The 57,671-nt window shown below is 61.4% G+C and carries 48 protein-coding genes (1 of these 48 running past the window's edge); 31 read left to right on the top strand and 17 right to left on the bottom strand.

Going from position 1 to position 57,671, the window contains the following annotated elements; genetic code table 11:
* From BUE21_RS09825 to BUE21_RS09790, 8 genes are all read left to right on the top strand, one after another.
* Nucleotides 1–521 carry the end of a peptidase domain-containing ABC transporter gene (locus BUE21_RS09825; RefSeq protein WP_084523141.1) on the top strand. It extends 1,348 nt beyond the left edge of the window, so 521 of the gene's 1,869 nt are visible here — the last part of the coding sequence; its start codon lies off the left edge, out of view; it ends in the stop codon at nt 519–521.
* A complete protein-coding gene (locus BUE21_RS09820; RefSeq protein WP_073356506.1) occupies nt 518–1,933 on the top strand; it encodes an HlyD family type I secretion periplasmic adaptor subunit in 1,416 nt (471 codons plus the stop codon). The genes BUE21_RS09825 and BUE21_RS09820 overlap by 4 nt, the downstream gene beginning before the upstream one ends.
* A gap of 44 nt (nt 1,934–1,977) precedes the next feature.
* Nucleotides 1,978–3,681 carry a TolC family protein gene (locus tag BUE21_RS09815; protein ID WP_073356505.1) on the top strand — a complete coding sequence of 568 codons (1,704 nt, stop codon included), beginning with the start codon at nt 1,978–1,980 and terminating at the stop codon, nt 3,679–3,681.
* A gap of 175 nt (nt 3,682–3,856) precedes the next feature.
* The gene (locus tag BUE21_RS09810) at nt 3,857–4,042 is read left to right on the top strand and encodes a Flp family type IVb pilin (RefSeq protein WP_073356504.1); all 186 of its coding nucleotides are present in this window, start codon (nt 3,857–3,859) and stop codon (nt 4,040–4,042) included.
* 11 nt (nt 4,043–4,053) lie between these two features.
* Nucleotides 4,054–4,635, top strand: a complete 582-nt coding sequence (locus BUE21_RS09805) for an A24 family peptidase (protein WP_084523140.1) — start codon at nt 4,054–4,056, stop codon at nt 4,633–4,635.
* A 108-nt stretch (nt 4,636–4,743) separates the two neighbouring features.
* The gene (locus tag BUE21_RS09800; RefSeq protein ID WP_073356503.1) at nt 4,744–5,469 is read left to right on the top strand and encodes a sulfite exporter TauE/SafE family protein; all 726 of its coding nucleotides are present in this window, start codon (nt 4,744–4,746) and stop codon (nt 5,467–5,469) included.
* 46 nt (nt 5,470–5,515) lie between these two features.
* On the top strand, nt 5,516–6,433 hold the full coding sequence (rarD, locus tag BUE21_RS09795; protein ID WP_073356502.1) for an EamA family transporter RarD: 918 nt from the start codon (nt 5,516–5,518) through the stop codon (nt 6,431–6,433).
* Nucleotides 6,434–6,466: 33 nt separating this feature from the next.
* Nucleotides 6,467–8,908 carry an ATP-dependent helicase gene (locus BUE21_RS09790; RefSeq protein WP_073356501.1) on the top strand — a complete coding sequence of 814 codons (2,442 nt, stop codon included), beginning with the start codon at nt 6,467–6,469 and terminating at the stop codon, nt 8,906–8,908.
* A gap of 264 nt (nt 8,909–9,172) precedes the next feature.
* Here the strand turns inward: BUE21_RS09790 and BUE21_RS09785 are convergent, their stop codons facing one another.
* Both BUE21_RS09785 and BUE21_RS09780 read right to left on the bottom strand, forming a co-directional pair.
* On the bottom strand, nt 9,173–9,592 hold the full coding sequence (locus BUE21_RS09785) for an HIT family protein (protein WP_073356500.1): 420 nt from the start codon (nt 9,590–9,592) through the stop codon (nt 9,173–9,175).
* 104 nt (nt 9,593–9,696) lie between these two features.
* The gene (locus tag BUE21_RS09780; protein ID WP_073356499.1) at nt 9,697–10,245 is read right to left on the bottom strand and encodes an NADPH-dependent FMN reductase; all 549 of its coding nucleotides are present in this window, start codon (nt 10,243–10,245) and stop codon (nt 9,697–9,699) included.
* 109 nt (nt 10,246–10,354) lie between these two features.
* Here BUE21_RS09780 and BUE21_RS09775 point away from each other — a divergent pair, with 109 nt between their 5' ends.
* Nucleotides 10,355–12,382 (top strand): DNA topoisomerase IV subunit B, encoded by a 2,028-nt coding sequence (locus BUE21_RS09775; RefSeq protein WP_073356511.1) that lies wholly within the window; start codon nt 10,355–10,357, stop codon nt 12,380–12,382.
* A gap of 15 nt (nt 12,383–12,397) precedes the next feature.
* On the opposite strand, the gene BUE21_RS09770 is transcribed toward BUE21_RS09775, so the two are convergent.
* From BUE21_RS09770 to BUE21_RS09745, 6 genes are all read right to left on the bottom strand, one after another.
* Nucleotides 12,398–13,360: a glycosyltransferase family 2 protein gene (locus BUE21_RS09770; protein WP_073356498.1), complete on the bottom strand. Its 963-nt coding sequence runs from the start codon at nt 13,358–13,360 to the stop codon at nt 12,398–12,400.
* Nucleotides 13,361–13,429: 69 nt separating this feature from the next.
* A complete protein-coding gene (locus tag BUE21_RS09765) occupies nt 13,430–13,906 on the bottom strand; it encodes a disulfide bond formation protein B (protein WP_073356510.1) in 477 nt (158 codons plus the stop codon).
* A gap of 49 nt (nt 13,907–13,955) precedes the next feature.
* Entirely contained in the window at nt 13,956–15,083 is a 1,128-nt protein-coding gene (locus BUE21_RS09760) for a sulfate/molybdate ABC transporter ATP-binding protein (RefSeq protein WP_073356497.1), read from the bottom strand.
* Between the two features lie 24 nt (nt 15,084–15,107).
* Nucleotides 15,108–16,052, bottom strand: a complete 945-nt coding sequence (cysW, locus tag BUE21_RS09755; RefSeq protein WP_084523138.1) for a sulfate ABC transporter permease subunit CysW — start codon at nt 16,050–16,052, stop codon at nt 15,108–15,110.
* Entirely contained in the window at nt 16,049–16,957 is a 909-nt protein-coding gene (gene cysT, locus BUE21_RS09750; RefSeq protein ID WP_073356509.1) for a sulfate ABC transporter permease subunit CysT, read from the bottom strand. The genes cysW and cysT overlap by 4 nt, the downstream gene beginning before the upstream one ends.
* Nucleotides 16,958–17,114: 157 nt before the next feature.
* A complete protein-coding gene (locus BUE21_RS09745; RefSeq protein ID WP_073356496.1) occupies nt 17,115–18,122 on the bottom strand; it encodes a sulfate ABC transporter substrate-binding protein in 1,008 nt (335 codons plus the stop codon).
* Nucleotides 18,123–18,340: 218 nt separating this feature from the next.
* Between BUE21_RS09745 and BUE21_RS09740 the strand changes: the two genes are divergently transcribed.
* The 4 genes from BUE21_RS09740 (at nt 18,341) to BUE21_RS09725 (ending at nt 21,545) form a co-directional block, all read left to right on the top strand.
* On the top strand, nt 18,341–18,805 hold the full coding sequence (locus BUE21_RS09740) for a hypothetical protein (protein ID WP_073356495.1): 465 nt from the start codon (nt 18,341–18,343) through the stop codon (nt 18,803–18,805).
* Between the two features lie 98 nt (nt 18,806–18,903).
* On the top strand, nt 18,904–19,797 hold the full coding sequence (locus tag BUE21_RS09735; protein WP_234971113.1) for a DUF2145 domain-containing protein: 894 nt from the start codon (nt 18,904–18,906) through the stop codon (nt 19,795–19,797).
* 21 nt (nt 19,798–19,818) lie between these two features.
* Nucleotides 19,819–20,583 (top strand): arginyltransferase, encoded by a 765-nt coding sequence (locus tag BUE21_RS09730; RefSeq protein ID WP_073356493.1) that lies wholly within the window; start codon nt 19,819–19,821, stop codon nt 20,581–20,583.
* Between the two features lie 164 nt (nt 20,584–20,747).
* On the top strand, nt 20,748–21,545 hold the full coding sequence (locus tag BUE21_RS09725) for an IclR family transcriptional regulator (RefSeq protein WP_073356492.1): 798 nt from the start codon (nt 20,748–20,750) through the stop codon (nt 21,543–21,545).
* A 12-nt stretch (nt 21,546–21,557) separates the two neighbouring features.
* Here the strand turns inward: BUE21_RS09725 and hemL are convergent, their stop codons facing one another.
* A complete protein-coding gene (gene hemL / locus BUE21_RS09720) occupies nt 21,558–22,862 on the bottom strand; it encodes a glutamate-1-semialdehyde 2,1-aminomutase (protein ID WP_084523136.1) in 1,305 nt (434 codons plus the stop codon).
* Between the two features lie 321 nt (nt 22,863–23,183).
* Here hemL and BUE21_RS09715 point away from each other — a divergent pair, with 321 nt between their 5' ends.
* Genes BUE21_RS09715 through BUE21_RS15000 form a run of 5 tightly spaced genes read left to right on the top strand, consistent with a single transcriptional unit; the run spans nt 23,184 to nt 32,452 of the window.
* A complete protein-coding gene (locus tag BUE21_RS09715; protein WP_073356490.1) occupies nt 23,184–23,564 on the top strand; it encodes a response regulator in 381 nt (126 codons plus the stop codon).
* A gap of 21 nt (nt 23,565–23,585) precedes the next feature.
* Nucleotides 23,586–23,957 carry a response regulator gene (locus BUE21_RS09710; RefSeq protein ID WP_073356489.1) on the top strand — a complete coding sequence of 124 codons (372 nt, stop codon included), beginning with the start codon at nt 23,586–23,588 and terminating at the stop codon, nt 23,955–23,957.
* A gap of 9 nt (nt 23,958–23,966) precedes the next feature.
* Nucleotides 23,967–24,515: a chemotaxis protein CheW gene (locus tag BUE21_RS09705; protein ID WP_073356488.1), complete on the top strand. Its 549-nt coding sequence runs from the start codon at nt 23,967–23,969 to the stop codon at nt 24,513–24,515.
* A 24-nt stretch (nt 24,516–24,539) separates the two neighbouring features.
* Nucleotides 24,540–26,738 (top strand): methyl-accepting chemotaxis protein, encoded by a 2,199-nt coding sequence (locus BUE21_RS09700; RefSeq protein ID WP_073356487.1) that lies wholly within the window; start codon nt 24,540–24,542, stop codon nt 26,736–26,738.
* 17 nt (nt 26,739–26,755) lie between these two features.
* Nucleotides 26,756–32,452, top strand: a complete 5,697-nt coding sequence (locus tag BUE21_RS15000; protein WP_073356486.1) for a hybrid sensor histidine kinase/response regulator — start codon at nt 26,756–26,758, stop codon at nt 32,450–32,452.
* An 87-nt stretch (nt 32,453–32,539) separates the two neighbouring features.
* On the opposite strand, the gene ileS is transcribed toward BUE21_RS15000, so the two are convergent.
* The gene (gene ileS, locus BUE21_RS09690) at nt 32,540–35,404 is read right to left on the bottom strand and encodes an isoleucine--tRNA ligase (protein WP_073356485.1); all 2,865 of its coding nucleotides are present in this window, start codon (nt 35,402–35,404) and stop codon (nt 32,540–32,542) included.
* A 905-nt stretch (nt 35,405–36,309) separates the two neighbouring features.
* On the opposite strand from ileS, the gene BUE21_RS09685 reads away from it, so the two are divergent.
* Nucleotides 36,310–36,873: a phasin family protein gene (locus BUE21_RS09685; RefSeq protein ID WP_073356484.1), complete on the top strand. Its 564-nt coding sequence runs from the start codon at nt 36,310–36,312 to the stop codon at nt 36,871–36,873.
* A 281-nt stretch (nt 36,874–37,154) separates the two neighbouring features.
* On the opposite strand, the gene secA is transcribed toward BUE21_RS09685, so the two are convergent.
* Nucleotides 37,155–39,887, bottom strand: a complete 2,733-nt coding sequence (gene secA, locus BUE21_RS09680; RefSeq protein WP_073356483.1) for a preprotein translocase subunit SecA — start codon at nt 39,885–39,887, stop codon at nt 37,155–37,157.
* Nucleotides 39,888–40,252: 365 nt separating this feature from the next.
* On the opposite strand from secA, the gene erpA reads away from it, so the two are divergent.
* The 3 genes from erpA (at nt 40,253) to rfbA (ending at nt 42,634) form a co-directional block, all read left to right on the top strand.
* A complete protein-coding gene (gene erpA / locus BUE21_RS09675; RefSeq protein WP_073356482.1) occupies nt 40,253–40,633 on the top strand; it encodes an iron-sulfur cluster insertion protein ErpA in 381 nt (126 codons plus the stop codon).
* Between the two features lie 394 nt (nt 40,634–41,027).
* The gene (locus BUE21_RS09670) at nt 41,028–41,561 is read left to right on the top strand and encodes a GNAT family N-acetyltransferase (protein ID WP_073356481.1); all 534 of its coding nucleotides are present in this window, start codon (nt 41,028–41,030) and stop codon (nt 41,559–41,561) included.
* 191 nt (nt 41,562–41,752) lie between these two features.
* Nucleotides 41,753–42,634, top strand: a complete 882-nt coding sequence (rfbA, locus tag BUE21_RS09665; protein ID WP_073356480.1) for a glucose-1-phosphate thymidylyltransferase RfbA — start codon at nt 41,753–41,755, stop codon at nt 42,632–42,634.
* A gap of 33 nt (nt 42,635–42,667) precedes the next feature.
* Here the strand turns inward: rfbA and BUE21_RS09660 are convergent, their stop codons facing one another.
* Both BUE21_RS09660 and purM read right to left on the bottom strand, forming a co-directional pair.
* Nucleotides 42,668–43,684: an AI-2E family transporter gene (locus BUE21_RS09660; protein ID WP_073356479.1), complete on the bottom strand. Its 1,017-nt coding sequence runs from the start codon at nt 43,682–43,684 to the stop codon at nt 42,668–42,670.
* 175 nt (nt 43,685–43,859) lie between these two features.
* The gene (gene purM, locus BUE21_RS09655) at nt 43,860–44,897 is read right to left on the bottom strand and encodes a phosphoribosylformylglycinamidine cyclo-ligase (protein WP_073356478.1); all 1,038 of its coding nucleotides are present in this window, start codon (nt 44,895–44,897) and stop codon (nt 43,860–43,862) included.
* 235 nt (nt 44,898–45,132) lie between these two features.
* Between purM and BUE21_RS09650 the strand changes: the two genes are divergently transcribed.
* From BUE21_RS09650 to folK, 4 genes are all read left to right on the top strand, one after another.
* Nucleotides 45,133–45,873 carry an HdaA/DnaA family protein gene (locus tag BUE21_RS09650; protein WP_073356477.1) on the top strand — a complete coding sequence of 247 codons (741 nt, stop codon included), beginning with the start codon at nt 45,133–45,135 and terminating at the stop codon, nt 45,871–45,873.
* A 186-nt stretch (nt 45,874–46,059) separates the two neighbouring features.
* Nucleotides 46,060–46,803 (top strand): HAD family hydrolase, encoded by a 744-nt coding sequence (locus BUE21_RS09645; RefSeq protein ID WP_073356476.1) that lies wholly within the window; start codon nt 46,060–46,062, stop codon nt 46,801–46,803.
* Nucleotides 46,796–48,454: a polynucleotide adenylyltransferase PcnB gene (gene pcnB / locus BUE21_RS09640; protein ID WP_073356475.1), complete on the top strand. Its 1,659-nt coding sequence runs from the start codon at nt 46,796–46,798 to the stop codon at nt 48,452–48,454. Before BUE21_RS09645 ends, pcnB begins: the two co-directional genes overlap by 8 nt.
* Nucleotides 48,451–48,945 (top strand): 2-amino-4-hydroxy-6-hydroxymethyldihydropteridine diphosphokinase, encoded by a 495-nt coding sequence (folK, locus tag BUE21_RS09635; RefSeq protein ID WP_073356474.1) that lies wholly within the window; start codon nt 48,451–48,453, stop codon nt 48,943–48,945. The genes pcnB and folK overlap by 4 nt, the downstream gene beginning before the upstream one ends.
* A 19-nt stretch (nt 48,946–48,964) precedes the next feature.
* Here the strand turns inward: folK and eptA are convergent, their stop codons facing one another.
* Nucleotides 48,965–50,614, bottom strand: coding sequence for a phosphoethanolamine transferase EptA (gene eptA, locus BUE21_RS09630; protein ID WP_073356508.1), 1,650 nt, complete (start codon nt 50,612–50,614; stop codon nt 48,965–48,967).
* A gap of 78 nt (nt 50,615–50,692) precedes the next feature.
* On the opposite strand from eptA, the gene BUE21_RS09625 reads away from it, so the two are divergent.
* The 3 genes from BUE21_RS09625 to BUE21_RS09615 all read left to right on the top strand — a co-directional run bounded on the left by BUE21_RS09625 (nt 50,693) and on the right by BUE21_RS09615 (nt 53,419).
* On the top strand, nt 50,693–51,400 hold the full coding sequence (locus BUE21_RS09625; RefSeq protein ID WP_073356473.1) for a response regulator transcription factor: 708 nt from the start codon (nt 50,693–50,695) through the stop codon (nt 51,398–51,400).
* Nucleotides 51,401–51,415: 15 nt separating this feature from the next.
* Nucleotides 51,416–52,651 carry a sensor histidine kinase gene (locus BUE21_RS09620; protein ID WP_073356472.1) on the top strand — a complete coding sequence of 412 codons (1,236 nt, stop codon included), beginning with the start codon at nt 51,416–51,418 and terminating at the stop codon, nt 52,649–52,651.
* A 375-nt stretch (nt 52,652–53,026) separates the two neighbouring features.
* The gene (locus BUE21_RS09615) at nt 53,027–53,419 is read left to right on the top strand and encodes a diacylglycerol kinase (RefSeq protein WP_073356471.1); all 393 of its coding nucleotides are present in this window, start codon (nt 53,027–53,029) and stop codon (nt 53,417–53,419) included.
* 36 nt (nt 53,420–53,455) lie between these two features.
* Here BUE21_RS09615 and rsmI read toward each other — a convergent pair whose 3' ends face one another.
* Entirely contained in the window at nt 53,456–54,388 is a 933-nt protein-coding gene (rsmI, locus tag BUE21_RS09610; protein WP_073356470.1) for a 16S rRNA (cytidine(1402)-2'-O)-methyltransferase, read from the bottom strand.
* Between the two features lie 2 nt (nt 54,389–54,390).
* Here rsmI and BUE21_RS09605 point away from each other — a divergent pair, with 2 nt between their 5' ends.
* Nucleotides 54,391–54,867: a YraN family protein gene (locus tag BUE21_RS09605; protein ID WP_084523131.1), complete on the top strand. Its 477-nt coding sequence runs from the start codon at nt 54,391–54,393 to the stop codon at nt 54,865–54,867.
* Nucleotides 54,868–54,894: 27 nt separating this feature from the next.
* On the opposite strand, the gene BUE21_RS09600 is transcribed toward BUE21_RS09605, so the two are convergent.
* Together BUE21_RS09600 and BUE21_RS09595 are read right to left on the bottom strand one after the other, a co-directional pair.
* Nucleotides 54,895–55,545, bottom strand: coding sequence for a TetR/AcrR family transcriptional regulator (locus tag BUE21_RS09600; protein ID WP_073356469.1), 651 nt, complete (start codon nt 55,543–55,545; stop codon nt 54,895–54,897).
* Nucleotides 55,546–55,609: 64 nt separating this feature from the next.
* Nucleotides 55,610–56,839 carry a Bcr/CflA family efflux MFS transporter gene (locus BUE21_RS09595; protein ID WP_073356468.1) on the bottom strand — a complete coding sequence of 410 codons (1,230 nt, stop codon included), beginning with the start codon at nt 56,837–56,839 and terminating at the stop codon, nt 55,610–55,612.
* A 100-nt stretch (nt 56,840–56,939) separates the two neighbouring features.
* On the opposite strand from BUE21_RS09595, the gene BUE21_RS09590 reads away from it, so the two are divergent.
* A partial coding sequence (locus BUE21_RS09590) for an RNA-guided endonuclease InsQ/TnpB family protein (protein WP_234971111.1) occupies nt 56,940–57,671 on the top strand: 732 nt, incomplete at its 3' end.

Below are 57,671 nucleotides of genomic sequence, written 5' to 3'. Positions count from 1 at the left end.
GCCTGGCCCAGCAGGTGTACTGGTTCAGCGGCACCATCATCGAGGGTCTGCGCATGGTCAATGCCCAGGCCGATGACCAGACCATCGTGCGCGCCTGCCAGCTCACGGGTGCACACGCGTTCATCAGCCATTTGCCACAGGGCTACCAAACCGTTGTGGGCGAGGGCGGAACCGGCCTGTCCGCCGGTGAGCTGCGCAAGCTCGCCCTTGCACAAATGTTCCTGCGCAACCCCTCCGTGCTGGTACTCGACGAGCCCAGCAGCGACCTGGACTTCGACAGCGAAACCGCCCTGCTGAAAAACCTGCAACACATCGCGCAGAAACTCACGGTCATCGTCATCACACACTCAGTGCGCGTGGCATCCGTGGCACAACACATTTACCATGTGCGGGGTGACGGACATGTGGAACATGGCACACCACGACAACTGCTGCCACGGCTGTACGGCTCGGCCTACACGCCGCCGCCCGCTACGGCCACGCCACCGACCGCACACCAGAATCAGGAGACCATTGCATGAAATCCGAAAACCAATCTCCCGGCGACCTGCCGCAAGTGTTGCGCAAGTCCTCACAGGAAGATGCCGATACCCCGGCCCCCAACCAAACCCCTGCCTGGGCCACAGACCACACCGCCGCATCCACCCATCCACCCGCGCATTCCAGCGCATCCAAGCACCGCCGTGGGCGCATCATGCGCCGCAGCTTCATTGGCGCATTGGGCGTACTGGTGATTGTGGGCCTGCTGTATCCGGTCGAAAACGTCGTGGTGGCCCCCGGTCAGGTCATTCCTTCCGACCGGGTGCAGACCGTGCAACACTTGGAAGGGGGCATCGTCACCGAAGTCCATGTGCGTGAAGGCCAGATCGTCAGCGCGAACGATCCCCTGCTGGAAATCGATCTGGGCAGCAACAGCCTCAACCTGGAACAGCTCACCGCGCGCCACGCCAACGCCATGGCCATCAAGACCCGGCTCACCGCCGAAACCCTGGGCAAGCCCCTGCTGCGCAGTGACTTTCCCAGCAGCCTGGGTAGTCAGGTCGTTCAGGCAGAAGTGGGGGCCTTCAATGCGCGCGCACTCGAACACAGGGGCAGCCTGGCCGCAGCCCAGGCGAGCCTGCACCAGGCACGGGGCGACGTGGCCCAGAACCAGGCCCGCATCAACGGCCTGCAAACCGCCCTGCGCCTGCACGAAGAAGAAGCCAGCATCGCCCGCCAACTGGTTGCAGAACAATTGATCGGCCAGCTGGAAGTCATCGACAAGCAACGCGCCCTCGAACAGGTGCGCACCGAATTGGCTGCCGCACGCGAAAGCCTCGTCAGCAACCGTGCCCGTGTCGAGCTGGCACAGGCCAAGGTCATGGAAACCCAGGGAAGCTTCCAGCGTCGTGCCTCCGAAGAACTGGCCGAAGTCGAGCGCGAACTCCTGAGTCTGGCCGAAGACCTCTCCCGCGCCCGCAATCAGCGCACCCGCACCATTGTCACGGCCCCCACCGATGGCATCATCAAGGGCCTCAGAAGCTCTGGGGCAGGCTGGGTCGTGAAGGCAGGCGAACCCATCCTCGAAATCGTCCCTGACAAGGAAGAGGTCATCGTCGAGGCACGCCTCAACCCGGCCGATCGGGGTTACGTCCACCAGGGCCAGGCCGTGAAAGTCAAGATCACTGCCTACGACTTCCTGCGCTACGGCTCCGTGCCAGGCACCGTCACCCTCGTCGCCGCCGATGCCGACCGCGACCCCAACATTCCCGACTCCCCTTCCTACTTCCGCCTTCATGCCAGCCTGACACAGCCCTGGGTCGGACGCACCGACAACCGCATCACCACCGGCATGCAGGCCCAAGTCGATCTGCTGCTGGGCCACGAGCCCTTCATCTGGTACATCCTGCGCCCCGTGCTGCGCGTACAAAGCGAAGCCTTCCGCGAACCCTGACATCCCTGTCCGCCCCCGCCCGCCGCTGCCTTCACTCCTGTGCCATGAAAACCACCCATCCGTTCCCAACCCGTACCCTGCGCGCCACCGCCGTGCTGGTGCTGCTCGGCCTTTCCCTGCCAACCGTGCAGGCACAGCAGATACCACAGGCACCGATACCGGCACCAGCGCAGGAACAACCGCCACTGGCATCGCCCGATGCACCCATGCCCGCGCACACTCTGCCCGACTGGGTCCAGCAATTGCCACCCGTACCCGTGCCCAGCCCCGCAGAAATCGCGGCCGCCACCGATGCCGCCGCCACCCCCTGGCTGCGCATGGCGCAACGCCTCTCGCCCCACAGCCTGGCCGACAACCACGCCCAAAGGCAATTGCTGGAGGCACTCTATGCCATGCTGAACGAACACCCGGAAGTCCTACAGGCACAGGCCTCGCTGGAATCTGCCGGACACGATCTCAATACCGCTCGTGGCGCACGCTGGCCCACCTTCAAGGTCGGCACCACCAGCGGCAGTGCCGAGCGCAATGGTCGCCAGCAGGACTACAACGCCATCAACGCCGAAGTGCGCATGAGCGTACTCGATGGCGGAGCCATCAATGCCGACATCCGTGCCGCCGGCTTCACCCAATCCGCACGCGGTGATGTTCTGCACGGAACCCGCCAGAACATCCTGCTCGATGCCCTGACCGCCCTGCTCAACCTGCAACGCTACGAGCACAAGGCGCGCATTGCCGCCGAATCCGCCGACATCATCGAACGCTTGGCGGTATTGGAGGAACGCCGTGCCGAGCTCGGTGCCGTCGGCCGCAACGACCTGCGACAAGCCGCCTCCCGCCAGGCCAGTGCCCGCGCCCAGCAACACGCCCTCGAAGCCCAGCGTGCCGATGCCCTGGCGCGGTTCACCCGCTACTACAGCTTCACCCCCGAACCCGACTGGCTTCCGCCCCTGAACATTCCCGCCTTCTGGATGCCGCGTGGCGAAGAACAGGCCTTGCAGGATGCCGAAGCGCACAGCAGCGAACTGCGCGAAGTTCAACAACAGATCGAACGCGCCCGCGCCGAAGTCGATCGCAGCAAGGCACAACGCCTGCCCACACTCGATGCCGTTGTCACCCACAGCCACGACCCCAAAGGCATCCTCTACAGCGAAGGAACCCGCTATGGCGTGGAACTCAACTGGGACTTCGGTAACGGCTTTGAACTGCGCGACCGCATTCGCAAATCCCTCAACGAACTCCAGAACCAGGAAGCACAGTACGAAAACGTGCGCCGTCAGGTGCGCGAGACCGCATCGGCAGGCTGGGGGCGCGTGGAGTCTGGAGCACAGCGCGAAAGCCAGCTTGCCGATGCCGTCAAACAGGCCGCCGCCGCATTTGAAGGCCGCCGCCGCCTGCTGGAAGCGGGGCGCGGCAGCCTCTCGCAGGTACTCGATGCCCAACTCGACATGCAGACCCTGATGCTCGAAGAAATCGATGCCCGCTACGACCAGCGCATCCAGCAGTTGCAACTGGTGCGCACCACAGGCCAACTGCTGCCGCAGGACACCCCCCACCGCTGGCTCCACCCACTGTTCCAGTCATTCACTGAAACATCTTCCGAAGATGTAACCATCTCACCACCAATCCACGCACAACCATTTGTTGCACCTGCATCGACACAATCGCATGAACCGGGCGTGCAAAACAGCCGAGATCCATCAGAATCCGTGCAATTACGGCCAGAAACCCGCATTCGATCGCTTTTGTAAGGCATCCGCCCGCACAAAAAATCAACAAATTGCTTCCAAATATAACCCTGCAATGAGCATGGCTTTGTAACAAACAGAAAAAAGTGATAACATTCAGCCCATCAAAACCAATTTCCCCGCCGTTGGTTGATTGAAAGAAATTTCAGGCGGTCATTTCTGACAATTGGAGAAAAACATGACCAACTTCATCAAGAACTTCCTGCAAGACGAAGAAGGCGCGACCGCCATTGAATATGGCCTGATTGCTGGCCTGATCGCTGTGGTGATCATTGCTGCTGTGACTGCTCTGGGTACCGAAATCAAGACAGTATTCGAAAATATCGGTACCGCTATCGAAGGCGGTAACGCTACTGCCCCTTAATGTGATACTGAATGGATTGGCTAGGCAACATTCTCAATCTGTCTGTTGTACTTTGGCTAATTGCCATCGTAGTGACTGACCTGCGCATCCGCCGGGTGCGCAACTGGATGGTGGTGCTGGGCTTGGTCGCTGGTGCAGTTGTGCTGCTCAGCGGCCTTCAGCCGTTTCACCTGCAAGTCAGCCTGACGAATGGCCTGCTGGGCATGGTGGTGGCTTTCTGTGCCCTGATGCCGTTCTATGCCATGCGCTGGATGGGGGCGGGCGACGTGAAATTTGCCGCTGTCATTGGCCTGTGGTTCGGTCTGCAAATCGACCTGCTCACCATCTGGGTCGGCGGCAGCCTGCTGGCAGGCATCCACGGCTTGACCGTAATATTCTGGCGAAAATTTCAGCAACGGCCCGAGTGGACTTGGCTGCAAGCGCGTTTCCTTTTTCTGCAACGCTACACCCCTGCGTCCCCGTTGCCAGCAGAGCAACCGTCGGCATCCGCCGACACGGGCATCGCACCAGTGCGTCGCTCCGGCCCGGCACGCTCCATTCCTTATGCCGGCTACATGGCCATCATCGCCATCTGGCTGCTGTTGCAGGGCTGACCAGCCACATGCCACTCCCGCACACCATGAGGTGACCCCAGGAGTTCAAGCACCCAAATGGAATTCGGAGGAGAATCCGAACCTTCTCCTCAATGGCCTTGATCCATCATGCTGAGTGTTTACGTTTTCGTGGTGCTGGGCGCAGTGCTGGCCGGGTTCGTGCAAGGTCTGTCGGGCTTTGCCTTTGGGCTGACGGCCATGTCAATATGGGCGTGGACACTGGAGCCACAACTGGCTGCGCAACTGGCGATTTTCGGCGCGCTCACCGGGCAGTTGGTGGCGGTATTCACGACACGGCGCGCACTGCAATGGCGTTTGTTGCGGCCGTTCCTGCTGGGGGGCCTGCTGGGCGTGCCACTGGGCGTATGGCTGTTGCCGCTGCTGGATGCACAGCAGTTCAAATCGGTGGTAGGCGCGATTCTGGTGGTGTTCTGCCCGCTGATGCTGCTGGCTCCGCGAATGCCCCGCATCCAGCGCGGTGGTCGCACCGGCGATGCCATTTCAGGGCTGCTGGGTGGTGTACTCAGTGGCCTGGGCGGCTTCTCCGGTGTGGCTCCCACCCTGTGGAGCATGATGCGGGGTCTGGCCCGCGAGGAGCAGCGCGCCGTCATCCAGAATTTCAATCTGTCGGTGCTGTTCGTATCGTTCAGTATGCACGTCTGGCAGGGGCATGTGACCGTGTCCATGCTGCCCTTCTTCGCCCTGGTTGCTCTGGCCGTGCTGGTGCCGGTGCTGCTGGGCGTGCGCCTCTACCGTGGTCTGAGCGAGCAGGCATTCCGGCGCGTGGTGCTGGGCGTGCTCACACTGTCGGGGCTGGGGATGCTGCTGTCCTGACGGCCTTGCCCTGCCCCATCACCTCCCGCAACTTCCGCACTTTCTCATGCCCTCCTCCATCCGCCCGGCCAGCGACACGGCCGAAACACGCACCGGCATTCTCTATGCCTTCATGGCCTACGGAAGCTGGGGGGGCGTCACCCTGTACTGGAAGTGGATTGCCTGGCTTCCCAGCGGGCAGGCGATTGCCCACCGCGTCGTCTGGTCGGTGCTGCTGTTGCTGGGCTTGCTGGTGGCAGCACGCGAGTTGCCCGCGCTGCGTGGCGTGTTCCTGCGTCCCAGGCTGCTGCTCACGCTGGCATGCACCGGGCTGCTGGTGTCTGCCAACTGGCTGCTGTTTGTCTGGGCGGTGAACAGCGGGCATATCGTGCAGTCCAGTCTGGGCTACTTCATCAACCCCCTGTTCAGCGTGCTGCTGGGGGTGCTGGTACTGGGCGAACGCCTGCGCCCCGTGCAGTGGCTGGCCGTGGGGCTGGCGGTATCCGGGGTGCTGTGGCAGGTGATTGGCCTGGGCGCGTGGCCGTGGATTTCGCTGGGACTGGCGGCCAGCTTTGCCCTGTATGGACTGGTGCGCAAATCCACGCCGGTGAGCGGCACAGTCGGGCTGGCAGTGGAAACGCTGATGGTGCTGCCACTGGCGATGCTGTACCTGGGCTGGGTGGCATGGCAGCCCGATGCGGTGGGCTGGCGCAGTCAGGGCTGGGGTGGCATGGTGGCAGTGACGCTGGCGGGCGTGGTCACGGCCCTGCCGCTGCTGTGGTTCGCCAATGCCGCACGCCGCCTGCCGCTGTCCACGCTGGGCTTCATCCAGTACATTGCGCCGTCCATCCAGCTTGCCATTGGCGTATTGATCTACAAAGAGGCATTCACGCTGCACCACCTCATCAGCTTCGGGCTGATCTGGCTGGCCCTGCTGGTGTTTTCGCTGGACACACTGGCCCATCGGCGGCATCGGCACGGCTAAAGGAGTGTGGATGACAGGCCCTACAATCGCCCCATGCCATTTTCCTCAGAAACTGCCGCCCGTCATGCGGCACTCCCCCCCGATTCTTCCGACTCCGCACTGCTGCACGGGCTGAATGCCGAACAGCGTGCCGCCGTCACCTTCAGCGGTGGCCATACGCTGGTGCTGGCCGGTGCCGGCTCCGGCAAGACCCGTGTGCTCACCACCCGCATTGCCTGGCTGCTGCAAACCGGGCAGGTCTCGCCCGGCGGCATTCTGGCGGTCACCTTCACCAACAAGGCCGCACGCGAGATGACCACGCGCCTCTCAGCCATGCTGCCCGTGGCGGTGCGGGGCATGTGGATCGGCACGTTCCACGGCCTGTGCAACCGCATGCTGCGTGCCCATGCCACCGCCGTGGGTCTGCCCAAGCAGTTCCAGGTGCTGGACATGCAGGATCAGCTCTCCGCCATCAAGCGGCTGATGAAGCAGCACTCCATCGACACCGAGCTGTTCGAGCCGAAGAAAGTCCAGTACTTCATTTCAGGCTGCAAAGAAGAAGGCATGCGCCCCGAAAACGTGCCGGTACACGATGCCGAATCGCGCACCCGCGTGGAGCTTTACCAGCTCTACGAGCAGCAATGCCAGCGCGAAGGCGTGGTGGATTTTGGCGAACTCATGCTGCGCAGTTACGAGCTGCTGCGCGATCACCCCGCCATCCGCCAGCACTACCAGCAACGCTTTCGCCACATTCTGGTGGACGAATTCCAGGACACCAACCGGCTGCAATACCGCTGGCTGCAACAACTGGCGGGCGAATGGGACAACGGTCAGTTGCACACCCATTCCAGCGTCGTGGCCGTGGGCGACGACGACCAGAGCATCTATGCGTTCCGTGGCGCGCGGGTGGGCAACATGGCCGACTTCGTGCGCGACTTCCGCGTGAGCCAGCCCATCAAGCTGGAGCAGAATTACCGCTCCTACAGCCACATTCTGGACTGTGCCAACGCGCTGATTGCCCATAACCGCCAGCGTCTGGGCAAGAACCTGCGCACCGACCAGGGCGCGGGTGAACCCGTGCGCATCAGCGAAGCCTACAACGACCTGGCCGAGGCCGACTGGATCAGCGACGAAATCCGCCAGTTGCTGCGCCAGGACGGCTTCCCCCACCAGGAAATCGCCATTCTCTATCGCAGCAACGCACAAAGCCGCGCACTCGAAGCCGCCTTGCTGCGTGCCAAACTGCCCTACCGCGTCTATGGCGGACTGCGCTTTTTCGAGCGGGCCGAAATCAAGCATGCGCTGGCCTACCTGCGCCTGCTGGAAAATCCCTGGGACGACACCAGCTTTCTGCGCATCGTCAATTTTCCGCCACGCGGCATTGGTGCGCGCACGCTGGAGCAGTTGCAGGATGCCGCCGCCCAGCACCAGCAATCCCTGCATGAAGCGGTGGCCCACGTCCCTGGCAAGGCAGGCGAGAAACTGCGCGACTTCACGCAACTGCTGCAAGAGCTGCGCCAGCACAACCAGGATCAGCCACTGCGCCACACCATCACCGCCGTGCTGGAAACCAGTGGCCTGCTCGACCACTACCGCGCCGAAAAAGACGGCGTGGATCGCGTGGAAAACCTTGAGGAACTGGTCAATGCCGCCGAGAGCTTCATCATCCAGGAAGGCTTTGCCGCCGACACCACCACGCTGCCCATCGATGAACAGGGCCGCCCGCTGACACAAAGCCCCGCCAGCCAGGGGCTGCTGCCCGACCAGCCGCTGGAGCCTGATGCCGGCAATATGCTGCAAGACATGGGCATGGGCTATCGGCTCGATCTCGAAACCGGCGAAACCCTCAGCCCGCTGGCAGCTTTTCTCACCCACGCCTCGCTGGAGGCAGGCGACAACCAGACCCAAGCCGGGCAACAGGCCATCCAGTTGATGACCGTCCACGCCTCCAAGGGGCTGGAATTCGATGCCGTATTCATTGCCGGCATGGAAGAAGGACTGTTCCCCCACTACAACGCCTTGAACGATCAGGCCGGGCTGGAGGAGGAACGCCGCCTGATGTATGTGGCCATCACCCGCGCACGCAAACGCCTGTACATCAGTCTGGCACAGCAGCGCATGCTCAACGGCCAGATTCAGGGCAACCAGCCCAGCCGTTTCCTGGACGAATTGCCCGAAGGCAGCCTGAAATGGCTCACCCCGCGCCAACGCCCGGCATCGGCTGGCGGATATTCAGCCAGCAGCAGCCGCTCCCACGACAAGGCCCATGCGCCGTGGCGCGAAGCCGTTCAGGCACCAGTGCCAGTGCGCAAGAGCCAGCCGGAAGAAAGCGGTGGCCTGCGTGTGCGCCAGAAGGTGTTTCACACCAAGTTCGGCGAAGGCGTGGTGCAGGCGATCGAAGGAGCAGGCAACGACCGCAAGGCCCGCATCGACTTTGGCCGCCACGGCAGCAAGCTGCTGCTGCTGTCGGTGGCCAAGCTCACACCGGTGGACTGAAGCCCCGCGCTGTTGTCTGTCGGGCTACCATTCCAACCGATACCGTCATGCCGACCTTTGCCTACTACTGTTCGCCACGTCATGCCGGACTTAATCCGGCATCCAGTGACGAGGCTTGCAAAAACACCTTGTTTACCAATGGATTGCGTTGCACTGGATGCCGGATTAAGTCCGGCATGACGGTGTTTGGTGCTTTGAGCAAGGCTGGAATGACGCAGTGTGACTCTCGAAAAGAGTGGAAATCGCCCGTCGGAATGGGGATTCTCAAACCAGTGCAGCGCGGATTTTCTCGGCAATCACTTCCAGGTCTGCCGGATTGGCCATGCGGGTGGCATGGCTGCTGCGCACCGCGCCGGGAACATGGGGCACGATGTGGAAGTGGCAGTGCGGCACGGTTTGTCCGGCATCGGCTCCGCTGAACTGCGCCACGCGCACCGCCGAAGCCTCCAGGGCCTGCTTGACGGCAATCGCCACACGCCGTGTCGTGACAATGGCAGCGCGGGCACTGTCTTCCGAGAGGTCGAGCAGGGTTTCGGCGGCCTCTTTGGGAACCACCAGCACATGGCCTTCGGCCTCGGGCATGATGTCCATGAAAGCCAGCGTCTGCGCATCTTCATAGACGCGGATGGCCGGGGCTTCTCCGCGCAGAATCTTGGCGAAAATATTGTTCGGGTCGTAACTCATGCCAGGCAAACCTCCTTGATGCTGGGCCAGTAGTGGGTGGGTAATGGACAAAAATCCATTGTGCCTCATGACAGGCTCACCCAGGCCCAGACCCGTCAAAGCCGTTATGCCTTGTGGGCCAGCACCCACTGCGCGAAGGCATCCACCCAGGCTTGCAGGAATGCGCGGCTGCCTTCGCCCACCTGACCATCGTCGGTCAGCAGGCCATCCCGGAACTGAAGGTAGGCATCGGGCTGTGCCAGCACCTTGATGCCCTGCGAGGCCAGAATGCCGCGCAGATGCTGCTGGGCAATCGCCGAACCGATGCCACCGGGCGAGGTGCCCAGAATACCCGCAGGCTTGCCAGCCCAGGAGTTGTCGCCATAGGGGCGCGAGCCGTGGTCGATCACGTTCTTCAGCACGGAAGGAATGCTGCGGTTGTATTCGGGCGTGACGAACAGCAGGCCATCGGCCTGTGCAATCTGGGCCTTGACGCGGCGCACCGCACCGGCCTGCTGGGCATCGTCGTCGCGGTTGTAGTGGGGCAGATCGCCAATCTCGGCAAACTCGACCGCGAAATCGGCAGGGGCCAGCTTCACAACGGCCTGGGCAAGTTTCCGGTTGATGGATTCCTTGCTCAGGCTGCCAACGAAAACAACAATCTGGGTGGTCATGCAAACTCCTTGGGTTCAATGAATGGAATGGGCCGGGGACGATTTTGCACTGAATCTGTTTTTCCTGCACAGCATCGCGCGCCATGCACACCGCCTACAATCGGCGGCCATGAGCCAAGACAAGACCACGCATTCCCTGATTGACACTGCCAGCGAGACCAGCCACCCCACCCCGGCCCCGTCGGCATACGGCGAATCTTCCATCAAGGTACTCAAGGGGCTGGAGCCGGTGCGGCAACGCCCCGGCATGTACACGCGCACCGACAACCCGCTGCACATCGTGCAGGAGGTGCTCGACAACGCCGCCGACGAGGCCCTGGCGGGCTTTGGCAAGAAAATCCGCGTGACCCTGCACGAAGACGGCTCCATCGGCGTGGAAGACGATGGCCGGGGCATTCCATTCGGCCTGCACCCGCAGGAAGGCGTGCCGGTGGTGGAGCTGGTATTCACGCGCCTGCACGCCGGGGGCAAATTCGACAAGGATTCCGGCGGGGCCTACAGCTTCTCGGGCGGGCTGCACGGCGTGGGCGTGTCGGTGACGAACGCACTGTCCACCCGCTTGCAGGTGTGCATTCACCGCGATGGCCAGGTGGCGGAGTTGGCCTTCGGCGATGGCGGTGAAGTCCTCGAAGCCCTGCAGGTGCGCAAGGCCAGAACCGGCGAGAAAAAACGCGGCACGCTGGTGCGTGTCTGGCCGGATGCGCGCTATTTCGACTCCCCGGTGTTGCCACTGGCGGAATTGACGCACCTGTTGCGCAGCAAGGCCGTGCTGATGCCGGGCGTGAGCGTGGCCCTGCACAACGAGAAAACCGGCCAGACGCAAACCTGGCAGTACAAGGGTGGCCTGCGCGACTATCTGGCCCAGACCCTGCCTGCCGAACCGCTGATCGCGCTGTTCGAGGCAGCAGGCCACGCCGACGCACAGAACGAACATTTCGCCATCGGGGAAGGGGCCGACTGGTGCGTGGCCTTCACCGTCGAGGGCACACCTGTGCGCGAGAGCTATGTGAACCTGATTCCCACCAGCGCGGGCGGCACGCACGACAGCGGCCTGCGCGACGGGCTGTTCCAGGCGGTCAAGGGCTTCATCGACATGCACGCGCTGCTGCCCAAGGGCGTGAAACTGATGCCCGAAGACGTATTTGGCCGCGCCAGCTATGTGCTGTCGGCCAAGGTGCTCGATCCGCAGTTCCAAGGGCAGGTGAAAGAAAAGCTCAATTCACGCGATGCCTTCCGGCTGGTGTCGGGCTTTGTCAGGCCCGCGTTCGAACTGTGGCTGAGCGAGCATGTGGACGATGGCCGCAAGCTGGCCGAGTGGGTGATACGCGCCGCACAGACGCGCCAGCGGGCCGGGCAGAAAGTGGAGAAGCGCAAAAGCTCCGGCGTGGCGGTGCTGCCGGGCAAGCTGACCGATTGCGAAAGCCGCGACATTGCCTACAACGAGGTGTTTCTGGTGGAAGGCGACTCCGCCGGCGGCAGTGCCAAGATGGGGCGCGACAAGGAAACCCAGGCCATCCTGCCACTGCGCGGCAAGGTGCTCAACACCTGGGAGGTGGAGCGCGACCGGCTGTTCGCCAACCAGGAAATCCACGACATTGCCGTGGCCCTGGGCGTAGACCCACACGGCCCGGACGACGAGGCCGACCTGAGCCAGTTGCGCTACGGCAAGATTTGCATCCTCAGCGATGCGGATGTGGACGGGGCGCACATTCAGGTGCTGCTGCTGACGCTGTTTTTCCGGCATTTCCCGAAACTGATCGAGGCCGGGCATGTGTTCGTGGCACAGCCGCCGCTGTTCAGCATCAACGTACCGGCACGCGGGCGCAAGCCTGCCAGTCGCATCTATGTATTGACCGAACGCGAACTGCAACGCACGCTGGAGAAACTGCGCAAGGACGGCGTGCGCGAGGGAAGCTGGAGCATTGGCCGCTTCAAGGGACTGGGAGAGATGAATGCCGAACAGCTCTGGGAAACCACCCTCAACCCCGACACCCGCCACCTGCTGCCGGTGCAACTGGGCGGTTTCAGCTTTGCCCAGACCAGCGGCTTCATCGGCCAGCTCATGGGCAAGGGCGAAGCCGCAGCCCGGCGCGAACTGATGGAACTGCACGGGGATGCCGTGCAGGTGGATGTGTGATGCCCATAGCGGGAATCAGTCCAGCGCGTCCGTGATGGGTACGCTGGGCACATTGCCCACGTCGTAGTGCAGAAACGCAATGAGAAACTGCACGCCAATCAACACCGACATGCCTGCCAGCATTACCGTGCCGTTGCTCGAAGCAATGCCCGTGGCAATGCTGTGCAGCCAATGGCTTGCGCCAAACAGTGCGCCAAACAGCAAAAACAACGCCCCCACCAGGCTGTACAGCGAGCCGATACTGAAGTCGCGGATCAGGTAGCTGTACACATAGCGTTTGCCACTGCGCACCAGATGCCCGCGCAGGAACTCCGGCAGCACCGAGGAGATTTTCAGGTTGGAGACCTCTTCACCGTACACGGCCTCCATGGGCACATCGCGCACCACCGCGCGGATGGTGTTGAGGCGAAACAGCATGTCGGTCTCGAAGAAATAACGCCGGGAGAGCTTTTCCAGTGGCAGTGCTTGCAGCACCTTGACCGAGACTGCCGTATAGCCATTGGTGGGGTCCATGTTGGGCCAGTAACCGCTGCTGAACTTGGTCATGAAGGACAGGGCCAGATTGCCGAACCGCCGCAACTTGGGCATGGACTGGAAGGATTCCGGGCGGTAGAAGCGGTTGCCCTTGGTGTAGTCGGCCTGCCCCTGCACGATGGGTTTGACGAAACGCGGAATCAGTGCAGGGTCCATCTGCCCATCGCCATCGACCTTGACGACCACATCCATGTCTTCGGCCACCGCCTGGCCATAACCGGTCACCACCGCGCCGCCGACACCTCGGTTTTCAGTGTGGCGCAGCACCCGCACCCGCTCATCCACGCAATGCTGCTGTACCCATGCCCCGCTGTCTTGCGGGCAGGCATCGTCCACCACATAGATGCGCTGCACCACATCCGGCATCTGCGCCAGCACCTCCAGGATATGGGCCTTCACCCGGTAGCAGGGAATGACAACAGCAATGCGCCAATCTGATTTCACAGTGTCTCTCAGGCAAAGTAGAACAACGGCCCGCCATGATAAACGACACCCGTGAACGCATTCGGCCGGTCACACTCCGGCACGTCGGACCGTCAGGAAGCGGATGCCCAGTCCCATCAGCAGCACGAAGAATGTGACAAAGGCCAGGAACGACCAGTTGGCAATGGTCAGGCCCAGAAAAGTCCAGTCCACCGCCGAGCAGTCGCCGCTGCCACGGAACAGCATCGGGATGGCGTCGCGCAGCGGGAATCCTTCGATCACTCCGTAGAAATCACGGCCACAGCTCATGATTTCGGGCGGGTTCCATTGCAGCAGGCTCTGGCGGGCGGCCACGAACGCGCCGAAGCCACTGGTAAGCCATGCCAGCGCAGCCCACAGCCCCTGCCACCAGCACCGCCGCCACAGGCTGCCGATGGCCGCCAGAATGCCCACCAGCGTGAGCGCGTAGCGTTGCACCACGCACATGGGGCATGGCTCCAGCCCAACGGCATGCTGCAAATACAGGCCAAAGGCCAACAGCCCGGCACAGGCCACGGCAATCAGCATCAACAGGCGGCGGGGCGATCCCCACAGCACATCCACGATCTTGTTCAATTCATTGTCCTTCCACAAATACCCGGGCACGGCGCAGTGTCACCCATACGGTGTCGCCTTCACGCAGTCCCAGCTCCCGAAACCGTTCTGCGGCCATCTGCACTTCCAGCAGGGAACTGGCTTCTGCCACAGCGGCAGGCTCTTCGGGGGCGGATTGCACGATTAGTTCCAGATTGGCCAATGGGCCAATGAGCATGGCACGGTCGATGCGTGCCCGCACGCCCTGCCCTGAGGCTGCTGCGGCGGTTTCGCTGGCCGCCACTGGCGTGACCTCCAGCTCGTGCGGGCGCACATACACGAGTGCCTTGCCATCGGATGGCAGGCTGGCGGTGGGTACAAGTGCGGTGGGGTCGAGTGGCAGGCCGGGGGTGTGCAGCTCCCCGTTGCGCACACTGCCCTGCCAGTGGTTCACGTCGCCCAGAAAACCATAGACGAAGGGGCTGGCAGGGTTGTCCCAGACCTGCTGGGGCGTGCCCACCTGCTCGATACGGCCCTTGTTCATGACCACCACGCGGTCTGCCACTTCCAGGGCTTCTTCCTGATCGTGGGTGACGAAGATGCTGGTGACGTGCAGTTCCTCATGCAGGCGGCGCAACCAGCGGCGCAGTTCCTTGCGCACCTTGGCATCGAGTGCGCCAAAGGGTTCGTCCAGCAGCAGCACCTGTGGCTCGACGGCCAGTGCGCGCGCCAGTGCAATGCGCTGGCGTTGCCCACCCGACAACTGTGCCGGGAAGCGGTCGGCCAGCCATTCCAGCTTGACGAGCTTGAGCAGGCGATAGACGCGCTCGCGGATTTCCTCGCGCGAGGGGCGTTGCTCGCGCGGCTTCACGGTCAGGCCAAAGGCCACGTTGTCGAACACGGTCATGTGGCGAAACAGCGCGTAGTGCTGGAACACAAAGCCGACCTTGCGCTCGCGCACATGGGCGTGGGTGGCATCCTGCCCAGCGAACAGCACAGCTCCCCGGTCGGCGGATTCCAGCCCCGCAATGATGCGCAGCAATGTGGTCTTGCCGCAGCCCGATGGCCCCAGCAAGGCGATCAACTCGCCCGACTCGATGGACAGGCTGACATCGTTCAGGGCGGTGAACGCCCCGAACTGCTTGTGAATGTTTCTGACTTCAATGCTCATGAAATTTCGTCCTGCTTACTGCTTTCAGCAGCGCACATAGTCCACCACCACGAACGGCCTGCTGCCGTCGCTGGTGCGGTCTGCACCGTCCTGGCTGTCGTCGTCGGGGGCGGTGGCGGCACTGGCGCGGCGCAGCATGGCCTCGTTGCGCCACTCCACCACGGTCTTGGCCAGCAGCGTCACCAGTGCCAGCGCGGCCAGCATCGTGGCCACCGAGAAGGCGGCCACCGACTGGTAGTCGGTATAGAGAATTTCCACCTGCAACGGGATGGTGTTGGTCTGGCCGCGAATGTGCCCCGACACCACCGATACCGCGCCGAATTCGCCCATCGCCCGCGCATTGCACAGAATCACGCCATAGAGCAGCCCCCACTTGATGTTGGGCAAAGTCACGCGCCAGAAGGTGCGCAGGCCGCCCGCTCCCAGCACAATGGCCGCCTGCTCCTCGTCCTTGCCCTGCGCCTGCATCAGCGGAATCAGCTCCCGCGCCACGAACGGGAAGGTGACGAAAATGGTCGCCAGCACAATGCCCGGCACGGCGAAGATGATCTTCAGGTTGTGCGCCTCCAGCCACGGCCCCAGCCAGCCATTCGAGCCGTACAGCAGCACATACACCAGCCCGGCCACCACCGGCGAGATGGAAAACGGCAGGTCGATCAGCGTGATGAGGAATGCCTTGCCACGGAATTCGTGCTTGGCAATCGCCCAGGCCGCCACCACACCAAAGAGCAGGTTCAGCGGCACGGCAATGAGTGCGGTCAGCAGCGTCAGGCGGATGGCCGAACGGGTCTCTGCCTGCTGGAATGCCTCCAGATACGCGCCCAGTCCAGCGCGCAAGGCCTCGACGAACACGGCCACCAGCGGCAGCAGCAGAAAGAACAGCAAGAACACGAAGGCCAGGCCGATCAGCCCCCGGCGTACCCAGGGCGATTCGGTGGTGGCAATGGTGGGACGGGAAGAATGGCTCATGACTCACCCCCTGCGTGGCGGCGTTGCCATGCCTGCAATGCGTTGATGACGAACAGCATCAGGAACGAGAACAGCAGCATCACCAGAGCCACGGCGGTGGCTCCGGCATAGTCGTACTGCTCCAGCTTGCCGATGATGACCAGCGGGGTGATTTCCGAGACCATCGGAATATTGCCTGCAATGAAGATCACCGAGCCGTACTCGCCAATCGCCCGTGCGAAGGCCATGGCAAAGCCGGTCAGCAGCGCGGGCATGATGGCGGGGAAGATCACATAGCGGAAGGTCTGCCAGCGCGTCGCGCCCAGGCTGCCGGCGGCTTCCTCCAGTTCGCGCTCCAGCTCCTCCAGCACCGGCTGCACGGTGCGCACCACGAACGGCAGGCCGATGAATACCAGCGCGATCACCACGCCAATCGGCGTGAAGGCAATCTTCAGCCCCTCCGAGCCAAACAGTGGCCCCAGCAGCCCCTGTGCAGAAAACGCCTGCCCCAGCCAGCCATTGGGTGCCCACAGGGCCGTCAGCGCAATGCCCGCCACGGCGGTGGGCAGGGCGAAGGGCAGGTCCACCAGCGCATCGACCAGCTTCTTGCCCACAAACTCGTAGCGCACCAGCACCCAGGCCAGCAACAGGCCAAAGCCCAGGTTCAACAGGGCCGCCAGCAGCGATGCGCCAAAAGTGAGCCGGTACGAGGCCAGCACACGCGGCGAGGCCACGGCCAGCCAGAACTGCTCCCAGCCCATGCCGAAGGTATTCCACAACAGGGTGGCCAGCGGAATCAGTACGATCACGCTGAGGTAGAACAGGGTATAGCCCAGCGTGAGGCCAAACCCCGGAATGACGCGGGCTTTCCTGCGCCCGCCCCCTCGCGTGCCCGGCGGGGCGGCAATCGGTGCATCAACAGACATGGATTTCAGAAACTGCACGAACGGCAGTCAAAAAGGCGGTCAAAAAAACGATTCGCCACTGTCCCGGCAGGCGGACACAGTGGCGTTCTGGAACCAGAAGAATGGGGCGCATTATCCCCCGATACCGCAAACTTTCCCTTGGAACGTGTTCACGTTCTTATTTGGCGGCAGGCTGGTAAAGCTTGTCGAACTGGCCGCCATCGTTGAAGTGTTCTTTCTGCGCCTGCCCCAGCGAACCGAAATATTGCGCCACGGTGAACAGCTTCACCGGCTTGAACACTTCGCTGTGTCGCGCCAGCACGGCTTCGGAGCGCGGACGCAGGCCGTGGCGGGCGGCAATCTCCTGGGCTTCATCGGTGTAGAGGAAGTTCAGGTAGGCATTGGCGGCTTCTTCCGTGCCCTTGCGCTTGACCACGGTCTCGACCACGGCCACGGGGTTTTCCGCCAGGATGCTGGAGGACGGATAGACCACATCCACCTTGCCCTTGCCGAACTCGCGCTCGACCGACAGCACTTCCGATTCAAAGGTAATCAGCACATCGCCAATGCCGCGTTGCAGGAAGATGGACGTGGCATCGCGCCCACCCTTGCCCAGCACCGGCACGTTCTGGTACAACTGGCCGACGAAGCGGGCCGCATCCTCGGCACTGCCACCCTGGTTCAGCACCGAACCCCAGGCGGCCAGATAGGCGTAGCGGCCATTGCCACCGGTCTTGGGATTGACCACGATCACCTGCACACCGGGCTTGACCAGATCATTCCAATCCTGGATGTTCTTGGGATTGTCCTTGCGCACCAGAAACAGCATCGTGGAGGTGGTGGGGGCCGCATCGTGCGGGAATTTCTTCGCCCAGTCCTGCGCCACCTTGCCATTGCTGGCGAGGAATTCCACATCGGTGGTGGTGTTCATGGTCACCACATCGGCCTGAAGGCCATCGTTCACCGCACGCGCCTGCGCACTGGAGCCGCCATGCGCCTGGTTCACGGTCACATCCTTGCCTTGCTGCGCCTTGTACGCCTTGACAAATGCCGGGTTGATCTCGCGGTAGAACTCGCGCGATACATCGTAGGAGGCATTCAGCAACTCCTGCTGCGCTGCCGCCTGCCCGGCCACCAATACCATTGCCAGCCCTGCCAGCACGGTTTTGAACATACTTTTCTGCATCGTGATGATCCTTTGCTGATCGAAATAGCGTGATTGTTGCAGACGACCTTCTGCCACCAAACCATTTTTTTGTTCTTTTTATATATTTATATTGATATATAAAAATAACCAATTTCATCCATGACCACGCTGTGACTGACTCGATCCGTGCCTGCTCAATATTCCACAGTGCATCTAAAATGGTCACTCATTCCCGTTTGCCACCAGGAGCATTTCCCATGAGCATCTCTTCCGGCCTGCGCCTCGCCTGCCTTGCCACTGCCACCCTTCTTGCCTGCCCCGCATGGGCAGACAGCTTCGCATCATCCGCCTCCAGTGCCACATCAGCGGCCAGCGGCAGTGTCTCCGATTCGCTCACCGCATCCAGCGACAGCTCCAGCAGCGACAAACAGGTGGCCGATGGCGACTACCGCATCATCGACGTGGCCCGCACGCCCGGTCGGCAGCAGCATATGCGCGTGACCATGCAGTCCGAAGGCGAGGCCATGCAGCGCGTGGTGCTGGATTTGCCCGCCCAGGTGCTGGCACAGCAGGGTCTGGGTCAGGGCGACTGGGTGCGCACGCAAAAGCGCGTCTATGGCTTCGAGTTTGCCCGGCGCGATACCCAGCAGGCGTTCTATCTGGTGCTGGCCGACGACTGGCACGATGAACTGGCCTCGCGCCCGGTGCTCGCCGCGCTGTGACACCGCTGTTCTCACGCTTCGGCCCAGCCAGGGTCTGCCGAACGCCTGCCGCATGGGTGGCCACGCTGGCTTTGGCCATCGGGCTGGGTGGCTGTGCCATCAGCCCCGGCTCCGGCCCTGATGCAGCCTCCTCCCCATCGCAAGGTTCCACCGCCTCGACCGTCTCGCACTTCTGCGACCGTGCCCCCCAACTGACCGCCGTGCAACAGGACATCCTGCTGCGCTTTGCGGCCGTGGTGCGCACGGAACTGGATCAGGTGGCCGATGGCGAAGCCGTACTCATCAGCCGCTCCGGGCTGGACTTGTCGCGCTTCGACATCCGCTACTCGCACGCCGCGATTGCGTGGCGCAACGAGCGCGGCATGTGGTCGGCACGCCAGCTCTATTACGCCTGCGACGAAGGACGGCCCCGCATCTTCGATCAAGGGCTGGCCGGCTTCGTCATGGGCACGGACAACCCGACGCTGGGCTACATCTCGCTGGTGCGGCTGCCAGCCGAAGCCGCCCAGGCACTGCACGAAACGGCACTGGATACCCCGCGCGCCCTGCGCCTGCTGGCCGCACGCTACAGTGCCAACGCCTACCCGTTCAGCCTGCGCTACCAGAACTGCAACCAGTGGGTGCTGGAGTTGTTGGCCACCGCTTGGGGCCAACTGCCCGACGGTGACGACCTGCGTGCCCGCGCCCAGGCATGGCTGCAACAGGCCGACTACGCGCCGCAACCCGTGGCCGTGCAGCCACCGTGGCTGATGCTGGCCTCCGTATTCGTGCCGCTGGTGCACCTGAACGACCACCCGCGCGAAGACCGAGCCGCCCTGCAATTGCAGGTCAGTCTGCCCGCTACGCTGGAGGCCTTCGTGCGCCAGCAGCACCCCTCCAGCCAGCGCGTGGAACTGTGCCACGACAGCCAGCATGTGGTGGTGCGCCATGGCTGGGAACCCGTGGCCGATGGCTGCCAGCCCACGGCCAGCGACTCGGTAGTGCCGCTTTGACCGCGCACCGGAGCCTGCCCCATGAACCGCGCCATTCAGCAAACCTTGCAGTTCTATGCCACCGCGCCCTACCCGTGCAGCTATCTGCCGGGACAGGTGGCACGCTCCCAGGTGGCCACGCCAGGACAACTGGTGGACACGGCCGTCTACTCGCAACTGGTGGAGCGTGGTTTTCGCCGCAGTGGGCTGTTCACCTACCGCCCCCATTGCGACCAGTGCCAGGCCTGCCAGTCCCTGCGCATACCGGTTCACACCTTCACGCCCAACCGCAGCCAGCGGCGCACCTGGAAGCAGCACCAGTCGCTCCAGGCCCGCCTGCTGCCACCCCAGGCCTGGCAGGAGCACTTCGCACTCTACCAACGCTACCTCGCGCACCGCCACGCCGACGGCGGCATGGACAACCCGCAGGACTACGCGCAGTTTCTGCTGCAAAGCCGCGTCGATACCCGGCTGGTGGAATTTTGCGAACCGCCATCCAATACCGATCCGGTCGATGCTGCCGGGCCATTGCGCATCGTCAGTGTCATCGACGTGCTCACCGACGGCCTCTCGGCGGTCTATACGTTTTATGAGCCGCAGGCGCAGAGCGGCTACGGCACCTATGCCATCCTTTGGCTGATGGAACTGGCACGGCGCATGGGGCTGCACTACCTGTACCTGGGCTACTGGATTGCCGACAGCCCCAAGATGGCCTACAAAACGCGCTTTCAGCCCTATGAAATTCGCAGCGGTGGCATCTGGCACAATAGTGCAGTGCAGCATTTTTCATCCATGCGACCGTTTTAACGATCTGACCCGGCGCAGTCGGCACAGAACAGCGATAAGATCGCACCGGCCACAGCCCGGGTCGCCGTCCATCCTGCGCGGCGATTCGCGCACGGAAGGCACAGGCACTGTTCTTGCGGGAAACACCGGACACCCGACACACGCCGCTTTTTCCCACACCCACCATGAAAACACCCATTTGCGCTTCCCGTCAAACCCCCAGCATTCAGGTCATCGAACGCATTTATGCCGTGCTCGCCGTGCTGGCTGCGCGTGAAGAAGCCGTCTCGCTGAAGGAAATCAGCGAAGCCACCGGGCTGCACGCCTCCACGGCCCACCGCATCCTCAACGACCTGGTGATTGGCCGCGTCGTGGAACGCCCCGACTCCGGCAGCTACCGGCTGGGCCTGCGCCTGCTGGAGCTGGGCAATCTGGTCAAGGCCCGCCTGAGCGTGCGCGAAGTGGCCATTCCGCGCATGCGCGAACTGCACCGCGTCACCCAGCAACCCGTGAACCTGAGCATCCGCCAGGGCGATGAAATCGTCTATATCGAGCGCAGCAGCGAACGCTCGGGCATGCAGGTGGTGCGTGCCATTGGCGGCCACGCGCCGCTGCACCTGACCTCCACCGGCAAGCTGTTCCTCGCCGACGACGAACCCCAGCGGGTACGCGCCTACGCCACCCGCACCGGGCTGGCCGGCAACACCCGCAACAGCATCACCAAGCTGGAAAACCTCGAACGCGAACTCACTCGCATTCGCCAGCACCAGTTCGCCCGCGACGACGAAGAACTGGAACTGGGCGTGAGCTGCATTGCGGCAGGCATCCACGACGACCAGAACCGGCTGATCGCCGGCCTGTCCATCTCTGCGCCCACCGATCGCCTGGAAGAGAGCTGGCAGCCCAAGCTGCGCGCCACGGCACAGGCCATCTCCTGGGCACTGGGTTGCCCCAATGCCTCGCCTCCGGCAGGCGAAGCCTGATATTCCTGACGTTCAGGCAGCCTGAGCCATCTGACGGAACACCGCCCGAGCCGCTTCCAGCGTCTGGGCGATGTCATCTTCCGTGTGGGCGGCACTGACAAAGCCCGCCTCGTACAGCGCAGGTGCCAGATACACGCCGCGCTCCAGCAAGCCGTGGAACAGGCGGTTGAACTGCGTGCCATCGCTTTGCATGACCTGCTGGTAGTTCTGCGGCAACTGCGGCAGCAGGAAGAAGCCAAACAGCCCCCCCTCACTGTCCACCGACAGGGCCAGTCCAGCCTCGGCGGCGGCGGTCTGCAACCCCTGTACCAGTTGTTGCGTGCGCTCACCCAGACGGGCGTGAAAGCCCGGTTGCTGAATCTGGCGCAAGGTGGCCAGTCCACAGGCAGTGGCCACCGGATTACCCGACAGCGTGCCCGCCTGGTACACCCCGCCCTGTGGGGCAAGGTGCTCCATCACGTCGCGTCGGCCACCAAAGGCTGCCAGCGGCATGCCGCCGCCGATCACCTTGCCCATCACCGTCAGATCGGGGGCAAAGCCGGGAATCTGTTGCGCGTACAGGCTTTGCGCGCCACCCAAGGCCACGCGAAAGCCCGTCATCACCTCATCGATAATCAGCAGCGCGCCGTGTTCACTGCACAACTGCCGCGCACGCTGCATGAAAGGCAGGCTGGCGCGCACGAAATTCATGTTCCCGGCAATCGGCTCCATGATGACGCAGGCGATGTCCGCGCCATGCTGCGCAAATGCCTGCTCCAGTTGTTCCACGCTGTTGTAGGCCAGCACCAGCGTATCCTGCACCACCGGTGCAGGCACCCCCGCGCTGGTGGCCTGTCCAAAGGTCGCCAGCCCGGAACCGGCCTTCACCAGCAGCGCGTCGGCATGGCCATGGTAGCAGCCCTCGAACTTGACGATCTTGCTGCGCCCAGTGGCTCCGCGTGCCAGGCGAATGGCACTCATGCTGGCCTCCGTGCCCGAATTGACCAGCCGTACCATTTCCACCGAAGGCAGCAGCGCGATGATCTCCTCGGCCAGCTCGATCTCACGCTCGGTGGGCGCACCAAACGACAGCCCCTGCGAAACGGCCTGCGACACCGCCTCCAGCACGGCCGGGTGGCCATGCCCCAGGATCATCGGCCCCCAGGAGCCGATATAGTCGATATAACGCCGCCCTTCGGCGTCCCACATGTACGCACCTTGCGCTCGCTCAATAAAAGCAGGCGTTCCACCGACTGCCCGGAAAGCCCGTACAGGAGAATTGACCCCACCGGGAATACTGCGGCAGGCGCGCTCAAAGAGTTGAATATTCGTTTGCATGGCTGGAGAATGTAACAATCTTTCAAAAATTCATGGTTCAATCGGCCCATGCCGGCTTATGGGGCAATCATTCTTTCTGCCTGATATTACAATTTTTTCTTTTTGTGATATTTACAGCCGAATATTGCAAAACCCCATGGGCTGGAGGTTCCTGGCAGGTTTGGCCCGAAATGTGCGAATGTATGCCGTGGCTGCCCAATTGTGCCGTCTCTGCTTCAAGGCATCGGCAAACCGGCACCGCACGGTCAATAATACTGTGGTGTCATGCCACATCAAGCGACGCACTGCGAGTGCCCCTTAACTTTTTCTATTGAAGCTCTCATGACGGATCAAACTCTCACGGTTCTGGTGATAGATGACAGCAACACCATTCGCCGCAGTGCGGAAATCTTCCTCAAGCAAGGTGGCCACCGCGTGGTGCTGGCAGAGGATGGCTTCGACGCACTGGCCAAGCTCAATGACAGCAAGCCGAACATTATCTTTTGTGACATTTTGATGCCCAAACTCGACGGATACCAGACTTGTTCTATCATTAAACGCAATCCGCGTTTTGCGAAGATACCGGTCATCATGCTGTCATCCAAGGACGGCTTTTTCGACAAGGTGCGTGGCCGCATGGTCGGCAGCGAGGAATACCTGACCAAGCCATTCACCAAGGATCAGTTGCTTCAGGCCGTGCAGTCGCTGGCTGTGCGGACCTGATGTGTAAAAAAAGGGAAAAAGATGTCTATCCAGAAAGTACTTGTGGTCGATGACTCGCGCACAGAGCAAGCCTATCTGAGTGCCTTGCTGCAAAAAAGAGGGATTCAGGTCCGCCTGGCTTCCAACGCCGACGAGGCCTACCAGCGGCTGGCCGAAGAAAGGCCCGACCTGATCCTGATGGATGTGGTCATGCCCGGCAAGAACGGCTTTCAGCTCACCCGCATCATCACCAAAGACCCCCAATATGCGGGCATTCCCATCATCATCTGCACCAGCAAGAACCAGGCCACCGATCGCGTCTGGGGCATGCGCCAGGGAGCCAGTGGCTACCTGACCAAGCCGGTCTCGGCCGAGGAGCTCCAGTCCACCATGGACGCGCTGGAAAGCAAATAAGGAACGCCCATGTCTGCACCAGTTCTCACCGAGAAAGAAGCCAGCGGTGACCGCCTTCAGGAACGCATTGCGGCACGCACCCAGGAAGTGGCCTCGAAGGGACAGCGGGTATCGTCATGGCTGGCAGTCGAAATTGGTCAGCAGCATTACCTGGTGCCCCTGAGTCACGCCTCGGAGATTTTCCCCTACACCTCCATTCAACCCGTTCCCTACGCCAGGCCATGGTTCCTGGGCGTGGCCAACCTGCGTGGGCAGCTTGTGGGAGTCACCGATGTGGAGCAACTCATGGGCCGCCCCGCAGCCGGGTTCCATGAGCAGGTGCAGGGCGAGAGCAAATTGCTGACCTTCAATCCGGTGCTTGAGATCAATGCGGCACTGGCAGTGAACCGGGTCGTGGGGCTGAAAAGCATCCACGATTTTGTGCAAGCCCAACGCCCACAGCCATCGGAATTCCCATGGCTGGGCAATACCTACCGTGATCGCGCCGGCCGCCAGTGGCAGGAAATCAACCTCCAGAAGCTGGCACAGTCGCAAGCGTTTTTATCGATCAGTCAGTGATGGCATCGTCATCCGCCTCGCCTTATGAACAAGACACCCTCCTCCAGCCCGTCCACCCCGCACAGCCCGGCTCTGGCAGACCGTCATGACACGGCCGAATCACTGGCGCAGGAACAGCCCTCGCCAGCGTCTTTTCCTGAAAAAGCGAATGCCCATCCCAGCGATGCGGAAGGCCACGACAGTGCATCCCTGATTGATGCGTCCGGCCCGGACAGCAATCCGGTTCTTCTGCCGCTGCTGGGTGCCGCTCCCCTGCGCCAGCACACCCGACGCCTCAGCGGCGCGTTCGCGGGAGGCGTGGCCCTGGCCGTCGTGGGACTGCTGCTGGGCAGCTGGCAGGCCCATGAACGCAGTCTGCGCTACACCCACGCGACGGACACCCTGGTGCAGGCACAACGCCTGAACGTCACAGCCACCAACGGCATCAGTGGCCAGACCCAGGCCTACAAGGCCATCCCCGATGGCACCGGTGCACTGCTGCAAGCCATAGGCCAGCTGGAACAATCCGGCCTGGCCGGAGACAGTGTCGGCCCGGTAGTACAAAAAGGCAGTGAAATCCAGAACATCGCCTGGCAGGTGGCCACGGGTTCGCGTGCCCTGGAAGAGCGCGAAGCGGCTTTTGCCAACATCGAAAGCACCACAGCCCATCTGAGCGAGCTGGCCAGCAACCTCAGTGCCGCCTCCGGGCAAAGCCCGATCCAGTCTGCCGCCAGACGGCTTCTGGCCAGCAGCGAAAGCATGCACAATGCCGTGGCTGTGCTGCGCCTGTCCAACGCCAGCAACAGTGCCGTGCAGGAAGCCCTGCAACAGGCATTCCAGTCTGCGGGGTCTGCCTTGCAGCAATTGCGCGAACAGACCGTGGCGGCCAACCAGCAGTCGCTGAGCCTCATCATCGAGGCCCTGGGCCTGCACACAGCCCTGAACGCCAGCCTCCAGACCATCCAGTCCACCGTGGAGCCCGCACAGCAGGCCCAGGATGCCCTGCACAAACTGGCACACCATACCGATCAGATGCTGCCGACACTGGCCCAGTTGCGCGACCAGAGCCATGCCCAACTGGGCTGGCCATGGTACGGCATATTGCTGATCGCCCTGGGCATCGTCCTGAGTGCCGGCAGTGGCTGGCTGATGGCACGCGCCCACATTCTGGCCAGTCGCAACAAATATGCCCAGGCGCAGACCCAGCAACAAGCGGCCAGCACCCGCGAACAGGATGCCAAACGCCTCAACGATGCCAACCAGGCCGCCATTCTGCGCCTGATGAACGAGCTGCTGCTGATCGCCGAAGGCGACCTGACGCAGGAAGCGACCGTGACCGAAGACATCACCGGTGCCATCGCCGACTCGATCAACTACACCATCGAGGAACTGCGCCACCTGATTTCCAGTGTGCAGGCATCGGCCAGCAAAGTGGCCGAAACCACCGGGGAAGTGGGCACCACCTCCAGCAAGCTGCTGGCAGCCTCCAACGAGCAATTGCGCGAAATTCTGGAAACCGGCCGTTCCATTCTCGACATGGCCCAGCGCATCAACCATGTATCGGCGCAGGCACAGGAATCCTCCAGCGTGGCCCGCCAATCGCGGGTGGCAGCAGAGTCGGGCATGAAGGCGGTACAGAACACCATCGGCGGCATGAATGCCATCCGCGCCCAGATTCAGGAATCGTCCAAGCGCATCAAGCGGCTGGGCGAGTCGTCACAGGAAATCGGTGAAATCACCGAACTGATCTCCGACATTACCGAACAGACCAACGTGCTGGCCCTGAACGCCGCCATCCAGGCCGCTTCGGCAGGCGAGGCTGGACGCGGCTTCTCCGTGGTGGCAGAGGAAGTGCAGCGTCTGGCCGAGCGTTCTGCCGATGCCACGCGCCAGATTGCCGCACTGGTCAAGACCATTCAGTCCGACACGCAGGATGCAGTCTCCGCGATGGAGCGATGCACTGCGGGGGTGGTCGAAGGAGCCAGCCTGTCCGACCGCGCAGGCACGGCCCTGAGCGAAATCGACCAGGTCTCGCGCACACTGTCCAAACTGGTGGAGCAGATTTCCGACACCGCGCTGCACGAAGCCACACTGGCCAACCAGGTGGCCGAAAGCATCCAGCACATCTTCGTGGTCACGGAACAGACCAGTGAGGGCACCCGCTCCACGACACAACAGGTGCAGGAGCTGTCGCAGGTGGCGGAGGAGCTGCACCAGTCGATTGCCCGATTCAAGATTGCCTGAAGAAGCCCGTTCACACCATGACATCTGCAACAGGGAACTACATGGACACACCGCAACACCGCATGGAAGAAGACCTGGGGTCACTGGCCTGGGTGCTGGCAGAAATGCGTACCACATGGAGCAAAGGCATCGAGGCCTTGCGCCAGTTCCAGAAAAACCCCGGAGATACAACCCTTCTGGAACCGGCCAGGAACCAGTTTCACCAGATCTGCGGCGTGCTGGACATGGTGGGCTCCTTCATGCCAGCCATGGTGCTGCGCCATGGCGAGGTGGCTGTGGAGCGTTTCATCGCCGATCCGGCCCTGTGCACCGACAAAGCCGTCCATACCCTGGAACAGGCTGGCCAGGCCGTAGCCGAATACATGGAAAGCCTGTTGCAGGGTGAAAACACACCGGCCCTGACCCTGTTTCTGCCCTACCGCAACATCCGCACACTGGCCGCCAGCATTCCACCGGCCAGCCCCGCCGACCTGTGGAGCCTGGAGGGTGAGCTGCACGAGCCGGACATTCCCGTGCCCACCAAACCCCTCGCCCCCAGCCAGAGGGTGCGCGACCTGATCGACCAGATGGTGCTGAAAATCATCCAGGGCACACAACAGCACGAAGCGGCGGGACAACTGGTCAGGATCTGCCTGGGGCTGGCCGCCGACAGCAGCCACTTCCAGGCGCGCACATTCTGGAAAGTCGCTGCCGGTTTTTTCGAGGCACTCGCCCATGGCACCCTGGCAAGCGACATCTACGTCAAGCGCACGGCCAGCCGGGTGCTGGTGCAATATGCCTCCATGGCGGAAGACAGCACCAAGGTCATTCCCAAAGGGATGCAGGACCTGCTTTTTTTCTGCGCACAGGCCCAGCCGGACGGGCGTCAGCCCAGCCCCATTCTGGATGCAGTGCGCACGGCTTTCGGACTGAACCGCCATGTCCCGTTCGACTACAACCGCCAGTACTTCTGGCTGATTCCAGCGCACGAAAAAGAAGCCCTGGACAAACTGCTGGACGACATTGCACAAAGCTGCTCGGACATAGGTGAAAGCAGCACCCATGGCCTGTCGCAATGCCTGGTGCATTTCAAGGAGCTCAATCGCCGCCTGCCACCCCATGTTCCCGGCAGCGCAGATTTCACCCAGAGCCTGGTGGATGCCGCCAGTGACTGGGCCTCTTCGGGCCAGACTCCCTCGCATGCCTTGCTGCTGGAAATTGCCGCAGACATACTGTATGTACAGGCATTGCTGACCAAGCGCGGTCTGCACAGCCTGGATACCGAACAGCACATGGCCCAGTTGCACCAGCGGCTGGAAAGCGTTCGCAAGACCGGGCAAGACCTTCCCATCACCCCGTGGATGGAAGCCCTGTACAAACAAGTCAATGATGCCCACACCACCAAAGACCTGGCCAATGAATTGCGGGTGGTATTGGCAGAAGTGGAAATGGGCCTGGATGTCTTCTTCCAGCATCCCGAAAACACTGCCACGCTGGAACGCGTGCCCGACCAGCTCCAGCAAATCCACAACATCCTCGCCATACTCGGTCTGGAGCAGGCAGCTCTGGTGGCGCAACGCGTCTCGGAGCAGGTGCAAACCTTCATTGCACAGACCCACGACAGTGCAAGTACCACGCTGGATCACAACGACGCGCGTTTTGCCGAGATCGGCAACAACATCGGCGCACTCGGTCTCCAGCTCGACATGCTGGCCTATCAGCCCGCACTCGCACAGAACCTGTTCGTCTACGACCCCGACGCAGCCTCGCTCAAACCCGCACTGAACAGCATCCGCAGCCCAGGCCACGCCGACGAAGACTTTTTCCAGTTTGTGCAGGAACGCCCGCAGGATGTCCCATCCACCTATGTGACAGGGGCAGAAGCACAGGAAACCGACCCTGTCGAATCCACTGCGGCGCAAGCTCCCGAAACTGCAACTGCAACTGCAACTGCAACTGCAACTGCAACTGCACAGAGTGTCATACCCCTGGTAGCTGCTGCCATCGGTGGCACGGGACTGTCCCTGTTGCCACCACAGGAACTTCCCACCGAACAGTCCGAACCTCCCGCATCAGCGACACTGCCCCCCCTGACACTGCCACCAGAGGAGCCAGGCCAGACGGAATACAGAGAGCATGCCTCTGACACTTCCGAAACCACAGCGGCCCCCACCGCAGTGGAGGCAGAGACACCCGCGCCATCGGAACCGGAACTGCCGGCCCTCGAACTCGATTTCGATCTGGGCTTGAGCACCCTGTCCATCGAAAGCCCGGCAGCAGACCTGCCGTCGGACATCCCCGAAATTGCACCCACAGACACCGGGGCAGTCTTCGCACCAGCACAGCACCCGATTGCCCTGCCCGATGGCGGCGAACCGGTTGAGACAGTGGAGGCCATCGAAGCCACGCCGCCGCCTGCCGAAGCAGAAGCTGCTCCCGCCGCCCTCGAGGAAGACGATGACGATCTGCTGGGCATCTTCCTGGACGAAGCCCAGGGAGTGATCGACCATGCCCAGGCCGCACTGGCCCAACTGGCCTTGGCCCCCGCCGACACCGAACAGCAAACCAGCTTGCGCCGTGCCCTGCACACCCTCAAGGGAAGCTCCCGCATGGTCGGACTGATGGAATTCGGCGAAGCCGCCTGGGCCATGGAGCAACTGCTCAATGCCTGGCTGGCCGGACAAAAGCCCTTCGACCCATCGATTCAAGCCCTGTGTACCCAGGTGCTGACCGCCATGAACAACTGGGTGGCCGACATCTACATGCGCGACCATGCACACTGGCAGGCGCAACCATTCATCGATTCTGCCGATGCCATGCGTCTGCAAGGACAATACATTCCGCTGGCCTCGGAAGACCAGGGCGAAACCATCGCACCGCTCACGTCCCATGCACAGCAGGGCACTGACCGCGACAGAGATCCAGAGCCAGTGGCAAGCACCACCGAAGTGGTGGCAGACACAATCACTGCCACCGAACGGCCACAGCCCGTTCCAGTCGCAGAAGCCCCGCCACAGGAAACCTCTGCGGTACATGGCAAACCAGCTACCCCCACGGCCACTACGCCAGAAACCGCCACCACACCACCGACTGCGTGGGGACCGGAATCGGAATTGGCGCAACTGGATATCGGCAACGCTGCAACGCATCCTTATCAGGACGTGCTGTCCGATCAGGTGGATGCCGACCTCTTTCCGATTTTTGAAGAAGAAGCGATCGATCTGCTGCCCCAACTGGTCGGTGCCCTGCGCCGCTGGGCCGATCATCCGGCACACAGCGATGCCCGGCGCGAAGCATTGCGCATTTTGCACACGCTCAAGGGCAGCTCCCGTCTGGCCGGTGCCATGCACCTGGGGGAAATGGCGCATGAGTTCGAGTCCTCCATCGGTGTGCTGGAAACATGCGATGCCCACAGCATTGCACCGCTGCTGATACAGTACGACCACTTGCAGGCCGCATTCGATGCCTTGCGCAGCAAGACCAATGCCGCACTGGAACAGGGTATGCTGGCCACACCGAATGCCGGTCTGGGCGACATTCATGCGGTCTACGACATCGTACGCAGCACTCCCCAGGCCACCCTGGTGGCCGCCCCCATTCCAGAACCCGCCGTCGCCTCCCACCCCACAGCAGAAGAGGAGTCCTCGTCTGACGATGCTCGTCTTGCCAACGAGCCGGATGCCTCGATCGTACGGGAAGAGCAGCACGCCTACGACAGCCAGCCATTCGCACCAGAAGAGGCACAAGGCCCCGAACCCACGCCCACAGAATCCGACGACGACTCCTCGCACTACTGGACAGCCGGTCGGCACGCCGAATTGCCCGGCCCGACTCCGCTGGACATCAAGCCCGCACCGGTCAATCGGCAGACCCTGCGGGTGCGCAGCGACCTCATCAACCGCCTCATCAACCAGGCCGGTGAAATCCAGATTGCCCGCGCCAGGGCAGAATCGCGTCTCAAACAGTTGAGCCATTCCCTCAAGGAAATGACTGGCAGTCTGGAACGGTTGCGCCACCAGTTGCGAGAACTGGAAGTGCAGGCCGAATCGCAGATGCAATCGCGCATGAGCCTGGGCAAGGAACATTCCGATTTCGACCCACTGGAATTCGACCGTTTCACCCGTGTGCAGGAACTCACCCGCATGATGGCCGAAACCGTCAATGACGTGGCCACCGTGCAGCGCGGCCTGCAAGTGACCATGTCGGGTGCGGAAGACGATCTGGTGGAGCAAGGCATGAAAGGCCGCGAGTTGCAACGCGATCTGCTGCGCAGCCGGATGGTGGAATTCAACAGCATCACCGAACGCCTGCATGCACTGGTGCGCCAGGCAGCCCTCGAAACCGGCAAGCAAATCCACCTGGAGATCGATGGCGGCAGCATCGAAATCGACCGCAGTCTGCTCGATCGCATGACCCCTGCCTTCGAACACCTGTTGCGCAACTGCGTCAGCCACGGTATCGAAATGCCCGAAGAACGCCTGCGCCTGCACAAGTCAGACACCGGGATCATCAGCATTCGTGTCAGCCAGGAGGGCAACGATGTGGCCTTCGAATTCCACGATGATGGCAAGGGACTGGATCTGCCAGCCATTCGCGCCAAGGGACTGGAACGCGGCCTGATTCAGGCCGAGCAAACCCTGTCGGATGACGAACTGGCCAATCTGATTTTCCTGCCAGGCTTCACCACCATGAAGCAGGTCACCGGACTGGCCGGACGAGGCATCGGCATGGATGTCGTGCGCACTGAACTCAACACCGTGGGCGGTCGCATCGAAACCAGCACCGAGGCCCAGCGTGGCAGCACCTTCCGCATGGTCATGCCGCTGACCACCGCTGTGACACAGGTGATGCTGGTGCGCATCGGCAACATCACCCTCGGCATTCCAGCCAACCAGGTGGAGAACATCCACCGGGCCGACCCAAAGCAACTCTCCCGCGCCTATGCCTCCCGGCATTTTGCCGAAGCCGGCGTGCTCGTTCCGTTCTACTGGGCCGGAGCCTTGTTGCAGCATTCGGTTCAAAGCACGGAAAGCATCGAAGGCACCACCCCCATCATTCTGGTGCGCAGTGCCTCCCAACGGCTGGCTCTGCACGTCGATGAAATCATCGGTAACCAGGAAGTCGTGGTGAAGAACCTGGGACCACAGATTGCCAGCATCGACGGCCTGACCGGCATGTCGGTACTGGCAAGCGGTGCCATCCTGCTGATCTACAACTTCATTGCCCTGAACAAGTCTCACGGCCAGCAGACCCTTGACACACGGGGAGACAGCAATGGCACTACAGAGCACCACATGCCTGCGCTGGGCGAATCGGCCTTTACCCGCTCGGTGGCATCCAACCTGCCGCTGGTGCTGGTAGTGGACGACTCGATCACCGTGCGCCGCGTCACGCAACGCCTGCTCAAGCGCGAAGGCTATCGCGTGGAACTGGCAGCCGATGGCGTGCAAGCCCTTGAAAAGCTGAAACAGGAACGTCCCACCGTGGTTCTGTCCGACATCGAAATGCCCAAAATGGACGGTTTCGAGTTGCTGCGCCACATCCGTGCCCAGGCGCAATGGCAAGACCTGCCCATCATCATGATTACCTCCCGGACAGCGCAAAAGCACAAGGAACGCGCCAACGAACTGGGTGCCAATCATTACCTGGGCAAGCCCTACTCCGACAAGGAGTTGCTGGCATTGGTGGGCCAATACGCTGCGGCGGCCCAAGCCCGGCCCATCTTGCCGGAATAACGGCCTGACAAGAACCTGCTGCCAGCCAGCAGCGGGTTCTGGCATACACCGACAAACACCGGCATCAGCCGGTGTTGTTGTCTCGTATCAGGCGATCGTACGCACCTCACCGCCACCGAACAGGTTGCTGATGGCGCGTGCCGACAGTTCCGGGTATTGGGTATCTCGGCCCACATCCTCGCTGTAGTGCCAGGTCATAGCGCATTTCTGTCCCGGTGCCAGCTCCACCTGCACATGCAGGGCATCAGCCTGTAGCAAGGTTGCCACCGAAGTAATCATGACGTACTTCAGATCGTCCCCCAGGCTGGAGAGCAATGCGTAATCTTCTGGCGCAGCGGTAATCCGCACTGCCGCTTGCAGGGAAGAACCCAGTTGCCCGGCAGCGCGCACCGTCTCGATCTCCTTGTTCACTGCATCGCGGATTTCACGCACCCGCTGCCATTTCTGCACCAGTGCATGGGCATCGTCCGCCACGGGCACGTCATGGAAGGTTTCCAGGAAAATGGATTCGGACTGGCCCGGCGCAAAAATCGGCCACGCCTCTTCCGCCGTGAAACTCAGGAAGGGAGCCATCCAGCGCAACATCGCATGGGTAATGTGCCACAGTGCCGTCTGCGCACTGCGCCGCGCCAGACTCTTGGCCTGTGTGACATAGAGGCGATCCTTGAGCACATCCAGATAGAAGGCCCCCAGGTCTTCGGAGCAGTACACCTGCAACTTGGAAACCACTGGATGGAATTCATACACCTGGTAATGTGCCAGCACCTCTTGCTGGAAGGCACTGGCACGCGCCAGCGCGTAGCGGTCGATCTCCAGCATCTGTTCCAATGGCACCGCATCGGTGTGGGGATCGAAATCGCTGGTATTGGCGAGCAAAAAGCGCAGCGTATTGCGGATGCGCCGGTAGGCATCCACCACCCGTGCCAGAATCCTGTCGTCAATCGCCAAATCGCCCGAATAGTCGGTGGAAGCCACCCACAGGCGAATGATCTCCGCGCCCAGCTTGTTGCTAACCTCTTGTGGGGCCACCGTGTTGCCCAGCGACTTGCTCATCTTCTTGCCCTGGCCATCCACGGTGAAACCGTGGGTGAGCAGCCCCTTGTAGGGTGCGCGGCCATTGAGCGCGCTGGACAGCAGCAGCGAAGAATGGAACCAGCCACGATGCTGATCGTGCCCTTCGAGGTACAGATCGGCTTCGGGGCCGTGGGCATGGCCGACTTCGACATGGGTTCCGTGCAGCACATGCGCAAACGTGGAGCCGGAATCAAACCAGACATCCAGAATATCGTTCACCTTGTTGTATTGACCGGCTTCGTTCGCCCCCAGAATCTCTTCGGGCGTGGTGCGGCTCCAGGCTTCGATACCGCCCTGCTCCACGATCTCGATGGCCCGATCCAGCAACTCCAGCGTACGCGGATGCAGCTCCTCGGTATCGCGGTGCAGGAAGAACGGCAAGGGCACACCCCAGTTGCGCTGGCGCGAAATGCCCCAGTCCGGGCGATTGGCAATCATGTCGTGCAACCGTGCCTTGCCGTTGGCAGGATAGAACTGCGTCTGCTCGATGGCAGCCAGTGCCGTCTGGCGCAGCGTGGCCGCAGGCCGCTCCTGGGCGAACACGCCCTCACCTTCATCCATGCGCACAAACCACTGGGCCGTGGCACGGTAGATCACCGGTGTCTTGTGCCGCCAGCAATGCGGGTAGCTGTGGCTGATGGTCTGGGTTGCCATCAAACGCCCCGCCAGCCGCAGTGCATCCAGAATGACGGGAACGGCCTTCCAGATATGCTGGCCACCGAACAGCGGGAAGTCCTCGGCATACACGCCGTTGGCCTGCACCGGGGTCAGAATCTCGGAGTGCTTCAGGCCGTGGGCCGTGCAGGAGTTGAAGTCGTCCACCCCATAGGCAGGAGCGGAATGCACAATCCCCGTGCCATCCTCGGCGGTGGCGTAATCGGCCAGAATCACCGGAGCCAGACGGCGATACCCCGCATCCACCGCATACAGCGGATGCTGGAATTGCAGCCCTGCCAGTTGCTGGCCAGGCACCGTTGCCACCACGTCACCTTGCAGACCAAAACGCTCCAGACACCGCTGCACCAGCACGGCCGCCAGCAGCAAATAACCCTTGGGCGTATCGACCAGCGCGTAATCGATCTGCGGATTCAGGTTCAAGGCCTGGTTGGCCGGAATCGTCCATGCCGTGGTGGTCCAGATCACCACGAAAGCATCCTTGGCCGCATCCGGCAGAGACGGCAAGCCGAAGGCTGTGGCCAGTGCCTGGGGATCCGCGGCCTTGAATGCCACGTCCAGCGTGTCTGATTTCTTGTCGGCGTATTCAATCTCGAACTCGGCCAGCGAGGACTTGCAATCAAAGCACCAGTACACCGGCTTCAGTCCCCGGTACAGAAAGCCCCGCTCCATCACCCGCTTGAGCACCCGCAGCTCACCGGCTTCATTGGCGTAATTCATGGTCTTGTACGGATGCTCCCAGTCGCCCAAGACGCCCAGCCGCTTGAAGTCGGCCATCTGCTGCTCGACCTGCTCCTGCGCGAACCCACGCGCCTTCGCCTGCATGTCGTCGCGGCTGAGATTGCGCCCATGCAGTTTTTCGATGGCGTTCTCGATGGGCAGACCATGACAGTCCCAGCCCGGCACATAGGCGGCATCGAAGCCATCGAGTTGGCGGGACTTGACGATCATGTCCTTGAGGATTTTGTTTACCGCGTGGCCGATGTGGATTTTGCCATTGGCATACGGCGGGCCATCGTGCAGCACGAACAGCGGGCGACCCTTGCTGGCATCGCGCAGCCTCTGGTACAGACCCTCCTGCTCCCATTGCTGCACCCAGCCTGGTTCGCGCCTGGGCAAATCGCCGCGCATGGGGAATGGCGTATCGGGCAGATTGAGTTTCTTGCGGTAATCCGCTGTGGATGGCTTGGAATCTTGAGACATGGATGAAAAACTTTCATGCCTGACCCGGTGGCGTTGGCAATGCCTTGACGCACCCGGACAGACAGGGGGAAATCGGGAATGAAGAATGCAGCATCAATCGGTTGCACCAGTTGGGCAATGCGGTGAACCAAAGAATCGAGCGCGGTGGCTGTGCCTGAACAGCACAGGGAGCGTCAAATTCGGTCGCGCGTGGTCTGACGGCTGGTTTGCACGAACGCATTCAACCACCGCCTGAACCCGGCCCTCATCCATTCCATGCACACAGGCTCACCCTGGGCGGGCAGCCAGGCCAGCGTCGGAATCAAAGGCCGAGGCACTACAGCACACCACAGCCGCTGCGGCATCTGCGCCTCGACACGAAACGGAACACAAGGAAAAAGAAAGGAATAGCGAACCACTGCGGCATTTTACTACCGTAGTCACGGCCATCCAGCCCCTGCACCGACTTGACTGGCCCTGTATGCCGCTCGCGTGTGCCACAATTCCTTGGCAATCCAAGAGTTGCCATGAAAATGCCATGCTTGCATCGCACAATCCAGACATCTTCAGCAGGACATGCGGCCGACTGCCGCCACCAGGGTTTTCCCTGTGCCTCCGATTCCATAACCCCAGGCGATAAAAAAAGAAAAATTAATTTGTTGCATCGCAACAAAAAGGCTTGCATTCGCCTTCCAACTGGTTTTAGAATGTCACCGATGCTGCAATGCAACATACAACTGCACGAAGCGTCAAGCGTTTTTCAGCAGAGCCGGAATTGCGCAGGCGGTTAGCCCGGTGGCGATCGCAGAAATGGTTCCTGTCATGCCGAAGATACAGTGGCAAAGCTAGACAAAAAATCAGAAGTGTTTTGTTCAGCAATGTCGCACCCACTTTAATCACCACCGTCAGAACATTTGGAGATTGCCATGTCCTTTACCCCAGAACAACTGCTTGCCGCTCACAAAGCCAACATCGAACAACTGTTCGGCCTGACCAGCAAAGCCTTCGAAGGCGTTGAAAAACTCATCGAACTGAACATCCAGGTTTCGCGCGAAGCTCTGGACGATGCCGCCAAGAACGCCCAGGCCGTTCTCTCCGTCAAAGACGTTCAGGAACTGGCTGCCCTGCAAACCAGCCTGCTGCAACCCCTGGCTGAAAAAGCCGCCAGCTACAGCCGCAAGCTGTACGAAATCGCTTCCACCAACAGCAGCGAATTCACCAAGGCTGTGGAAGAAAAAGCCAGCGAAGCCCAGGAAACCGTGAACAAGCTGGTGGAAACTGCCGCCAAGAACGCACCTGCCGGCAGCGAAGCTTCCGTCGCAGTGGTTCGCAGCGCATTGTCCGCCGCCAACAACGCTTTTGAATCGGTTCAGAAAACCGTCAAGCAAGCCACTGACGTGGCACAAGCCAACTTCAACGCAGTGACCGAAAGCGCGACCAACGCCGCCAAGACCGCTGCTGCTACCCGCCGTCGCACCACTGGTGCCTGATCGCCTGAACCTGGTGACTGCCAGCAGGTGTGCATGAGAGGATTTCGGGTTCAAACACCCGAATCCCCGGTATTCGAATTTCTGGAAAAACCTTCAAGTGCAGATGAAGTTCTTGATTCTGAACGATTCGGTTTTTCCAACCCAGTTGTCTCCTTGGATCCCTTGGAAATCGGTTTCACGGATCCCTTCAAAGCCTGATAGCCTGTCTATCAGGCTTTTTTTTATGCTGACAACCGCCCTGCAAGAATCCAAGCAACAAGGCCCAAGCGGGCCTTGTTGCTTCAGCTCAACTGGCCGTGGCAATTCTTGTATTTCTTGCCACTGCCACAGGGACAAGGGTCATTGCGGCCCACACGCGGCACGTCGGCAGCAGCGACGGCCGCTCCCTCGGCACCATCACTGGTGCTGGCATCGAAGGCACGCTGGTTGATGGCCTCGGCTGTCTCTTCCAGTGCCTGTGCAGCTTCTGCCACCTGGGCCGGGTCCTGCACATGCACACGCACGATGATGCGTGTCACTTCCACGCTGACCGCGTTAATCATGCCTCGGAACAGCTCGAATGCCTCGCGCTTGTACTCCTGCTTGGGCTGCTTCTGCGCGAAACCGCGCAGGTGGATGCCCTGGCGCAGGTAATCCAATGCGCTGAGGTGATCGCGCCACTGGGTATCAATGGTCTGGAGCAGCACCACCCGTTCGAAATTGTTGAACGACTCTGCGCCCGCCAATTGCACCTTGGCCGCGTAGTGTTCGTTGGCTGCCGTCAGCACACGCTCCAGAATATCCTCGGCGGTGATGCTTTCAGAAGCCTGCACCTGCTGGGCCAATCCCAGTTGCAGACCCCATTCCTTGTCCAGTTCGGATTCGAGAGCAACCAGATCCCACTGCTCTTCCATGCTTTCGGCTGGCACATGGCGCAACACCAGATCGGTGAACGTGGATTCACGCATGGCAGCCACGATGTCGCTGACGGTCGCGGCATCCAGAATCTCGTTGCGCTGGGTGTAAATGACCTTGCGCTGCTCATTGGACACGTCATCGTAATCCAGCAACTGTTTGCGGATGTCGAAGTTGCGCGCCTCCACCTTGCGCTGGGCCGACTCGATGCTGCGCGTGACCATGCCTGCCTCGATGGCCTCGCCCTCAGGCATTTTGAGGCGATCCATGATGGCCCGCACCCGATCGCCCGCAAAAATGCGCATCAGCGGATCGTCAAGGCTGAGATAGAAGCGCGATGAACCGGGATCGCCCTGGCGACCGGAACGCCCGCGCAACTGGTTGTCGATGCGGCGCGACTCGTGCCGCTCGGTGGCAATGACCCGCAAGCCGCCCAGTTCCTTGATATGGGCGTTGTCCTTTTCCCACTGCGCACGGGCTTCGGCAAGCCGTGCCTGCTTCTGTGCGGAATCCAGGCTTTCATCGGCTTCGATGGCTGCCAGCAACTTCTCGATATTGCCCCCCAGCACAATGTCCGTACCACGCCCGGCCATGTTCGTGGCAATCGTAATCATGCCTTCGCGGCCTGCCTGGGCAATGATGTCGGCCTCGCGTTCGTGCTGCTTGGCATTGAGCACCTGATGGGGAAGTTGAGCCTGATCCAGCAGGCGGGAGATGATCTCCGAATTCTCGATGGAACTGGTGCCCACCAGCACCGGCTGGCCCCGCTTGTGGCACTCGTCAATATCGGCAATCGCTGCGTTGTATTTTTCCTGGGTGGTCTTGTACACGCGATCCAGCTGGTCGTCGCGCAGGCTCTTGCGGTTGGGCGGCACGATGACCGTCTCCAGCGCGTAAATCTCCTGGAACTCGTAAGCCTCGGTATCCGCCGTTCCCGTCATGCCCGACAGCTTGCCGTACATGCGGAAATAGTTCTGGAACGTGATGGAAGCCATCGTGGTGTTTTCTGCCTGGATGTGCGCGGCCTCCTTGGCCTCCACAGCCTGGTGCAGGCCATCGCTCCAACGCCGCCCCGACATCAAACGCCCGGTGAACTCATCAACGATGACCACTTCACCGTTCTGCACTACATAGTGCTCATCGCGATTGAACAGCGTATGGGCACGCAGGGCCGCATACAGATGGTGCACCAGCATGATGTTGCCCGGGTCGTACAGCGAGGCTCCCTCGGCCAGCAGCCCCTTCTCGGACAGAATGCGCTCGGCAGTCTCGTACCCCTGATCGGTCAGGTGAACCTGGCGGGCTTTCTCATCCACAGTGTAGTCGCCCGGTGTAATCACACCCTCGCCCGTGCGGGGATCGGCTTCGCCTTCCTGCTGTGTCAGCATGGGAGCAATGCCGTTCATCACCAGATAGATCTGGGTGTTGTCTTCGGCTGGGCCGCTGATGATGAGCGGCGTGCGCGCCTCATCAATCAGGATGGAATCCACCTCGTCCACAATCGCATAGTTCAGGCTGCGCTGCACGCGTTCGCGCGCCTCATAGACCATGTTGTCGCGCAGGTAATCGAAGCCGTATTCGTTGTTGGTGCCATAGGTGATGTCGGCCGCATAGGCTTCCTGCTTGGCTTCCTTGGGCAGGCCGGGCAGGTTGATGCCCACCGCCAGGCCCAGAAAGCCATAGAGCCGTCCCATCCATTGGGCATCGCGCCGGGCCAGGTAATCGTTCACCGTCACCACATGCACGCCCTTGCCGCTCAGGGCATTGAGGTACACCGGCAACGTGGAAGTCAAGGTCTTGCCCTCGCCCGTGCGCATTTCCGCAATCTTGCCGTAGTGCAAGGCCATGCCACCGACAAGCTGCACGTCGAAATGGCGCATCTTCATCACCCGGCGCGAAGCCTCGCGCACCACGGCAAAAGCCTCGGGCAAAAGTTGATCCAGCGTCTCGCCCTTGTCCAGGCGTTCCTTGAATGCCGGGGTCTTGGCCTGCAACTCGGCGTCGCTGAGTTTTTCCAGTTCCGGCTCCAGCGCGTTGATGCGGCTTACCGTCTTGCGATACTGTTTGAGCAGCCGGTCGTTGCGACTGCCGAATAGCTTGGTCAGAAAATTGGTGGCCATGAATAACAGCCGCTGCGCGCACCAGCGACATGCCGTGCCCAAAGCGACCTTGTCCTTTGTGGTAAACAGAAAACAGAGCCTGGGGCTGTCCTATACGGGACATTTCCCAGGCGACGGAATATTCTACGGCAACAAACACCACCACGGCCAAGCCATGCCCCGCCACTGGCCAGCCAGCGCATGCACTACAGTCGCATGGAACCTGAAGGGGCCGCGCATATCCAAACCCACGTCCAGTGCAATCTTTGGCATTTTGGCCTACCATTGCAATGGAAACAGAATCGTCTTGTTGCGCACACATTTTGTGACGCAGGGAGCTTTCTGAACAACCATTTCTCGCCATTCCAGACCTCAGGAGAACCCCCATGACTGCCACCGCGACCGCCACTGCATCCACCGACACCACCTTTGCCATGCCAACCCCCATCGTCTTCACCGATGCCGCTGCGGCCAAGGTGGCCGATCTGATTGCCGAAGAAGGCAACCCGGATCTGAAACTGCGCGTCTTCGTACAGGGCGGCGGATGTTCCGGATTCCAATATGGCTTCACCTTCGACGAAATCACCAACGACGATGACACCACCATGACCAAGAACGGCGTGTCGCTGCTGATCGATGCCATGAGCTACCAGTACCTGCTGGGCGCGGAGATCGACTACAAGGAAGACTTGCAAGGCGCGCAGTTCGTCATCAAGAACCCCAACGCCTCCACCACCTGCGGCTGCGGCTCCAGCTTCTCGGTCTGAGATCGTGAACAGGTTCTGAAAACGGCACACGTCCTCTCGCATTGGCCGCTTGCAGAGGATGCCTGTGCAAACCCACACCTATTGGCATCCGCATTATTCCTTTCGGATTTGTCGGAATTTAAACCAAATGCCAGATGGTCATGCCAAATAGCCGCTGAGCGAAACGCCATCGCACCCATTAGCATAGTTTTCGCCGAATGGCAAAACCTGCCCCCAGAGGCACCATGACTGTCAAAAGCCTCTTGCCATTCTGGAACCAACGGGTGACAATACGCCACTTTCAAGTTCATCCTGAACTCGGTCTGGCAAATGTGTCGCGGCATAAACAGCTCCAGACTCGATCAAAAGATGGGCTGCTCTTTATTCCACCTGTGATTTTTCCAAACAACAGACTATGTCGTCCAGCATCCAGATCCGTGCAGCCACGCTGCGTGACGCAAAAGCCATTGCCCAAATCCATGCCGCTGCCGTACAGGCAGCCTACAAAGGTCTGGTACCGGACGAACACCTGAAATCGGTTCCTCTGGAAAAGCGTGTGGCCTACTGGCGCGAGGCGATCGAATACTGCGAACCACAGGTCAAGGTGGCGATCGAGAACGACAAGATCGTGGGCTTTGTCGGCTTCGATCGCTCACGCGATGCCAAGACCCGCCCCACCACTGGCGAAATCTGGGCCATCTATATCGCCCCCAACCACTGGAACAAAGGCGTAGGCGCAGTGCTCTGGAATGCCGCCCGTGAAGGCTTGCATGAAGAAGGCTGTACCAATGTCACCTCCTGGGTGCCCCTGCGCAATGAACGCGCCCTGAAGTTTCATGAAACTGCCGGTTTCGAGCGCGAAGACGAAAGTGCCAAGACCGCTATTATCGGTGGCATGAAAATCGAGGAAATTCGCTTCAAACGCTCCCTTATTTCCACCGGCCGCTGATATTCAGAAAATCCTCTATTTCCAATCAGCGCAGAAAATCAAAATATTTTCATCAAAAACTACCAGGGCATATTCAATCAACGCTTTGGTAGTTTTTTTATCGCCCTGATTTTTAGGATATTCTGTTTCGCCAATCCAGTGGCGATATTCCCCCAACATCTCCAAGCCACTTATTCGGTGGCAGCTTCCCCATGACAAGCAAACGCAAAGGCATTATTCTGGCTGGCGGCTCCGGCACACGCCTGCACCCGGCCACCCTGGCCATCAGCAAGCAATTGCTGCCCGTCTATGACAAGCCCATGATCTATTACCCGCTGAGCACACTGATGCTCGCGGGCATCGACGAAATCCTCGTCATCAGCACCCCTCAGGACACCCCGCGTTTTCAACAACTGCTGGGAGATGGCAGCCAATGGGGGTTATCGTTCCAGTATGCCGTCCAGCCCAGCCCCGATGGCTTGGCACAGGCGTTTCTGATTGGCGAAAAATTCCTGGATGGTGCCCCCAGTGCCCTGGTGCTGGGCGACAACATTTTCTACGGCCACGATCTGGAGCGGCTGCTGGCCCAGGCCAATGCGCAGACGCATGGTGCCACCGTGTTTGCCTACCATGTGAACGACCCCGAACGCTATGGCGTGGTGGCGTTCGATCCGGAAGGAACGGCCATTTCGATTGAAGAGAAGCCCGCCGTTCCCCAGAGCAACTACGCCGTGACGGGCCTGTATTTCTATGACAGCCAAGTGGTGGAAATTGCTCGACAAATCAAGCCCAGTGCGCGGGGGGAGCTGGAAATCACCTCCGTCAATGACCACTATCTGCGCCAGCGTGAGTTGGGTGTGAAGATCATGCAGCGTGGCTACGCCTGGCTGGACACCGGCACCCACGAAAGCCTGTTGGATGCGGGCCAGTTCATTGCCACCCTGGAAAAACGCCAGGGCCTGAAAATTGCCTGCCCGGAAGAAATTGCGTTTCGCAAACGGCTGATCGATGCCGCACAACTCGAAAAACTCGCCAAGCCCTTGGCCAAAAACGGCTACGGCCAGTACCTGCTGCGCCTGCTGGCAGAAGCATGAATCCCGAGAAGCTCCAGTGCCTTGCCTATTCGCCTATACCAGCGAGGCCGCTTCCAGTTCCTTCTTCAGATAAGCATAAAACAGCGGTGCGGCCACCAGTCCGGCTGGGCCGAACACCGCCTCGCTGATGAACATGATGGCCAGCAATTCCCAGACGGCAATATGGGTACGCTGGCCGACCACCTTGGCGTTGATGAAATATTCGGCCTTGTGAATCAGCACCAGAAACGACAGACACACGAAGGCGGTCATGGGTGATACCGACAGCCCCACAATGGTGATGACCACATTGCACAGCAGGTTGCCAACAATCGGAATCAGGCCCGCCAGAAAAGTCAGCGTAATCAATGCCGGCGTGTAAGGCAATTGCAGGTCGAACAACGGCAGAACGCCCAGCAGGAAAATGGCGGTCAGCAAGGTATTGAAACTCGCAATCCAGAATTGGGCCGTGACGATTTGCCGGAATGCCTCGCCAAAACGGTGCGCGCGCAGTTTCAGTGCATCCACCAATGGAGCGGGCCGATAGCTGCGACTGCGATTGGCCGCCAAGGCCCCGATCAGCAAGCCCACATAAGCATAGAGAAAGCCCAACAGCCAGATGCGCCCGGCATTGGCCAGAACCCCCGCCTTGGTCAGCAGGTAGTAGGCCACGCTTTTCTGCACTTCTTCGGCCCCTTCCGGGAGCATCGATGCCAGTTCAGGGGGAAGATTCTGGCGAAACTGCAAAATCGTACGCGCCACATACTCGGTCAGTTCCGAGAACTGATGGGGGGCCGTCATCAGGTAGCTGCGGTAGTGGGTGAATGCCAGTGCCAGCACCCCGAGCGGAGCCAGAATCACGACAATGCTGGCAATGCTGGACGACCAGCGCATCAGACGCGCAGGCGGGTGATGCCAGAAGCGCAGCAACAGATGCACCAGCAGCGTATGAATGCCCCGCACCAGCAAAAATCCCAGACAGGCGGCCAGCAGCCCCGGCAGGATTCCCACCAGCATGATGAGCAGCAACCCCAGACCCATCAGCACAAAACTGGCAATGCGCACGGCCATGGGAACATGGCTGTCGCGTTGCGCGTGGCCTGAAGGTCGGGGAGCAGCAGTGTCGGTCATGCGACGGCGAAATGGAAGAAGAAACAGCGGGAGCAAAGGCCGCCCCGCAAAATGGCCACAAGGTCTGCCATCACTGTGCCTGAAATCAGAAAGCACTGCATGGCAGACATGGCATTCAGCGGATCAGCACGGCATTCTGGTCGCCTTTTTCGGCAATGGCTCCCAAGGCATAGACGGTTTCGCCCTGTGCCCGCAGGGTGTCTGCGACCGCCTGCGCGTGGTCGGCGGCCACCACCACCACCATGCCAATGCCGTTGTTGAACGTGCGGTTCATCTCGTGGCCGTCAATGCCTGCCGTATCTTGCAGCCAGGCAAACAGCTCGGTCTGCGGCCAGGCATCGGCATGGAGGTGTGCGGCCAGATGATCGGGCAGGATGCGCGGAATGTTTTCCAGCAAACCGCCACCGGTGATGTGTGCCAATCCCTTGATGGGGTGCTGCTCGAATGCCTTGAGGATGCTGCGCACATACAGGCGCGTCGGCTCCATGATGGTCTCGCGGAAGGGCTTGCCATCCAGCGTGGCCGGAATCTGGCTGCCCGCCCGTGTCAGGCACTTGCGTACCAGCGAGAAGCCGTTCGAGTGTACGCCGCTGCTGGCCAGACCCAGCACCACATCGCCCACCTGAATGTCCTTGCCGGTGAGGATGCGGCTTTTTTCCACCACTCCCACGGCAAAGCCGGCCAGATCGTATTCGCCATCGGGATACATGCCGGGCATCTCGGCAGTTTCTCCCCCGATGAGTGCGCAACCGGAAAGTTCACAGCCGCGCGCAATGCCGCCCACCACCGCAGCGGCCGTGTCCACGTCCAGCTTGCCGCAGGCAAAGTAATCAAGGAAGAACAGCGGCTCGGCCCCTTGCACCAGCACGTCATTGACGCTCATGGCCACCAGATCGATGCCCACGGTATCGTGCATGTTCCACTCAAAGGCCAGTTTGAGCTTGGTGCCCACACCGTCCGTGCCCGAGACCAGCACCGGCTCCTGGTAGCGTTTGGGCACTTCGAACAGTGCGCCGAAACCGCCAATGCCTCCCAGCACGCCATCGCGCAGTGTCTTGCGAGCCAGTGGCTTGATGCGTTCGACCAGCGCGTCGCCTGCATCAATATCAACGCCTGCGTCTTTGTAGGTAATCGGGGTGGGAGAGGAAGACATGCTTTTCTGAAATCGTTTGGAAGTAATCAAATCATGCACGAATGTGCCTGAAAACCTGCCCAGGCGCACACTGGCATATAGAATTGCCAGATTCTAAAGCCTGTCGTGACACGCCTGCCACTTGCCCCCGTGAAAGCACGCAAAAGCGCGGCGAATCCTCTGGAGACATGAATTTTCTGCGGGCCTGCCCACCCGTCTCAATCCGACCGCGCACTTGAAATCACCCCTTTGTTCCATGTCCTCACAGCAACTGGCCCTCAATATCGGATTGGCTCCACAACCGGATTTCAGCCATTTCTGCGCCGAGGGCAACACGGAGGCCAAGGCATTCCTGGAAAAAACAGCCCAGACCCTGATTGACCTGCCCCCGACCGCCCCCGCCGCATCCGACCCACTCATCCCCTGTTATCTCTGGGGCACCGAAGGCACTGGCAAGACCCACCTGCTGCAATCCATTGCACTGCTGCTGGAAAGCCACGGCCTGCGCACCGGCTGGATGGACTCTGGCCGGCATCTGGGGCGCGCCCGGGCCGGTATCGAATTCGACGAAAACTGGGTGGCCGTGCTGTTCGATGACATCCACACCTACAGCGAACGCCAGCAGAAAATCGCCTTCAACTGGTTCGTGAATGCCGCCCACCCGGCCAGCGGCAATCCCCGCTGGATCGTGGCGACCGGCCAAATGCCCGCTGCCGCCCTGCCCGTACGCGCCGACTTGCGCTCGCGCCTGATCGGTGGCTTCAACTGGGAACTGCGCCCGCTGGACGACCAGGCCCGCAAGCGCGTGCTGCAACACCAGGCGCGAGAGCGCGGCCTGCACCTCAGCGACGAAGTCTCGCACTATCTGCTGACGCACTTCGCCCGAGACCTCAACAACCTCACCACACTGCTGGCCCGCCTTGATGCCTACGCACTGCGCACCCAGCGCGGCATCAGCGTCCCCATGCTCAAGCAAATGCTGCACGATATGCCCTGACACAGCCGCAATAGGGCGCAGAACACGGAATTGGCCGTATTGGACTGCCGTTTTTTTGCGAGAATGTGAAGCCGTGCGGCATTCTCCAGTGCATCATGCCGGTATTTAGCCCGCACGCTCTGGCCCCCGAACCCGGATGTTGCCAGAGCCAACCGTCAGGGCCACCATCGCCCACTATCCTTCCACATGCAGCCCCAGACCTCTCCTGCCCCACTTGCCCCCTCACCGTCCGATGTCCAGCCTGTCCCCCGGCTGGCCCTGTTCGACCTCGATCACACCCTGCTGCCACTGGATTCGGACTACGAATGGGGGCAGTTCATATGCCGCCTTGGCTGGGTGGATGCCGACGCATTCGCCCGCCGCAATGCCGAATTCCTGGCGCAATACCGCGCCGGAACCCTGAATCTGGACGACTACATCCACTTTGCCACCGAAGCCATCCGCGCACGGGGCGAAGCTGCCAGCGCACTGGCCCACCAGCAGTTCATGCGGGAAGTGATCGAACCGGCCATCCGGCCCGCCGCGCTGGAGCTGCTGGAGCAGCATCGCCGGGCAGGCGACGAAATCGTCATCATCACCGCCACCAATGCCTTCATCACCACCCCGATTGCCCGTCGGCTGGGGGTGGAAAACCTGCTGGCCGTGAACCTGCAACGCGACCCCACCGGCTGGTACAGCGGCCACATCGACGGCATCCCCTCCTCGCGCGAAGGCAAGGTGCTGCGCATGAACGAATGGTTGCAGGCACGCGGCTGGGACTGGGGCGATGTATTCACCACCTTCTACAGCGACTCGCACAACGACATCCCACTGCTCTCGCAAGTGAACCTGCCGGTGGCCACCAACCCCGACGACACCCTGCGCCAGCACGCCCTGCGCCAGGGCTGGCGCGTTCTGGAGCTGTTCCAGTCCCCCCAATCCCATGATTAAAACAATGATTCACCGCCTGCTGGGCAAGGTCGCATCCCCAGCGGCAGCCGGCAGCCGCCCCCCGTCCAACCCATTCGGCGAACGCCAGGACGTACCCCTGCGCGTACACGGCATCGACCGCGAACTGCTGGATCGCCGCGCACTGGAAGTCGTCTCCACCTTGCAGGACAACGGCTACGAAGCCTACATCGTCGGCGGCGCAGTGCGCGATCTGCTGCTGGGCCTGCGCCCCAAGGACTTCGATGTGGCCACCAATGCCACGCCGGAAGAAGTCAAGGCCCTGTTTCGCCGCGCCTTCATCATCGGGCGACGCTTCCGCATCGTCCATGTCGTGTTCGGGCGCGGGCGCGAGCACGAGGTCATCGAAGTCACCACATTCCGCGCCTTCCTGGACAACACCGCCGCCAGCAAGGTCAGCGGCAACGAAAAAACCAACCGCAAGGCCCTGGAAGGCGTGCAGCACGCCGTCGATGCCAACGGCCGCGTGCTGCGTGACAACGTCTGGGGCACCCTGCCCGAAGATGCCGCACGGCGCGACTTCAGCATCAATGCCATGTACTACGACCCCATCACCGAAGTGGTGGTGGACTTTCACCACGGCATTGCCGACTCGCAAAAACGCCAGATTCGCATGATCGGCGAACCGGCCGCACGCTACCGCGAAGACCCGGTGCGCATTCTGCGCGCCATCCGCTTTGTGGCCAAGCTCGACCGGCTGGGCTTCGCGCTGGAGCCACGCACCGCCCAGCCGCTGAAGGAACTGCAAGGGCTGCTTGCCGACATTCCGCCCAGCCGCATGTTCGACGAAATGCTCAAGCTGCTGCAAACCGGGCACGCGCTGGCCTCCATTGCCCAGTTGCGCAAGCTGCATCTGGAGCATGGCATCTACCCGCTGCTGGACCTGACCGTGGAGCGCGAGCATCAGCCTCTCATCCATCAGGCCCTGGCCGATACCGACCGCCGTGTGGCCGAAGGCAAGCCCGTGGCCCCCAGCTTTCTGCTCGCCTGCATCCTCTGGCAGGATGTCGGCGAACTCTGGCGACTGCATCAGGACGAAGGCCAACCGGCCCACCCCGCGCTGCAACAGGCCATCGACGAAGCCTTTGAGCGGCGCGTCGGCGATGTCTCGGGCCGGGGCCGACTGGCCGCCGACATGCGCGAAATCTGGACCATGCAGCCGCGCTTCGAGAAACGGGCAGGCCGCGCACCTCACAGTCTGGTGCAGCAGCCACGCTTTCGCGCCGGGCTGGACTTTTTGCGCCTGCGCAGCCATGCGGGCGAAGTGGATGCCGCACTGGTGCAATGGTGGGAAACCTTCAGCCAGGCCGATGCCGACGCGCAGTTCGACCTGCTTCAGCAAGCCAAAGAGCAAACGCCCCCCGGCAGCCTGAAAACCAGCCGCAGCCGCAAGCGCAAACCCAAGGTCGCCACAGAATCACCGGCCATGCCGACAGAAGCAGGCATCGACATTCCGGCTCCGGCCCACGAGGCTGGCGACGCAGCAGCCCTGGAGCCGGACACAGCCTCCCCCGCCAAGAAACGCCGTCGGCGCAGGAAGCGCAGTGCCGATGCCAGCTCAGGGGAAAGCGGCACGGCAGCCCCCCAAGATGCTCCTGCCGCAGACGATTCCAGCGCAACAGGCACACCATGAGCCAGAGCTGTGTGGATGCCTGGATCGCACTGGGCGGCAATCTGGGAGATGCCCGGCAAAGCCTGTTGCAAGCCATCAGCGCACTGGGGCAACTGCCACACACCCGGCTGCTGCAAACCTCCTCGCTGTACCGCACGGCCCCCATCGACTCCCACGGCCCGGACTACCTGAATGCCGTGGCGCACATTTGCACCGGCTTGCCTGCGCTGGAACTGCTCGACCAGCTTCAGGCCCTGGAACTGGCCGCCGGACGCACCCGCCCCTACCCGAACGCCCCGCGCACCCTCGACCTGGACATCCTGCTCTATGGCGACGAACGCATCGACCACCCGCGCCTGCAAGTGCCCCATCCGCGCATGACCGAACGCGCCTTCGTGCTGGTGCCGCTGCATGAGATCGCCCCGCAACATGCCCCGGATGCCCTGCTGGCCAGCGTGGCACACCAGCAGATCACCTGCCATCAACCCCGTCCGGCCAGCGGTAGCCTATAAGAACCTGTTCACGATCTTCTCATGGGGTACGGCAGGCAGAAAACAAATCCAGCCCCGGTCGGTACACGCTGGTTTCTACGCCAAACAAGCCCAGCATGGAGTGGTAGAAGTTGTCGTGGCTGTAGTCTTTGCTGCGGGCGTTGGTGTGCAGGCACGCCAGATCGATGCGGGTGTTTTGCGCAAAGGCGGGCGAGAACCACATCACCATGGGCACCTGTGTTTGTTCGTCGGGCGCGATGATGTAGGGTGTGCCATGCAGGTACATGCCGCGTTCGCCCAGCGACTCGCCGTGGTCGGATACATAGATCATGGCCACGTCACGCTGTTCGGCATAGCCTTGCAGCAGGTCAATGGTTTGGCTGAGCATGCGGTCGGTATAGACCAAGGTGTTGTCGTAAGTGTTGGTCAGCTCCTCGTTGCTGCACTTCTGAATCTGGTTGCTGTCGCAGGTGGGGCTGAAAACCTTGTCTGCTGCCGGGTAACGCTCGAAATAGGTTGGCCCGTGGCTGCCCAACTGGTGCAGCACGATCAGGGCATCGCCCTGCATGGCATCAATGCGTGTGCCAAGCTGGTGCAGCAGCACATCGTCATAGCAGGTGCCGTCCTTGTTCACGCATTGCCCGGCAATCTTCAGGGTGGGCATGTCGTCGCTGGGCACGCGCTCGCATACGCCCTTGCAGCCACCGTTGTTGTTGTCGCGCCAGAGTATGTGCACACCGGTGCGTTGCAGGATGTCGAGCAGGTTTTCTTCGGTGGCGGCACGCACATCGTCAAATTCCGGGCGCGTCAGGCGCGAGAACATGCAGGGCAGTGAAATGGCAGTGGCGGTGCCGCAGGATGAAACGCTCTGAAAGCTGATGATGTCATTGCGCTGCGACAGGTACGGGTTGGTGGCGCGTGCATAGCCGTTGAGCTGGAAGTTCTGCGCCCGCGCGGTTTCTCCCACCACGGCCACCACCAGCTTGGGTCGCCCGGAAGAAGCGGTTGCAGGGCGTGTGGCATCTTCGGCCACCGTTCGCAACGGCTGCGATTGCGCACCATACTGGCGTTTGAGGTAACTGTGGGTGCTGCGCACAAAGTTGAAAGGCAGCATCTGGTGCATGATCTGCCGGTTGTTGCGCAGCAGCGAGGCATAGTCCTTGTAGAACACCATGGTCACCAGAGCCAGCACGGCCAGCGTCACCAGCACATTGCCCAGCCACCACAGCACCGTCTGCATGGGCTTGCCATCGTTTCGCTGGCGCAGGCACAGCATTGCCGCCGCAGGCAGAACGCCCAGTGCCAGAATGGTGAGCAGCAGGGGAATGGAGAAATACGATGCAAATTCGGCCTGGTTGGTCTCGAAAAAGTTCTGCACCATGCTGCGGTCAATCAGCACGTTGTAGTGCAGCATGAAATAGCTGCAACTGGCACTGATGACCACCAGCAAGGCCAGCAGCGGTTTGCGCAGATACGGCAAGGCCAGTACCGGTGTGAGCAGTAGGTTGAAAAGGCAGAAGAAGAACACCGGCAGGCTGATGAAAAACAGCAGGTTGTGCAGGCCGTTCACCTCCACCCTGGACCACAGCGTTTGCCACAGAACAAAGTTGCCGATGGTGGTGAAGAACAGCGCGGCCACCCAGGTCAGTTGCACCGGGTGAAGCCGCACGGAAGTCAGACGTCGAAACACGCGCAATCTCCAGACAATGAAAAGTGCGCGCAGTATCAAAAAGCGCGTGTCAGGAAGTTGTTAAGATGCAAATCGCCTATGACACGCCTGCTCATCATTGAAGACAACCCCGATCTGGTGGCCAACCTGTACGGCTTTTTCGAGCCGCTGGGCTATGTGCTGGACGACGCACGCGACGGCGCGACGGGATTGCGCATGGCCACGCAGAATGATTACGATGCCATCGTGCTGGATTTGATGCTGCCGCGCCTGGACGGCATGACGCTGTGCCGCAAGCTGCGCCAGGAGTTCCAGAACGCCGTGCCGGTACTGATGCTGACCGCCCGCGACCCGGTGGAAGACCGCGTGCAGGGTTTTGAGCTGGGTGCCGATGATTACCTGGTGAAGCCCTTTTCCCTCAAGGAGCTGGACGCACGCATCAAGGCACTGGTGCGCCGCGCCCAGGGCAGGCAGGTAGAGGGCACGCTGGCATGGGCAGACCTACAGGTGGATACCCGTGCGCCACAGGCATGGCGGCAGGGCCAGCCCATCGGCCTCACGCCCACCACGCACAAGCTGCTGCTGTGTCTGGTGCGCGCCGCGCCAGCCGTGGTCAAGAAACAGGAAATGGAATACCTGATCTGGGGCGACGAGCCACCGGAAGGCGGTGCCTTGCGCACCCACATCCACGATCTGCGCCAGCAGGTGGACAAGCATTTCCCATCTGCGCTGATTGAAACGGTGCATGGCATCGGTTTGCGTCTGCGCGGAGTTGCGCTGCCAGTGACCGAGCAGGCCCAGAAGTAGCGAAAAGCTCCAGACATGAAATTCATCCGCTCACAGATGACGCTCAAAACGCGCATCACCGTTTCGTTTGTGCTGTTGATGACCGTGGTCATGCTGTTTGTGGGCGCGGCCGTGCACATTGCCTACGAGTGGATCGAAGAGTACGTTTTTGCCGAGAGCATGCGCAATGAAACGCAGTGGCTGGAAGCCACGCTCAAGCAAGGCCAACCGCTGGTCGTGCCCGAAGGGCGAAAGTTTTACGATGCCTTGACCGTGCCCGACAAGCTGCGCCAGTACCCACTGGGCTTTCATGATGTCGATGGCCTGGGTGAAGAGTGGAACCTGCTGGTGTTCGACCTCAACGACCAGCGTTATTACTTCCTGCAGGACGGCGAATACTTCGAGTATCTGGAGCGCATCATCGAAGGCTTCACGCTACTCATCATGGTGCTGTGCATCCTGTGTGCGTTCTGGATCGGGCGGCTCACCTCGGCGCGCGTCATCGCCCCGATCACGCGGCTGGCCAACGCCGTTGCACGCAAGGAAAAGCCATTCCCATTTCAAGCAGCGAGTGACGAGATGGGCGTACTGGCCCGCGCCTTTTCACAGCACAGCAACGAGCTGGAGCAGTTCCTGCAACGCGAGCAGTGCTTTGTGGGCGATGCCAGCCACGAATTGCGCACACCGCTGGCGGTCATCGCTGGTGCGGCAGAAACCATCGTGTACCAGTTGCCTGCCGACAGCCATCTGGCCCAAAGCGGCGAGCGGATTGTGCGCACCACGCAGGAAATGCAACGCCAGTTGGCCTGCCTGCTGCTGCTCTCGCGCGACCCGCAGACGCTGCCCAAAACCGATACCTCCTTGCTCCCGCTGCTGGAGGAATGTCTGGCGCGCTGCCAGCCGTATCTGGCCAGAAAACCGGTGGAGCTGGTGCTGGATGCGCCACAGGACATCCATGTCCACACCCATGCCGAGCTGGCGCGCAGTGTGGTCTGGAATCTGTTGCGCAACGCTTGCCAGTACACCGATCAGGGCGAAGTGCGCATTGCCTTGCACAATACGACGCTGGTGATTGCAGACACCGGGCCAGGGCTGCCGCCCAGCATTGACCCACAGCAGTTCCAACGCTTTCAGGCCGGCACGCGCAGCAGCGGCGAAGGGCTGGGCCTGTCCATCGTGCAGCGCATTGTGGAACATCTGGGCTGGCGCATGGAAGTGGAAAGTTCAGACCAGGGCTGCCGCTTTACGCTGCACATGCACCGCGCTGCATAGCCCCAATACTGTTCAATTAAGAAAAATTACCCGTCATTCCCGCGAAGGCGGGAATCCAGTGACAACGTATCCTGTTGAAAAACAAGGTGTCTTTTGACAAGTCGCCACTGGATTCCGGGTCAAGCCCAGAATGACGCAGCTTAAGTGAACAGCATTATGCATAGCCCGGAATACTTGCATGTGGACGACTTCTGCATCCGTCTGGAACCGCAGGCCAACGGCACGCCATCCAGGCCGGAATGGCAAGGGTACATGCGGTTGGCAAATGCAGCAGGTTCAGTTTGTCGTTTGCCTATCGCCACAAGCGGCCTTGACAATTTCCTGACATGCGTTTTTCCATACTCCCTGAAGTTTGACTTCTTCAGGAGAAACACCATGCAATCCCCCATGCCGACGGAAACCGGTAAATATCCCCACGGCAAAACCGGACTGGCCCGCATCTTCCATACTCTGATTTACTCACGCGATGGCTTTCTGGCGGCAGTGCGCAACGAAGCGGCATTTCGGCAATTGCTGGTTCTGCATGGTGTGCTCATCATTGCGACATTTGTCATGAACATCAGTCAGGGAGAGCGTGCCCTGATGCTGGCGGTATGCTTCATCAGTCTGCTGGTGGAGCTGCTCAACTCTGCCATAGAGGCCGTGGTGGACCGTATTTCACTCGACCACCATCCGCTGTCCAAGAACGCCAAGGACATGGGCAGTGCCGCACAGACCGTGGCACTGTTGATGGTGAGCGCGGTGTGGGGCGTGATATTGCTGAAATGAAGCCCTGGGCGCGGTGCCCCAGCCACTTGCGCCGGTTCACCCGGTTTTCTGCAATCCCAGTGCCTCGGCGTAGAGCGCGTTGCGTGGCAAGCCACTGAGGCTGGCGGCCACGCGCACGGCGGATTTCACGCCCAGCCCTTCGTCCAGCAGCAGTTGCAGCATCTGCCGTGCCTTTTCGACTTCCGCATCCTGCGCCGATGCGTCTCCCGGCAGGGGATGCAGCAGCACCACAAACTCGCCCTTGGCCCGCACCGGGTCGGCCTCCAGCCAGTGCTGCACGGCATGGGCTGGCAGGGTCTGGATCTGCTCGAACTGCTTGGTCAGTTCGCGTGCCAGCGTCACTTCACGCTCACCCAGCACCGCCAGCGCGCGCGCCAGCTCCACGATGCGGTGCGGGGCCTCCAGCAACACCACGGTGCGCGGCTCATGCTGCAACTGTGCCAATGCCGCTTCGCGCCCTTTGGCCTTGCTGGGCAAGAAGCCGACAAACACAAAGCCCTGCGATGCCGTGCCCGCCACCACCGGCAAGGCCGCTGCACTCAGGGCCGTGACCACGCTACTGGCCCCAGGCAAGGGCATGATGCGGCATTGCGCAGCCTGCACCTCCTGCGCCAGAATGGCTCCGGGATCGCTGATGCCGGGCGTGCCCGCATCGCTGACATAGGCCACGCGCTCGCCGTTGCGCAAATGGGCAATCACTTTCTGCGCCCCTTCGCGTTCGTTGTGCTGGTGTACGGCCAGCCACTGGGCAGGCGACTTGTCGATGCCATAGCTGCGCAATAATTGCTGCGTGTGGCGCGTGTCCTCGCAGGCAATGCGGTCGGCCAGGGCCAGCACATGCAGGGCGCGCAGGCTGATGTCGGCCAGATTGCCGATGGGAGTGGCCACCATGTACAGGCAGGCTGGGGGGAAATGCTGACCCGCCGCTGCCTCGTGGGCAGCCGCCAGGGCTTTTGCAAAGGATGACATGGATGAAGTTCCTGACCCGTTTCTTCAAGACAGACAGCGGCACGACCGATACGCCCGACACCGCCAGGCCGACTGGCCGTGCGGCTGCACCGGCCACCACCACCGCACGGGGCGCGGCGGCAGAACAGCGGGCACTGGAGTTCCTGCAACGGCAGGGGCTGACGCTGGTGACGCGCAATTATCGGACACCGGGGCGCGGCGGCGGGGAAATCGATCTGGTGCTCACAGCCCCCGACGGCACACTGGTCTTCGTGGAAGTGCGTCAGCGTGGCCACCGGAACTTCGGCGGCGCGGCCGCCAGCATCGATGCCCGCAAACAGCAGCGCATTATGCTGGCCGCGCGGCACTTTCTGCTGCGGCATCCACAGTACGCGCAGGCACCCTGCCGCTTCGATGCCGTATTGCTCGACGGCAGCAGCTCCCAGACCATACCCGTGTGGCTTCAGGCGGCCTTCATGGCCGATGGGTACGGGTATTGACGCAAGGCATTGCCGCCATCAGCGACGTTATTGCCCTTGCCTGCGCTGGCCCAGCCATCGCAGCGAGTCTTCCATCAGTGCCCACAGTGCCTGGCGGCGGGCATCGAGCAGGGTTCCACCGGCATAGATCAACTCAACGTACAGGCTTTCCACGATGCCGCCATAGGCCAGTGCGTACTGGCGAGTCTGGGCCGCATCCAGCGGAGTCACAAGCCATTGTTGCGAGACGCTCTGTGCAAACAACTCCCCGATATTTGCAATGAACGGCTCGTAATGCTGGCCAATCAAGGGCTTGAGTGCCAGCGGCGGGCCATAGGCCGTGCGCAGCAGAAAGCGCAGATGCACCGACTGGGCATACCGCTCCAGCAATGCCGCGCAGTAGGCATGGCCCGGAATGGCACGTTCTGGCCCATGCTGCTCTGATGACAGCGGTTCTGGCGATGGTGTCTCGGTGGCGGCAAAGCAATCGAGTGCGAATTGCCATTCCACGGCGACGGCATCGGCCAGTGCTTCCAGAAACAGCGCGTCCTTGTTCTTGAAGTGCGCATACAGCGAGGCCTTGCGGATACCGACGGCTTCCGCCACTTCGCTGAGGGATGCACCGTCATAGCCACGCTGGGCGAAATGCTCCAGTGCAGCCGTGCAGATGCGTTCAGCAGAGGGAGATCGGTGGTTCATGAGAGGGAATCTTTTCGGGTAAGCAAGAGAATGAACAATCGTGGACGCAGTGCCGACCCGGCCATCAATGCGACAGGCCAACCGCATGGCCTCTCACACCTCTGGCACTCCACACAGCCAATGCCAGGGCCAATAACGCAATCACCAGCAGCCCCCACAGCCATGACAGGGCACTCGCTTCGGACAGCCCACCTGCCAGCGGCGTGGCGGCAGACCCGAACACATGCGTGCCCGCTCCCAGCAAGGCCGAGGTAGAGCCAAGGGCGCGCGTCTGCGAGGCCATCGCCATCGACATGATGGCGGGTTCAGCCATGCCCAGCCCCAGCACTGCCACGAACATGCCCGGCACTATGCCATAAAGACCGGCACCGAAGGCCGTGCCCGCCAGAGCCAGCAACACACCCGCCAGCATGATGCCCACCGCCAGTACCGCAATCCGCCCAACGCCCATGTGGTTTGCCATTTTGCTGCTGGCCATCGCCCCGAGCAAAATGGCCACGCCGGTTGCTCCGAACAGCAGCCCGAACCAGTCGGAACGCAGGCCATAGGAGACCTGATACACATAGGCCGCACCGCCGATGTAGGCAAACAGGAAGAAGAACACCGCCGACAAGGCCAGTGCCGGTACCCCAAAATGGCGATCGAGCAGAATACGAAAATAAATCCGCATGATGCTGGCAGGGCGCAGGGCAATGCGCTGGGCTGGCTCCAGGGTTTCCGGCAGATTCCGTGCCGAATTGAGCAGTGCCAGCGTCCCCAGCAAGGCCAGCACCAGCATCACCGGTCGCCAGCCCCACTGTTCATTGATGATGCCACCCACGGCCGGGGCCAGAATGGGGGCCACGCCCTGAATGGTGACCAACAGGGCAAACAGTCGGGTGGCCTGCACCCCGCTGGCCACGTCACGCACCGTGCTCATTGCCACGACCAGAATCAGCGCGGCCGACAGCCCCTGTACAAAACGCGCCCACAGCATGGCATCGATCGACGGGGCTAAAAACGTCCCCAGGGAAGCCAGTACATACAGCAGCAAACCCGCCAGCAGGGGCCGCCTGCGTCCGAAAGCATTCACCACCGGGCCAAACAGGAGTTGTCCCAGCCCCATGGCCAGCAGGAATACGGTCAGTGTCAGTTGCAGGCTGGCATAGCTTGTGCCCAGGTCTTGCGCCATGCGGGGCATGGAAGCGAGGTACATATCGATGGCGGATGGCCCCAGCACGGTAATCAAGGCCAGAGAGGCCACGGTTCTGAAACCAACGGACTGCTGCCGTGGCTCCGATGCGGAATGGTTCATCCGATTGCGCGAGAACCCCGGCCTTCATGCCGGGCAGGGATAGCGCGGCACTCGCAGAGTGCCCCTCTCTCGCTTCCTTTCTGTAATTGCTATCTTTCAAGTGAATAATGGGCAAGTGGACATCAAGTGCGCCTACCGATTCCGGTTTTACCCCACGCCCGAGCAAGCATCGACACTTGCCCGCACGTTCGGCTGCGCCCGCTTTGCCTACAACCACATGCTGCGCCTTCGCACCGATGCCTGGATGCAGCGGCAAGAGCATGTCGGTTACCATGCCACGTCTGCGGCCCTGACTGCCCTGAAAAAGCAGCCCGAATACGTCTGGCTCAACGAAGTCTCCAGCGTTCCGGTGCAGCAGGCCTTGCGCCATCTGCAAACCGCTTTTGGCAATTTCTTCGCCAAGCGTGCCCGCTACCCGCAGTCCAGGCGCAAGGACGGAAAGCAGTCTGCCGAATACACCACCAGCGCATTCAAATGGAACGGCTCGGCCTTGAAGCTGGCGAAGATGGATGCTCCGCTGGACATTCGCTGGTCGCGCCCGATTCCCAAGGCCGCCAAAATCACCACCGTCACCGTTTCCAAAGACACGGCAGGCCGCTACTTCGTCAGTCTGCTCTGTGACGATGCCGTGGCTGCGAAGCCTGAAGCATCCGGCAAGGTAGGTATTGATCTGGGCCTGACTCACTTCGCCATCCTCTCCACCGGCGAGAAAGTCGCTGCACCGAATACGTTCCGCAAGAACCAGGCGAAGCTAGCAAAGCTGCAACGCCGTCTTGCAAAGAAAACCAAAGGATCGAACCGACGAAGAAAAGCCAAGTTCAAAGTTGCCAGA

Source organism: Lampropedia hyalina DSM 16112 (genome assembly GCF_900129055.1).
Taxonomy (GTDB): Bacteria; Pseudomonadota; Gammaproteobacteria; order Burkholderiales; family Burkholderiaceae_C; genus Lampropedia; species Lampropedia hyalina.
Note: the sequence above shows the minus strand (reverse complement) of the source record. Positions and strands in the feature narration are given on the sequence as shown.

Bases quoted from the DNA above. Each gene is read 5' to 3' on its own strand.
- BUE21_RS09820 (WP_073356506.1), top strand. From the start codon at position 518: ATGAAATCCGAAAACCAATCTCCCGGCGACCTGCCGCAAGTGTTGCGC.
- BUE21_RS09815 (WP_073356505.1), top strand. From the start codon at position 1,978: ATGAAAACCACCCATCCGTTCCCAACCCGTACCCTGCGCGCCACCGCC.
- BUE21_RS09810 (WP_073356504.1), top strand. From the start codon at position 3,857: ATGACCAACTTCATCAAGAACTTCCTGCAAGACGAAGAAGGCGCGACC.
- BUE21_RS09805 (WP_084523140.1), top strand. From the start codon at position 4,054: ATGGATTGGCTAGGCAACATTCTCAATCTGTCTGTTGTACTTTGGCTA.
- BUE21_RS09800 (WP_073356503.1), top strand. From the start codon at position 4,744: ATGCTGAGTGTTTACGTTTTCGTGGTGCTGGGCGCAGTGCTGGCCGGG.
- rarD (WP_073356502.1), top strand. From the start codon at position 5,516: ATGCCCTCCTCCATCCGCCCGGCCAGCGACACGGCCGAAACACGCACC.
- BUE21_RS09790 (WP_073356501.1), top strand. From the start codon at position 6,467: ATGCCATTTTCCTCAGAAACTGCCGCCCGTCATGCGGCACTCCCCCCC.
- BUE21_RS09785 (WP_073356500.1), bottom strand. From the start codon at position 9,592: ATGAGTTACGACCCGAACAATATTTTCGCCAAGATTCTGCGCGGAGAA.
- BUE21_RS09780 (WP_073356499.1), bottom strand. From the start codon at position 10,245: ATGACCACCCAGATTGTTGTTTTCGTTGGCAGCCTGAGCAAGGAATCC.
- BUE21_RS09775 (WP_073356511.1), top strand. From the start codon at position 10,355: ATGAGCCAAGACAAGACCACGCATTCCCTGATTGACACTGCCAGCGAG.
- BUE21_RS09765 (WP_073356510.1), bottom strand. From the start codon at position 13,906: ATGCTGATTGCCGTGGCCTGTGCCGGGCTGTTGGCCTTTGGCCTGTAT.
- BUE21_RS09760 (WP_073356497.1), bottom strand. From the start codon at position 15,083: ATGAGCATTGAAGTCAGAAACATTCACAAGCAGTTCGGGGCGTTCACC.
- cysW (WP_084523138.1), bottom strand. From the start codon at position 16,052: ATGAGCCATTCTTCCCGTCCCACCATTGCCACCACCGAATCGCCCTGG.
- cysT (WP_073356509.1), bottom strand. From the start codon at position 16,957: ATGTCTGTTGATGCACCGATTGCCGCCCCGCCGGGCACGCGAGGGGGC.
- BUE21_RS09745 (WP_073356496.1), bottom strand. From the start codon at position 18,122: ATGCAGAAAAGTATGTTCAAAACCGTGCTGGCAGGGCTGGCAATGGTA.
- BUE21_RS09740 (WP_073356495.1), top strand. From the start codon at position 18,341: ATGAGCATCTCTTCCGGCCTGCGCCTCGCCTGCCTTGCCACTGCCACC.
- BUE21_RS09730 (WP_073356493.1), top strand. From the start codon at position 19,819: ATGAACCGCGCCATTCAGCAAACCTTGCAGTTCTATGCCACCGCGCCC.
- BUE21_RS09725 (WP_073356492.1), top strand. From the start codon at position 20,748: ATGAAAACACCCATTTGCGCTTCCCGTCAAACCCCCAGCATTCAGGTC.
- hemL (WP_084523136.1), bottom strand. From the start codon at position 22,862: ATGCAAACGAATATTCAACTCTTTGAGCGCGCCTGCCGCAGTATTCCC.
- BUE21_RS09715 (WP_073356490.1), top strand. From the start codon at position 23,184: ATGACGGATCAAACTCTCACGGTTCTGGTGATAGATGACAGCAACACC.
- BUE21_RS09710 (WP_073356489.1), top strand. From the start codon at position 23,586: ATGTCTATCCAGAAAGTACTTGTGGTCGATGACTCGCGCACAGAGCAA.
- BUE21_RS09705 (WP_073356488.1), top strand. From the start codon at position 23,967: ATGTCTGCACCAGTTCTCACCGAGAAAGAAGCCAGCGGTGACCGCCTT.
- BUE21_RS09700 (WP_073356487.1), top strand. From the start codon at position 24,540: ATGAACAAGACACCCTCCTCCAGCCCGTCCACCCCGCACAGCCCGGCT.
- BUE21_RS15000 (WP_073356486.1), top strand. From the start codon at position 26,756: ATGACATCTGCAACAGGGAACTACATGGACACACCGCAACACCGCATG.
- ileS (WP_073356485.1), bottom strand. From the start codon at position 35,404: ATGTCTCAAGATTCCAAGCCATCCACAGCGGATTACCGCAAGAAACTC.
- BUE21_RS09685 (WP_073356484.1), top strand. From the start codon at position 36,310: ATGTCCTTTACCCCAGAACAACTGCTTGCCGCTCACAAAGCCAACATC.
- secA (WP_073356483.1), bottom strand. From the start codon at position 39,887: ATGGCCACCAATTTTCTGACCAAGCTATTCGGCAGTCGCAACGACCGG.
- erpA (WP_073356482.1), top strand. From the start codon at position 40,253: ATGACTGCCACCGCGACCGCCACTGCATCCACCGACACCACCTTTGCC.
- BUE21_RS09670 (WP_073356481.1), top strand. From the start codon at position 41,028: ATGTCGTCCAGCATCCAGATCCGTGCAGCCACGCTGCGTGACGCAAAA.
- rfbA (WP_073356480.1), top strand. From the start codon at position 41,753: ATGACAAGCAAACGCAAAGGCATTATTCTGGCTGGCGGCTCCGGCACA.
- BUE21_RS09660 (WP_073356479.1), bottom strand. From the start codon at position 43,684: ATGGCCGTGCGCATTGCCAGTTTTGTGCTGATGGGTCTGGGGTTGCTG.
- purM (WP_073356478.1), bottom strand. From the start codon at position 44,897: ATGTCTTCCTCTCCCACCCCGATTACCTACAAAGACGCAGGCGTTGAT.
- BUE21_RS09650 (WP_073356477.1), top strand. From the start codon at position 45,133: ATGTCCTCACAGCAACTGGCCCTCAATATCGGATTGGCTCCACAACCG.
- BUE21_RS09645 (WP_073356476.1), top strand. From the start codon at position 46,060: ATGCAGCCCCAGACCTCTCCTGCCCCACTTGCCCCCTCACCGTCCGAT.
- pcnB (WP_073356475.1), top strand. From the start codon at position 46,796: ATGATTAAAACAATGATTCACCGCCTGCTGGGCAAGGTCGCATCCCCA.
- folK (WP_073356474.1), top strand. From the start codon at position 48,451: ATGAGCCAGAGCTGTGTGGATGCCTGGATCGCACTGGGCGGCAATCTG.
- BUE21_RS09625 (WP_073356473.1), top strand. From the start codon at position 50,693: ATGACACGCCTGCTCATCATTGAAGACAACCCCGATCTGGTGGCCAAC.
- BUE21_RS09620 (WP_073356472.1), top strand. From the start codon at position 51,416: ATGAAATTCATCCGCTCACAGATGACGCTCAAAACGCGCATCACCGTT.
- BUE21_RS09615 (WP_073356471.1), top strand. From the start codon at position 53,027: ATGCAATCCCCCATGCCGACGGAAACCGGTAAATATCCCCACGGCAAA.
- rsmI (WP_073356470.1), bottom strand. From the start codon at position 54,388: ATGTCATCCTTTGCAAAAGCCCTGGCGGCTGCCCACGAGGCAGCGGCG.
- BUE21_RS09605 (WP_084523131.1), top strand. From the start codon at position 54,391: ATGAAGTTCCTGACCCGTTTCTTCAAGACAGACAGCGGCACGACCGAT.
- BUE21_RS09600 (WP_073356469.1), bottom strand. From the start codon at position 55,545: ATGAACCACCGATCTCCCTCTGCTGAACGCATCTGCACGGCTGCACTG.
- BUE21_RS09595 (WP_073356468.1), bottom strand. From the start codon at position 56,839: ATGAACCATTCCGCATCGGAGCCACGGCAGCAGTCCGTTGGTTTCAGA.